Consider the following 57,671-nt stretch of genomic DNA (forward strand, 5'->3'; position numbering starts at 1 on the left):
GTAGCATGAAGAAGCTACAGATTTTACTTTAAACAGCTTTTTACTCAAAAAAATTTAACGGCTACAAACGTGTATAAGTGATATTATATTTGCCTTTGACGTTCTTGCCAGTCAAATAGAATTTTAAATGTTCATTTTCCACTTTGTCTATAATGATCTCGTCGCTTGCCTGGTCCTGGATTTCCCTGGTTAATATAGACAGGACGATTTAATGATAAAAGTAAGTTCGCCGACCGCTTTTGAAACGGTATATTTGAACATTATCTTTTTGCTTTCTGACGGAGCTTTTACTATAAAGCTTTATTTGCCATTCAGGTTGGTGAATTCGGCATAACTCCTGTCAGGCACATCCGATCCTTTCCAGTTATTTCCAACTTACGCGAACGCGCTAAAACTCGCCGCCAGAATAAATAATAACAACTGAACTTTTTCATACTGTTTAATTAAGTGTGTTACCTAAGATGCTAAAAATCAAAAACGGTTGCATTGTGTCTTCTAAAACAAAAGTGTTAAAACTAACGACCGCGAAAAAAGTTATGGATAAACAAAAGAGAACCAAGCCCATGACGAACAATGAGGGCACGCAGAGTTTAGCTATTTTAGGAGGCGGGCCGAGCGGGCTGTTTATGTACAAAAGATTAGTCGAATCAGGCAGAACCGATTTTACCGTTGACATTTTTGAAAAAAAACAACTTTTGGGCGCAGGCATGCCATATAGCCGCGACGGGGCCTGTGACGAGCATATCACCAATGTGTCGGGAAATGAGATACCGAAGCTGGTAACTACAGTTGAGGAGTGGATCGGCAGTGAAGATCCCGGCACTCTCCATCGTTTCAGATTAGATCCGAAGGATTTCAATGAATACAAAGTACTACCGCGACTGCTTTTCGGAAGATACCTCGCCGACCAGTTCAAACAGCTGGAGAATATAGCGGCTAAGCAAGGGCTGTCAACCACAATACATTATGCCACAGAAGTCAGCGATATTATTGATCTGCCCGAAGAATCGAAAGTACGGGTGATAGATGGCGACGGAGTAAATTATGATTTTGACAAGGTAGTGGTTTGTACCGGGCATCACTGGCCTAAAAAGCTGGAGGGCACAATTTCCGGCTATTTTGACTCGCCCTATCCGCCGTCTAAGCTGGCGTTCCGGGCTAACCATCCCGTAGCTATCAAAGGCTCTTCACTTACAGCCATCGATGCCTTGCGGACTCTCGCCCGGAAAAACGGCCAATTTGTTAAAAGTGAAAATGGACAATTAAGCTATAAGCTTAATCAGGACAGTTCGGATTTTAAATTGATTATGCATTCACGCAGCGGGCTGTTGCCGGCTGTCAGATTTCACCTTGAAGATTCGCATCTCGCAAAAGACTCCGTGCTAAGTGACGAAGAAGTCGACCGTGTACGGGATCAAAACGACGGCTTCCTGCCGCTGGAACATGTTTACCGCAGGAATTTCCTGGACGGCATTCGAACTAACAGGCCCGAGTTTTACGAAAAGATCAGAGATCTGTCACTGGAAGAATTTGTAGAAGAGATGATGGAATTGCGTGAAAGAGTTCCGCCATTTCAGTTACTTAAAGGGGAATATGCAGAGGCTGAAAAATCAATTGACCGCAGGCAATCAGTTTACTGGAAAGAGATGCTGGCCGTGCTGAGTTTTGCGATGAACTACCCTGCCAAATATTTTTCTGCCGAAGACATGCAACGATTGCAAAAAACGCTGATGCCCCTGATATCCATCGTTATCGCTTTTGCACCGCAGGGTTCTGTAGTTGAAATGATGGCGCTTCACGACGCTGGTGTGCTGGATATTGTCAGCGTTGGCGAAACAAGCTTCGTGGAGCCGCAGGAAAAAGGAGGAATTATCTACCATTATAAAGATGAAGACGGCAAAGATGTTGCTGCGCGATATGAAACATTTGTAGATTGTGTCGGTCAGCCGCACCTGCAATACCGGGACCTCCCTTACAACAGCCTGCTTACAAAACATACGGTAAGTCCTGCCCGGCTGAAGTTCCGTGATCAGATAAAAGGTCAGACTGAACTGGAAAGCGGAAATAAAAACGTCGTCAAAGGTCCGGATGGATTTTACTACCTGCAGGTTCCGGGTATTACTATTAACGATTATTTCCAGGTGGTAGACGCTTACGGAGCTCTTAACGAACGCATATATATGATGGCTGTTCCATATATAGGCGGATATAACCCGGATTATTCAGGTCTCGATTTCGGCGAAGCCGCGTCTGCGCGTATAATTAAAAGACTATTGAATGAGTAATTGGCATACAACTTGCAATTATTAAGTTAAAATAACTACACTATGGAAACTACAGAAAAAACAGTTGACGTACTCAACGACCTGATTGAAATTAATAATGACCGCGCAGCAGGCTTTTCAAAAGCATTGGCAGATATTAATGATGAGAACATTGATTTGAAAGCTTTATTCCAGGAATATTCGGAGCAAAGCCGCAAATTCAGCCAGGAACTCACAGCCTTAACAGCAACCCGCGGTGGCGACGTAGAAACTGGCCACAGCGTTGCCGGAACATTACACCGCGCCTGGATCGATGTAAAATCCCTCTTCGGCGGCAGTGACCGTGAAAGCATTCTGGATGAAGCCGAAAGAGGCGAAGATGCTATCAAGAAAGCCTATCAAACTGCGCTTACTGAAGGCAATCTTACCGGAGAAGCCTTATCAACCGTCAGTGCTCAATCACAAGATATCAACCAGGCTCACGACGCTATCAAAGCATTGCGTGACACCGCAAAGTAAAAACACTACTGAGTTTAAAAGCTGCCTTGAAGGCAGCTTTTTTTGTTTATGCTCACATGGCAGCATTACCCCTAAAACTATATATGCTTCTTCTTGGCTCGAAAGCTCCGGGCCGCAATGTGGAGCAACATGACTTTTACTTCGGCATTGCCAGGGAGCTTCATGAACTGGTGCCCGATATCAAAACTTTCTGGCCGGAAGCCGGAAACAGCATCCACCTGGATGGCTGGCGCGAAGTGCACACTGTAAACGGCTACCGGGTAACCGTTGTTTCTAAACAGGAAGCAGCAGCCACGGGACCTAAACTATTCTTCATTAATCTCGGAGGTTACCGGGGCGGAATTCTTGAAGAGCAGCATTACACGGTACTAACTGTGAATGAAGATCGTGCTGACGCAGTACAAGCAGCGAAACAAACGATTTTTTACAGGCAACAATCGATTAAAGGAATGAAAGGAGCCAATGCGCATATCGACGAAAAATATGGAATTGATGTGGATGACATCTACCGGATCGAAGATATTTTACCTGCCGAACAAAAGAATCAGTACCATATCCATTTGTTACCGCAATCAAATTTACCCGAGGATACTATCCACCTGGGTTATCTTACGCTGGATAAGTTGTCTAAAGTTCGATCTTCACTGATGTAATATTAAAAGCTGGCACGATTTTGCATTGTTGAATGAACCAGGAAATTAACCAATCCGATAGCTGCACTTTTGCACCTAATATTTAATTTGGCTATATGTTTAAATACGACCTTAGCAACTGTGACCAGGAGCCTATCCACATACCCGGAAAAATACAAAGTCACGGCTTTTTAGTAGCGGTAAACGAAGATCTGGCAATCTCCTTTTGCAGCGAAAATGTCTTTACTTTTTTAGGTGTTAACGGCGCTTCGCTTCTTAATCAGCCTATTGAAGCCCTGGAAGCTTACTTGTCGCGCGAAAAAGCCGGTAGAGGGTACCTGCGTCAGTACATTTTGCTAAATGATGACGCGGAACTGTTTAAGCGAATGAATACGCAGGTATTTATAGGAAGCATATCGTTTAACCTGATAATAAACAGCGCCACCCCTTATTACCTGCTCGAATTTGAACCTGAGGCATCAAACCTCCAGGTAGATCTTCAACAGCAGGTGGGGCGTTCCCTATCCGAAATGCTGGCCGATAAACAACTTGACACACTACTTAAAAACGCTGCTGAACAAATACGCCGGATCATTCAGTATGACCGGGTCATGGTATATAAATTTCACGAGGATGGACACGGCGAAGTAGTTGCTGAGGCCCGTGATGAAAATTTGGAGAGCTGGATGGGTTTACACTATCCGGCCTCCGATATTCCGAAACAGGCCCGGGAACTTTACAAACAAAATCTTGTTCGCCTGATCGCGGACGTGTACTCAGAGCCGTCATCCATTCTTATAACAGCGGCAGGCAAAAACAGCACATCTTTAGACCTCACCTGCAGTACACTGCGGGCGGTATCACCTGTTCATATTCAGTACCTGAAAAACATGGGTGTGGCATCCAGCTTTAGTGTTTCAATCATGGATCAGGGTGCCCTCTGGGGGCTGATCGCCTGCCATAATTATTCGCCAAGATTTATCAATTTCCGGCAGCGGGAATCGGCCAAACTGATCGGGCAGGTCCTTTCTTCAGCCATTAGTTTTCGGCAGCAGGAAGAGCATCAGCAAAAGTCGGCACGGGCTCGCTCGACAGTTGAAACGATCACCCGCCAGCTTCTAAGAAATGTCCGCGTCCAGGAAGCGCTCATTAACGATGATGTTACCATGCAATCTGCGATTGAAAGTACAGGCGCCGCACTATATTTTGAAAACGAATTGCACACTACCGGTAATGTTCCGGAAAAATCTTTCATCGAAGATCTCATCACCTGGTTGGACGAAACGTCCTCGGAGGAAGTCTACCAAACATCAGGCTTATCTGCCGATTTACCAGAAGCGATTCGCTATAAGGATATAGCAAGTGGAATTTTAGCTTGCAAACTGTCGCAGGGATTAAAAGAATACATGATCTGGTTCCGGCCAGAGCTTATTACCACAGTTACCTGGGCTGGCAACCCGGAAAAACCTGTCGAAATCGACGAGCATGGACTAACCCACATTTCGCCTCGACATTCTTTTGATGCATGGTCGCAGGAAGTTAAAAATGCTTCCCTCGCCTGGACGGAATATGACATCGATGCAGCATTGTTATTAAGAGATGAAGTAAATTACTCTATCAGCCGCAGGGCTACGGAACTTCGCATATTGAATGAAAAACTCCGGGAAGCATACGCCGAGCTGGATACGTTCAGTTATACCATCTCCCATGACCTGAAGCATCCTCTTACGACAATAAAAAGCTATTCTCAGCTGATACACCGTGAGGCGGAGGCTGACTCCAAAATCCGGCAAATGGCTGGCCGCATCCAGGACGGCGCTGTAAAAATGCAGGTAATGATTGAAGAGGTGTTGCAATATTCTAAAATTGGCCAAAGCAAAACGGCAATCAAAGCAATAGATATGCGAAAGTTACTGGAGGATCTTCGTAATGACCTCCTGGTCGCTTCTGATAATCCAAAGCTGACAATAAATATTGGGAATACACCAGAACTGCATGGCGATGAAACCATGATCTCGCAGGTTTTTTCCAATTTGCTTGGCAACGCGGTTAAATATTCCTCGAAAACGGATCATCCCGCCGTTATCATTGGTGGAGAAGTTATGGACGAAAATACCATCAGTTATTCCGTTTCAGACAACGGCATTGGAATAGCTCCCTTGGAGCAAGAAAGGATATTTGATCTGTTTTCCAGGGCAAAGGAAGTAAATGAATTTGAAGGAACAGGCGTTGGCCTCGCTATTGTAAAACGCATCCTGGATAAACATTATGGGAAAATCCGGGTGGAAAGTCAGCCCGGGCAGGGATCTGTGTTTCATGTAATGTTCCGGAGGTATGACGCGGCCGAATTAACACCCTAACCATCATGCGAAGAAGGCAAAGAAATTACCCTGCCAGCACGAGCGAGGTTTATTTCAACAACTTTATTTTCTTTAACCACTTCGCTATTTCGGCCCGCGCCTGTTTTTCTTTTTCGCCCTTTATTACAAAATAGATCCCGTCTCTTTCTACTCCGCCTTTGGTTGAAAATCCCTCTGATATTTTGCTGTTCGGGCATAACTCTTTTACCGTTTGAAAAGTGCTGCCTATTCCGTAACCGGCATTGGTGTTAAACGGCACGACTGTTTTGCCGCTTAGATCATATTGTTTTAAGAAGCTTTTCATTGGCGGCGGCAGCTGCATGCCCCAGGTAGGAAATCCCACGAATATCACGTCATATTGCCCAATATTGTCAATTTTTGTTTTGAGGGGTGGTAAAAAGCCTGATGCGTTTTCGTTTACTACCTGGTCGACTATCGCCCGGTAATTTTCGGGATAAGGATTTACGAGCTCCAATGCCACCAGCGTTCTGTTGTATAATTTGAGCAATAGCTTTTGTGTTATTTGTTCGCGACAAGTACACGATCAGTGTTTTTTTTGGTGAAATAGTTTGTCCATTTAAGCATGCCGATGTTACACAAAAGCTAATCAGGCAGCAGTAAAAGATTGCTTTTTTCATTTTGATATAGTTGCCTTTGCGTGATTAGTGTCAATGCTGTTGTTGCCGGTTATGATTATTGCCGCTCATCTTAACGGCCCTTAACAACGTTGAAAACGTGAGTGAGCCCATCTTCCATTTGCCGTTTTCTTTAAGATATACTTCGGTTACCATAAAACCATGGGTGACCTCGTTTCCACCGACTACCGCCAGCAAGTCAATGTCATTTAACAGGATGGCCGTGTTGCCAAAGATATTTACCGATGCGCCATAAACTTCCGCTTTCTTATACCAGATGCCGCCGCTTTTAATAACGTCAAGCTCCTGGGACTTTCCCCAGCTTCCGCCCATGTGGACAAATACACATTTCTCATCAAACAATCCGTTTAGCGCCTCCGTGTTTTTGTCTGACATCCATTGCCATTTGGTTTTGGAAAGATCAAGTATTTCCTGTTCTTCTTTTGTTGTGCTGATTGCTGCCGAACCCGGTAATTTGGCCTGGGCATGTAATAATTGTACGTAAACTATGCACAGGAACATTCCGATAATTGCTTTTTTCATGGTTTTAGTTTTAAATTATAGTTGGTTTTAGTTTATTTTAATTATGGTCCTTATTGATTTCCTCAATTTCTATTTTTTTATCTGATGTGTATCCCGCACGCTGCTGAATGTAAGTGCAAGCAATTTCCAGGCGTTATTTTGTTTTTGATATACCTCGGTTACCGTAAATTCAGTTACTGCGTCACTACCCCGTACCTCGGCTGTCAGCGTAATCCGGCTCCAAACGATGGCCGTTTGTCCTGATATTTCTACCGCTACATCATGAATGTTAGCATTTTTATACCAAATTTTCCCGGTTTTAATAATATCAAGCTCCTCATCCTTTTTCCAGGTACCGCTCATGTGGACAAATTTTGATTTATTGTCGAAGAGTGGTTCAAGTTTGTCCACATTTTTATCAGCCATCCATTGCCATTTACTATTGGAAAGATCAAGTATTTCCTGTTCTTCTTTTGTTGCGCTGGTTGCTGTCGAACCGGGTAACTTGGCCTGGGCACTTGCTGATTCCACACCTGTGATCACCATGAACACTGCAATAATGGTTGCTTTCATAATTTTAAGTTTATCAATTGATTTAGTTTCTTATTAGATCGAGTGTCGAAAACTTTCACTGCCACTCTTTCAAAAACTCAGTAAAAGCGTCTTTAAATTGTTCCGTCACTGGTATGGTTGTCTCACCGATTTGTACGGTATTTTTAGTTACTGATTTAACAGCATCCCGGGAAACGATATAGGACCTGTGAATACGAAGGAAACCAGCAGGAGAAAGCTTTTCCTCCAGGTTTTTCAAACTGGTCAAAGTAAGCAGGGGCTTCTCCTGGTTTTTTAGAAAAAGCTTTACATAGTCTTTTAGCCCTTCGATATAAAGGATGTCCTCGGTGCTGATCTTGACGAGCTGGTAATCGACTTTTAAATAGATATAACTTCTTTCAGCCCGACGCCGGCTGGGCGCGATATCTCCGCTCGTATTACTGCTATTTAATAGTTGAAAATAATCATAAGCTTTTCCTGCCGACTTAGTAAAATCAACAAAACTGAATGGCTTCAACAGGTAGTCCAGCGCATCCACTTTGAAACCTTCCAATGCGTACTGGTCATAAGCGGTTGTAAAAATGATCCTCAGGGACTTTTTTCTTTCTGATTGCTCAATAATTTTAGCAAGTTCTACGCCGCTAAGGTCGGCCATGCGAATGTCCAGGAAAATTAACTGGATATCTTTTTGCTCGTGGATGGCTTTCAGTGCATCAATGGCGTTTGTATAAGTAGCCTTCAGGTTGAGGAATGAAGTTTGTTCAATATATGACCGAACCAGGTTGAGTGCAACAGGTTCATCGTCGACCGCTATACAGTTGATTCTCATTTTAGAAGCAGTGTTAAGATTACTGTATAATCATTGATACCTGGCTCCCTGTATACCTCAAGTGTATATTTGCCCGGATATAATAAGTCGAGCCGGCGCCTTGTATTCATCACACCGATCCCGTTGCTTTCTTCCAGATATCTTGATTTCTCTTCAAAAAGTGAATTTTTCACCTCAAGCTTCAATTGGTTGGCCGACTGACTTATATCAATATAAATGTAGCTCGGGTGTACTGAACTGACGCCATGCTTAAACGCGTTCTCGATAAACGGAAGAAATAACATCGGGGCTATTTCGTAATTTTGCATGCCTTCTTGTTTCTCATAGATAATCTGAACATTTTCAGTCAGGCGCAATCGCATCAGGTTTATATAATCTTCAATAAACTTAAATTCCTTTTCAAGGTCTGTCAGGTCATTTTTAGTTTCATATATCACATACCGCATCATATGCGACAAGGTGTAAATGGCATCTTTCGACGCCGCGGGATTTGTATCGGCAAGCGCATAAATGGTGTGCAGAATATTAAAAAAGAAATGAGGGTTAATCTGTGCTTTCAATAATGACAGTTCGGTGTTAACCCTGTCGCGTTCCGTTGCTTGAAAAGCAATTTGATCCAGCTCTATTTTTCTAGAAATAGCTACAATTGAACTTATTCCGAGCATTACCAAAGCAGACAAAAGCGTCCATAGATTGTCAAAACCGTGATTATCCGACTCTTTCTTATTAAAAGTCCTCATAACAGCTCTTTTGGAACCGGTAAGGTCGTCCAGCCAATGATTTAAATAAACAACCAGTACGAGGATGGCGATAAGAATAACCAGGAATGACAGAACTTTATTTTTGTACAAAAGCTTTGGAGCCAGAACCAGTAGGTTCAAATAAAATAAACCTCCCCATAAAACGTGAATAAGTACCTGTTTAACCCAAAATTCGTTTGGAAGACTTATAGGCCAGGTCAGGGGAAACAACATAAGTGCTATCAGCCCGGCCACAATGTAAAAGTGAATCGAGAAGAAACTTCTTTTTAAAGCAGAAAGAATCATGTGGTTGCTTTTAGTAAAAATAGCATTAAAAAGTGTGCTTCGTTTTCAGGCGAAACACACCTAAATTACTCCAATATAATTCACCTAGCCCTTCCTACAGGGATATTGCAAATCAATTGCTTATTTTAATATAAAAAGCACCTAATAGACGGTTATGGAAATAAAATCGATGGAATGGCATATTTCGTCTACGACACCGTTTTAACCGGATAATAAAAGATGAACAACTTTCACCATCGATTTTAATACAAGTTTGGTCTATTCTTTTTGCCAAACGATCTATTACGGAAAAATGATTTATTGAATTTGTTTTGCTTTGATCCAAATCATAGGCAAAATGAAACAGCTTCAGGGTAAATTTTATTCACTATTCACGTCGGTTAATTCGCTGACGAGCATTGCTATCATCTTTTTAATGTTATTTAGCGCGTCCGTTAAGGGGCAAAACCCTGCAAGTGTTTCGCAGCCTGGTGCAGAACAAGGCAATGGAAGCATAACAGGTGTTGTCGTTGATTCGCTTACCAACAAACCGTTGGATTATGCCTCGGTCAGTCTCTTTAAAACGGGTAATGCGAAGCCATTGAGCGGTAGTTTGACTGACGCGAAGGGAGCATTCAGAATTGCCGGTTTGCAGCCCGGTGAATACCGCCTGCAGATTGCATTTCTAGGTTATTTAAGTAAAAATATAGATAAGATATCCTTAACACCATCAAGGATAACCGTAAACATTGGGCAGGTAATCGTGGCGCCAAGCGCAAAAATGCTGAATGCAGTGCAGGTGACAGGGCAAAAAGACCTTATTGAAAACCGGATCGATAAACTCGTCTTTAATGCCGAAAAAGATGTCACCAGCACGGGCGGAAACGTAAGCGACATACTGAGAAAAGTGCCGATGGTATCGGTTGACATGGATGGCAATGTGGCATTGCGTGGAAATCAGAATGTACGTATACTCATTAATGGCAAACCCTCAGGCGCACTGGTGACAAATGCAGCAGATGTTTTGAAATCGATGCCGGCAGACCAGATCAAGAACGTCGAAGTGATCACGGCGCCATCTGCGAAATATGATGCGGAAGGGTCGGCGGGTATTATTAATATCATTACCAAAAAGAAAAATGTGGCCGGCTTCAGCGGCTCAGTTACAGGCAGTGTGGGTACCAGGCAAAGCAACCAGAGCGCTAATTTCAATCTCAACAAAAACAAACTTAGCGTTTCGGCTAATTTCGGATATAACGCAGGATGGCCACAGACAACCTACAACTCTTTCAGCAGTCAGAACACCGACTTAGGAACGATATCCTCCTCGAATGGTGAAAACACGTCGAACCGGCACTTCACCAACGGCTCCGCGTCGCTGGGTTTTGATTTCAACGACAACAACAGTATATCTTCCTCGTTCAGCACCCGGGGCGGCGCGTTTAAAAACAGCGGCAGCGCTACAAGCAGCAACATTTCTGGCCAGGAGGATGAGGTTAATTACACCGCCATTACAAGCAATGAATTTAAGATGTCCAATTTTGACTGGAATAATGATTTTACCCACAAATTTAAAAAGCAGGGGGAAGAAATCAGTATTGCCGGACAATGGACGCACGGCGTAACTGATGTGAATTACCTTTCGGAATACTCGGCATTTGCGCAAAACCAGCGCGCTGCCAACGATGGTACCAATAACGAATATACCATACAAGCTGATTACGTATTGCCCATTAACAAGACTTTTAAGCTTGAAACCGGGGCTAAGTCTATTTTAAGAAGGATAAAAAGCGAGTACGATTATTTTAACCCGGATGCTACCGGCGCTTATGTGTTCAATAGCGCAACATCAAACACATACGATTATGACCAGGATGTTTATTCCGGCTATGGCCTGTTGACAACCACGTTGAAGAAGGGATACACCATTCAGTTTGGCGCAAGGCTCGAAAACACGAGGATAAGTGGTAACTCAGGTAATGTAAATGCCGGCCTCTCACCTTTCGAGAATAATTACACCAATTTTATACCGAGCTTTGTTGTTTCCAAAGCTCTTACACCCACCCAGACCCTGAAACTGAGTTACAGCAAACGCATTCAGCGCCCAAGCCTTCAATATCTGAACCCATTTCTTAACACCAGCAACCCGCTTAATCAATCACAAGGCAACCCGGAACTCGCGCCTGAAATAACGCAGACCGTCGAGCTTAACTATTCTACCTTTATTAAAGCCATGACCATTAATGCATCGGTCTATTACCGGAGAACGGACGATATCATTGAAAGTTACGTAACAACTGTCCCGTATACGACGATTGATAATGCAGGCAATACGGTAACCCGCGACGTTTCTTTAACCAATTTTCTTAACGTCGGAAATAATAATTCGATCGGCACGAGCTTATTTGGTTCTTTACAATTATTCAAAGTACTGACCATGCGCGGAAACATCAACGCGTATACCTATAAACCGCAGGTTATAAGCAGCCTTCAAACCGGCAACCAGTCAACATATATTCAGTACAACGCATTTATCAGCAGCACGGTAAAGCTTAGTAAAACCGTTAATGCGGAAACTTTTCTTATTCAGAACTCGCCCAGAAGAACATTCCAGGGAACCAATCCATCGTTTAATCTATTTGTCGTAGGTGCGAAAATGGACGTCATGAAAAAGAAGGGGTCCATTGGTTTAAACATGACCCAGCCGTTTCAAGACTACAAAAATTTCAACTCCAGTATAAACAGCGGGGCTCTTACTCAGCATAACAGCTTTTCTGTGCCATTCAGATCGTTTGGGGCAAGCTTTACATATAACTTTGGTAAATCCACCCTTGGCCCTCAAATGCCAAGAAAGAAACGTGGCGTTAGCAACGACGATCTTAAACAAGGCGACGGCAATGGAGGCCAGGGCGGACAAAACGGAAATTAATCAGTTAATTTCCGCCAACAGATTATTTCACACTGTTATACTCCGCGTCGGTTACCCTTTGCAGCCATACGGTTTTATTGATTGCGCCTTTAGTGCTCGCAGCAATATAAGTAAACGTGCTTTTAGGTGAAGCGCCATGCCAGTGTGTTACGCCGGGAAGACATTTAATAACATCGCCTTTATGAACTACCTGGATCGGTTTGCCTTTTTCCTGGTAATAACCAGTACCTTCTGTAATCATCAGGATCTGCCCGGCCGGATGGATATGCCAGTCTAATTTGGCACCCGGCGCAAAGGTGGCGGTGGCAATTCCGACATCGATCACACTGTCGGCCTTGTTTAATTCGGTAAGCCAAACATCCCCTGTGTGGTTGTCGGTTTTAGACAGTTCGCCTTTCGGAAAAATAGCGGTGCTTTGCGCCGCGGCGCTCGCCGACACTAGTACTCCTGATAAGATTAACGCATACAATACTTTCTTCATGATTCGTGGTTTTTATAAATATTAAGTCTCTATCGAGGTATAGCATCCGGCTTTATGCCGGCGAATATCAGGTCGACATCAAGCAGCTGCAGCGACTTTACCATACCCTTCGTTACTTCTTTATATTTTTTGAAATGAGCCGTTTGACGGTGGGCCTCATAAGCCGCGCTATCTGCATATATCTCCATCACAGTTACCTGGTTAGGCTTCAGTTTGTCTGCAACAGAATAAAGCATCAATACACCGGGCTCTGTCCGTAACGAAGTTTCGCCTACTTCTTTTACTGCAGCTTTGTATTTGTCCACCTGTCCAGGATCAATCTCTATAAGGGCCATCCTGACCATTTGTTTCTTATTTTGAGCGATAGCGTTACTCATTGTCATGATTAAAAGAATGGTTACCGCAACTTTTACGGATGCCCGGATACTGTTTATCTTTCTCATTTGATACTTTGTTATTGCTTATCCGGTGCCAATTCACCATACCAATAAGCTGCTGTAACCCCACCGTCCATCAGAATATCACTGCCGGTTATAAATGCACCGTCCTGCCCCATCAGCAAAGCGCCAACGTTTCCAACTTCATCGGGTGTGCCGGCTCTTCCTGCGGCAGACAGACTGATCATCCGACGATAGCCTTCGCCACGCGGCCCCGACAGCTCATCCTTCGCCAGCGGTGTAATAATAATTCCGGGGCTTATAGCATTGATACGAGCCCCGCGTTTGCCCCATCTTACCGCCTCAGCCATAACACGCAGTGAATTCCCTCTTTTTGACAACTGATAGGCGTGCAGTGAATCTTTCACCCGGTCCGGCCGGAGAAAATCGAGAGAAAGCAGTTCATCGGCAGGTGTAACAGCAAGCGCCTTGTCCTGCTCCGGCGTTAAGGCCGGCAGGCGGTGGCCCGATTGCGAAGCAATAACGACTCCCGACCCACCCCTGGCTATTACTTCGCCAAACTCTTCAAGTACAAGTGCGTTACCATACATATCCACCTGAAGTATAGTGGAAGGCGATGCCTGCGACGGCGATACGCCCGCGGCTTGAATGAGCCCTGTAATGCTTCCAATAGCCGCAGCAGCTTCGACCAGCTCGTGAACAGACTTGCGGGAAGATATATCCACCGCTGCGGTGCTTACTTCAAAGCCAGCTTCGCTCAAAACCTTTGCGGCAGCTTCGGCGTTTTCCTTTACCAGGTCGGCAAGCAGAACGTGTTTACCGGTGCTTACCCTCCGTGCGATTGCCTGGCCAATAGAGCCCGCACCGATTACTACTATCACCTGTTTCATTATAGATGCCTTAATTATTAACGATTGATCATTTTACGCGCCTGCTCCGAATAACGCTGACCCTGTATCTCGATGTTTGACAGTGCCGCGTTGATTTGATCGAGATCAACGCCGTTAAGACTAATTGACACCGATCCAAGATTTTCTTCCAGGCGGTGCAATTTGGTTGTACCCGGAATAGGCACTATCCATGGCTTCTGAGCAAGCAGCCAGGCCAGCGCGATTTGCGCGGGACTCGCACTTTTTTCGGCAGCAATATTTGTCAGCAGATCAACCAAAGCCTGGTTTACTTTCCGGTTCTCTTCCGAAAAACGCGGCACCGTATTGCGGAAATCAGTTTGATCAAACGTGGTATTTTCGTTGATCTTACCAGTCAGGAAACCCTTTCCAAGCGGACTGAAAGGCACAAGGCCAATTCCCAATTCTTCCAGTGTTGGAATGATCTCATTCTCGGGCTCACGCCACCAAAGCGAGTATTCACTCTGCAACGCTGTAACAGGTTGAACAGCATGTGCTTTACGAATAGATTGTACACCCGCTTCTGACAGGCCAAAGTGTTTTACCTTTCCTTCGCTTATCAGATCCTTAACTGTTCCCGCTACATCTTCCATCGGAACGTTCGGATCTACACGATGCTGATAAAACAGATCAATAACATCTGTTCTCAAACGTTTTAATGCGGCCTCTGCAACTGCCCGGATATTTTCCGGGCGGCTATCAACACCTAAAGCAGTTTTCCCTTCTTTAAAACCGAATTTAGTCGCGATCACGACCTTGTCACGGTATGGCGCCAGTGCTTCGCCAAGCAGTTCCTCGTTGGTAAACGGGCCGTATGCTTCGGCCGAATCAAAAAAGGTTACTCCGCGTTCAACAGCCGCATGAAGCAGTTTGACTGCATCTTTAGTATCTGTAGCTGGACCATAACCAAAGCTCAGTCCCATACAACCCATTCCTAAAGCAGATACTTCCAGTCCGCTTTTTCCCAATACTCTCTTTTCCATGTTCTTTTTAATTATTGTATTCCTCTTCAGTAACCTGCTCCATCCATTCCACGGGAGAGCCATTCTCTTTTTCCTGGACAGCAATATGGCTCATAGCAGTAGCAGCAGTTGCGCCATGCCAATGTTTTTCATTCGGTTCAAAGTAAACCACATCGCCCGGAAAAATATTTTCTTTGGTATCACCCTCACGTTGTACCCAGCCTGCCCCGGTGGTAACTATTATCGTTTGACCAAACGGGTGAGTATGCCAGGCAGTTCGAGCGCCAGGTTCAAACGTAACCAGCGCCATAGACACACGGGCTGGCGCAGGCGGTTCATTTAATGGGTCAATACGTACAGCGCCAGTAAAATATTCGGCAGGTCCTTTCCCTGATGGCCTGGATCCTATTCGTTGGATTTTCATAGATTGTTAGCTAGTTAATTATTCAATTTCCTTTCTCCCAGCCATTTTACCATCGCCGGATCGCGGTGATCAAAGAAGCTGCTTGTGTTAGTGTCCAAACTTTTGATTGCTGCCATGTCTTCGGAACTTAGCTTAAAATCGAAAACATTAAAATTCTCTTCCATTCGTTCTTTACGGACAGATTTGGGAATAGCAACCACGCCTCTTTGCGTCAGCCAGCGAAGAATTACCTGGGCAATGGATTTGCCGTGCTTATCGGCAATGTTCTTTAACAACTCATTTTTGAAAATGTCATTTTTACCTTCAGCAAAAGGGCCCCAGGATTCGATCTGCACGTTGTTCTCTTTCATGAAAGCATGCGCGTCATGCTGCTGATGAAACGGATGGGTTTCCACCTGGTTAACGGCCGGAACAATTTCATTATGAATAATCAAATCTATTAGCCTGTCCGGTTGAAAGTTGCTGACTCCGACCGCCCTGACTTTTCCTTCTTTGTACAGTTCTTCCATGGCTCGCCATTCATTGTACACATCGCCAAAGGGTTGATGGATCAGGTACAGATCAAGGTAATCCAATTGCAGTTTTTTTAATGAGTTTTCAAATGCCTTTCTGGCACCTTCGTACCCGTTTGATTGTATCCAAAGCTTAGTAGTGATAAACAATTCGTCTCTGGCTACGCCGCTGGACTTGATCGCTTTACCAACGGCTTCTTCGTTCATGTATGATTGTGCCGTATCGATCAGCCTGTAACCGGTTTCTAAAGCATCTGCCACACTTCTTTCACATTCGGCAAGATCTGTAACTTGAAAAACGCCGAATCCAAGAACGGGCATTTCTATGCCATTATTTAATTTTATTTTTTCCATAGCTTCAAGAACTTAAACAATTTAAACGGGTACTCTCTTAATTCTGTTTTCGCCTCTAAGTCGCCTCAGAGTTCTTTTGATTTTGCTCCTTTACGGTGTTAGCGTAGATTCCCCGATGTAATGGCTTTTTCGATCACGTCCAATCTCGCTTTTTTGGGATCAGGTTCGCCGATTAACGAAGCATCAGCTCAAACTCGAGATTACTAAGTTCTTTTAGCAGGTATTTCAACAAGTTGCGCAATGACTGCTGTTTACATCATGATCACTTCACAAAAGTCTTACCTTTTATCTGCCTGAATATGATACAGATTACGGATGTTTATACCATTATTACTGATCGGGTTACGCCCGGTAGTCATCGATCGAATATTGTCGTATTTTTGATTTAAACAGAAGATGATATGGATATAATGCGGCGTTTCAATACGATTAGTGATTATAATGCTTTCAACAATAACGAGACTAAGCACCCATTGATCAGTGTGGTCGATCTGTCAAAGGCCAACCCGCGACAAGGCTCCCGGATGTATTTTGGCTTTTACACTATTTTTCTGAAAGATGTAAAATGCGGCGACCTGGTATATGGAAGGGATACCTACGATTACCAGGAAGGAACCCTCGTTTTTCTTGCACCAGGACAAGTAGCCGGTATAAACAGCAATGGAGAAACTTACCAGCCAAAAGGCTACGCGCTGGTGTTTCATGCCGACCTCATACATGGCACTTCCCTTGGCCGCCGTATCCAGGAGTACACTTTTTTTGGCTATCAGTCGAACGAAGCACTTCATTTATCCGAGCGTGAAAGAAAAATTGTTTTGGATTGCTTTTCGAAGATCGAATATGAGCTCGATCGTTCCGTTGATAAACACAGCAAAAAATTGATTGCTGCCAACATTGAATTGCTTCTGGATTATTGCGTACGCTTTTACGAACGGCAGTTTATTACCCGCGACCATGTAAACCAGGGTATCCTCGAACGGTTTGAGAACCTGTTGAATAATTATTTCAGTTCTGAAAAGCCTCAAACCATCGGACTGCCTACCGTTGCCTTTTGTGCCGATCAGCTCAATTTATCTTCTAATTATTTTGGCGATCTTGTAAAAAAAGAAACCGGCAAAACAGCCCAGGAATACATTCAAGCTAAATTGATCGACACAGCTAAGGAAAAGATCTTTGATGCGAATAAGACGGTTAACCAGGTTGCTTACGAGCTGGGTTTCAAATATCCGCAGCATTTTGCCCGTTTGTTTAAGAAACGCGTTGGCCAAACACCCCAGGAATACCGCAGTTTAAACTAGCATTGAAAACTACCTGAGTAACCGGATGAAAAACTTAGCTTACCTGATATTACCTTGCTGTATATTTTTTTTAAGCGGTGTGCATAAGACAAGCGCTCAGCCATCAACGACTTATGCCCGGGATTTGAGCAGTAAGCATAAAAGCATCGTCGATATTAGTTCGCTTGCCGCCAGGGGAAATCTAACAAAACTTAATCCGGCTGTCCATAATGGATTGAACGCCGGCCTGACAGTTAACGAGATCAAAGAGCTGATGGTTCATCTGTCGGCATATTGCGGTTTTCCACGAAGTTTGAATGCCATCAATACGTTTATAGCAGTATCAAACGAGAGAAAAGCAAAGGGGATCACTGATCCAATTGGCGCACAGCCCACCGCAATGAGCACTACGGCAAATAAGTATGAAACAGGGAAGAAGAACCTGGAGATGCTAACCGGCCGTGCGGAAAGCGGAACTAAAACCGGCTATGGAGCTTTCGTTCCGGCCATCGATACTTTGTTGAAGGAACACCTTTTTGCCGACATATTCGGCAGAGGGGTATTGACGAACCTGGAACGTGAGCTTATAACCGTCTCTGCCTTATCAAGTCTTGGCGGAGTGGAGTCACAGCTGCAGGGACACTTATCGATCAGTATGCGTTTAGGCTGGACTGAAAAGCAGCTCGGCCAGATGCTGAACATCGTCGAATCTAATATTGGAACAGAAGAAGCAAATGCAGCAAGAACGGTCTTAACCGGAGTTGTGGCATCAGGAACAAAGCCAGATTAATCTGGCTATTGTCGATATTTTACGTTGACTAATTAAACGGCTATCATATGATAAATTTGAATGTCAATCAGAAAACTTACCAGATTGATGCAGATCTGAATATGCCATTGCTATGGGCAATACGGGATATCATCGGCTTAACCGGTACAAAATACGGCTGCGGTGTTGCGCAATGCGGAGCCTGCGTTGTTCATTTGAATGGCGAAGCTGTGCGTTCATGCGTGACGAAATTAAGTCGTGCTGCAGGACAAAAGATCGTAACGATTGAAGGGTTGTCTGAGAACAACAATCACCCGGCTCAGCTCGCCTGGAACGAAGAAAATGTACCGCAATGCGGTTATTGCCATTCCGGGCAGATCATGTCGGCAGCGGTGTTATTACGTGAAAATCCCAATCCCTCCGACGCGGATATTGATAGTGCAATGGCGGGTAACATCTGCCGTTGCGGAACCTACCTGCGCATCCGCAAGGCAATTCACCTTGCAGCGGAATTGCAAAGAAAGGAGGCGGCAGGAAAATGACACGGCAAACAAAAAGCAAGAGATACCTGCACTCAGTGAAGGCTTTCGCGGTTATAGGTGTGCTGCTGTCTGTGATCGGCGTGATGGCTTTTGCGCTGGATAATGGCAAAGAAAAAACAGTTGAGTCAGAATCATCACTGCCTGCTTTCAAAAAAGACAGCATTACATCCGTTAAAGCATTTAAGCAGGTATACACCGTTTTAATAAGTCCGCGTTGTATGAATTGCCACCCTTCAGGAAATATTCCGTTGCAGGGCGACGACAGCCATCTGCACGAAATGTCGCCTCAAAGAGGTACAGACGGAAAGGGCGTTTACGCCATGAAATGCTCGAACTGTCATCAGCCTACTAATACTCCCGGACTGCATACTCCGCCGGGCAACCCGAACTGGCATTTGCCTCCAGCTGATATGAAAATGGTATTTCAAGGCCGGACACCAAGCCAACTGGCCAAACAGTTAATAGATCCGAAGCAAAATGGCCATAAGGACATGAAGAAACTGATTGAACATGCGGATGACGGCCTTGTATTAGCAGGCTGGAACCCTGGAGAAGGAAGAACACTGCCACCAATGAGCCATGCTGAATTTAAAAAGGCCTGGATCACCTGGTTGACAACCGGTGCCTATGCACCGAAAGGAAAGTAATAAGAATAACAAAACACTTAACTCACCTACTCATGAGTACAAGTAATATTTCGAGAAGACATTTTTTAAGGGCTGCGGGACTCACCGGTACGGCCCTTTTTGTCGGCCTGTACTTTCCGTCAAACGGCGAGGAAGCTAAATTGGCAACTGCATCTGCAGCGGAAACATCCGATATCGAATTAAATGCCTGGGTGCATATTGATACAAACGGCAAGGTTACCATCTTTAGCCACCGGGCAGAAATGGGCCAGGGCGCCTTCCAGAGTGTTCCGCAAATCGTCGCTGAAGAACTTGAAGTAAATCTGAAAGATATTACTATTCGCTTCGCGCAAGGCGACCGGGAAAAATACGGTAACCAGGTAACCGGTGGCAGTTCGACAATCCGCGGTTCCTATAAAAACCTTCTTAAACTGGGTGCGTCGGCACGTGAGATGCTGATCATGGCAGCTGCCACAAAATGGCAGGTATCTGTAGCTGACTGTTATGCCGAATCGGGACATGTTATCCACCGCCCTTCCGGAAAGAAATTTCACTATGGTGAGCTGGTGGAAGCTGCGTCGAAGCTCGAGGCGCCAAAGGATATCGTGTTAAAGAAGCGATCAGATTATAAACTGATTGGTAAGCCATTAAGCCGGCAGGACAGCCCGTTAAAAACAAACGGTACAGCCGTATTCGGGTTGGATAAAAAATTGCCTGGTATGCTGTATGCCGTGGTTGAACGGAATCCGCGCCTTCGGGGTAAGCTGGTTAGCTTCGATGCAAGTGCTGCGCTTAAAGTGGCCGGCGTGAAGAAAGTTTTCAAGGTTCAAACCGGGGTTTTCCAAACCTTCAGAGATGGTGTCGCCGTTGTGGCCGACAGCACCTGGGCAGCAATACAGGGACGAAAAGCGTTGAAAATAGAATGGGACGACAGTGGTTTTGAGCACATGAGTACCGCTGAGATCTACAGGCGGCAAAATGACTTATTGAAAAACCAGGAAGGGTTATCCGCAAAAAAACAAGGCGATCCGGATGAAATACTGGCTTTGGCTGCCCAAAAACTTGACGTTGTTTATGAAACGCCTTACCAGTCGCACAGCGCGATGGAGCCACTCAATTGCGTTGCACACTACCAGGAAGATAAAATAGAAATATGGGGACCAATACAAGCGCCCGAGTGGGTACAGGATTATATCTGCGGACAGTTTAAGCTACCTAAGGAAAAGGTCGTGGTCAATATGACATTTTTAGGCGGTGGTTTTGGCAGGAAAGCATTTATGGATTATCCCCATGAGGCCTGCCTGATTTCAAAAGAAATAAATGCGCCAGTACAGGTCGTTTGGACGAGGGAAGACGATATGACACAGGGCCCCTACCGTGCGGGCATTTCTTACCGGTGCCAGGGTGCGCTCACAAATGGCCAGCTCAGTGCATTGAAGTTTAAAATGGCCGGACAAAACATCGGGCATTGGATGGGTGCACCTAAAGATCAGCCTAACCGCAGCACGACAGAAGGTTTTCTGGCGCCCTATTATGAAAGTATAAAGAATGTCAGCTTTTCGGATATCCCTTTCGAGATACCGATTCCAAATGTCTGGTGGCGTTCAGTTTACGCGTCAACCAACGGTTTTGCGTACGAAAGCCTGATCAACGAGATGGCCCACCTGGCAAAAAAAGATCCGCTTGAGTTTAGAAGAGATTACTTGAAAGATGAGCGATCCAGGAAGCTGATCGATAAAATGGAGGAGCTTTCCGGCTGGAAAGAAAAAAAGAACGGAGAAGGCTTCGGGTTGGCGATTACAGAATGTTTTGCTACAACAGTGGGCCAGGTTGTTAAGGTTTCGCGTAAAGCGGACGGAAAGATCAAGATAGATAAAGTTTGGGCAGTGGTCGATTGCGGCTGGTATGTAAATCCTGATATTATTCATGCCCAGGTTGAAGGGTCTGTTTTAATGGCATATGCAGCGGCAACTATTCATCAAATCACCTTTAAAGATGGGTTGGTAGAACAAAAAAACTTCTATAACTATTTAATGCCAAGGATCAGCGACATGCCGAAAGTTGAAGTGCATGTGATGGAAAACGATGAAAATGCGGGCGGCGTCGGCGAACCGGGACTTCCGCCATTTACGCCGGCGCTCACCGAAGCTATTTTTGACCTCACAGGAAAACGCATCAGGAAGCTGCCATTTGATATGGATAACGTATAAACGCAATATGTTAATGAGCGGCGAAGTAATCCTAACAATCAGATTATCGTCCAGGTGTTGTCACTGAACGCCAGTCTGCTGACAAGCAGGGAGTCGAAGTGCAGACTTAAACCAAGCCATTTCAAACTTTTTAACTATTCCTTTAAAGTGTTTTACGTATACTAGTACAAAGCAAGCCAGATGATAAAAAACTACTTAAAAATAGCCGGGCGTAATCTTTGGAATCATAAGTTTTACACTTTTATTAACATGTTCGGGCTGGCTTTGAGCATTAGCTGCAGCATAATTCTATTCAAGTTTATAACCTATCATCTAAGTTTTGACAACTACCATCACGATTCTAAACAGATTTACAGGGTTGTACACAGATTGACATTCGATGATGGCATCCCACTGTATGATCAGGGAGCACCGCTGGCGCTGGCAAAGAATATTGCAGCTAAAAACCCAAAAGTAGTGGATGTAGGCGTGTTGCTTAGAATGCACGATATCAATGTTATAATTCCTCAAAATGATGTCGCCGGGAAAAAAATGTTTGCCGAGCATGAAAACATCGCCATTACCGACGGTCACTTTTTCAATCTTTTCGATTATCAATGGGAACAAGGAAACAAAAACACCTCCCTTTCGGAACCCAACACCGTAGTTTTAAGTCATGGTTTAGCGGAAAAATATTTCGGGAGCCAGGATGTTATCGGGAAAACCATTAAGGTTGATAACAAAAACATCTTTAGAGTGACAGGGGTAGTAAAAAACCATCCAGCCAATACTGATATCAATTCGGATATATTCCTGTCATTATCAACGCTAAAATCTATTTACCCCGAAGTTGCAGATGCCATGCAAGACGATTGGGGTTTTATCAATTCCACCAATTCTGTTTACGTTGCTTTGCGCGAAGGCGTTAACCCGCAGATTATCGAGAGCGATATCGCTAACATGAACAGGAAAGCACAGGGAGCGATGGCAAAACCCTACCATTTTATGATGCTTCCCTTAAGCGAGATGCATTTCGACAGCCGCTTTGCGGGTGTTATCCAGCGATCGTTATTAATTACGCTGGGCGTCATTGGCTTATTACTTGTAATTATCGCCTGTGTCAATTTTGTCAATCTGGCTACTGCGCAAAGTTTAAAAAGGGCAAAAGAAATAGGTACACGAAAGGTTTTAGGTAGCTCACCGCTGGCTATTTTTATACAATTTATTTCTGAAACAGCCTATATCGTGTTCCTTGCTACGCTATTCTCTTTTATAATAGTGTCGATCATTGTACCGGTTTTAAATAACTGGTTACAAACTCAGTTTACTCTTAACATTTTAAATGATTACCGGCTTCTGATCTTCATTGGAATGGCTCTGCCAATTATCATATTGGCCGCCGGATCGTACCCGGCACTTCTTTTAAGCAGCGTCAACCCTCTCAATGCTTTGAAGAACCAGCTAAACAACGAATTGCAGACTGCGGGCTTTACCCGGAAAGGACTGATTATCGTACAAAATGTAATAGCGCAGGTACTCATCATCAGCACTATATTAATAACCATGCAGGTTCGGTATCTCAAAACCACTGATCTCGGTTATAATAAAAATTCGGTGCTATTATTTCCACTGCCAGATAACGATAAAGGCAAAACCGATTTCCTGCGCAATCAACTTTTGTCAGACCCTGCTATAAAAGATATTTCCTATTGTTACCGGGCGCCATCTTCAACAGCGGATAAAGGCGGTTCTATTAAATTCGATACCCGCGATTGGGAAAAGTTTGTTGGCCGTACCATAATGGGCGATGCCAGTTATGTTAAAACTTTCGGTATACAGTTAATTGCCGGCCGCAATATTGCGGAGAGTGACACCGCCCGCGAGTATCTTGTCAATGAATCGCTTGTAAAAAACTTAGGTATTAAAGATCCGCAGCAAGTTATCGGCAGGCAGTTTACCGCAGGCGACCTGTCAAACAATCCCGGCATCATTGTGGGGGTGGTAAAAGATTTTCATGCCAAATCATTGTATACGGGAATTGAGCCTGAGTATATCACAACCTATAGAAAGGGTTACCAGTACGCCGGCGTAAAGATCAAACCAGGAAATCCATCCGCGGTTATTGACCATATTAAAAAGGAATGGCAATCGGTTTACCCGGATAATGTATTTGAATACCATTTTCTTGATCAGCAGATAGCCGATTTTTATCATAGGGAAGATTTGCTGAATAAACTCATTACGGTAAGCGCTGTCATCGCTATTTTTATAAGCTGCCTCGGCTTGCTGGGCGTGATCTCGTTATTAACTTTACAGCGTACCAAAGAAATAGGTATCCGGAAAGTTCTTGGTGCATCGGTGGCAAATATAACAGGGTTACTTTCTGCCGAATTCCTGAAACTGGTACTTATGGCTGTCATTGTAGCCTCTCCTATAGCGTGGTTAGTCATGAGTAAATACCTGCAAAATTTTGCCTATCATATTGCTATTCCATGGTGGGTATTTGCTTTTGCAGGTTTTTTAGCCTTGCTTATAGCATTTGTCACAGTCAGTTTTCAATCGATAAAAGCGGCATTAGCTAACCCGGTTAATAGCCTGAGAGCTGGGGAGTAAATAGTGTTAAATCTAAAGGCAAGGCCTCCTTTAACTTAAGCCGGTCTTTGACTCCACTTCTAAAATCATTTTTCTGATTAAGGAGATTTGTCCTAAATGATAGTAGCTGTGCTCAACAACTCCTTCTATATTCCGTAAATATGTGCCGTATTTTTCATCTATGAATATTTCGTCTAACTTGCTATCGGGCATTTCTTCTATTTGACTGGCAAATTTTTCTGAATTAGTTAAAAACTCGTTTACTAATTCTTTCCAGTCTTCTTCAGATTTAATAGCCGGAAGGTCAAAGCTATATTGGTCCCTGATCTCAAGTATTCCGCGGTTAAACACATTTAAAAGGCCTGCCAAATAGTAGTTGATATGATAGGTCAAAGCCGCAATTGTATTTAAACTACCAATCTTTTGGATGGCCTGTTCCCAGGTTACATTTAGTAATTGTTCCTTGTAGTTTGTATTAGCAATCCACCGCCCGTTTAGTAAGACTTCTCTTAGTCGGTTTGCAATAAATTTATTTCTAGTCATTCTCAATTTCAATTTAAGAATTTCTTCGATATTGACACTGACAGTCGTATGATTGCGTGGAGAGTAACGCCGGTTCAGGAAAAATTGTGATGGTTCCCTGATAGCCAGCACTTCGATATATTTTCAGGATATGCCGAAGTACTGCAGGGCTCGTATTAGCCCATCGGCGTACAGATCTCAATTAAAAAGCCGTCCGGGTCTCTGATATAGGCAACTGTTTGCCCCCAGGGTTTGGTTTTCGGATCTTCAACTATTGTTGCACCCGCATCGACCGCAGCTTTTATGGTCGCTTCTACATTATCCGTCGTAAAACCGATTTCAATTCCAAATGGCTTATTTGTCAGACTGCTTTCGATGAATCCATCTGTCAGATTAGATTTCGCCAATACGGTTGAAGCAAAAGAAAGTGTTGTTTCTCCGGCCATAAGTTCCCCGTAGTCGTTTCCCGGTGTCACAAATTTCCGTGCAAACCCAAAAGCTTTTTCATAGAATTCAACGCTTCGTTCTACGTCCTGAACGTACAGGATTGTGTAAGCAAATTTTATCATGGTGTAAAAATATAATATTCAAATTGTTCGTCTCATCGTATATTTAATTCGCAACGATAACCATAATACCTGAAGCCAACGTTAACCATGTCCGAAAGAAAATTACGAAGTGAAGAATGGTTTGCCAGAACCGGGAAAGACGGATTTATTTACCGGGCCTGGATGAAAAACCAGGGAATACCTGAGCACGAGTTCAAAAGCAAACCCATTATAGGAATTTGTAATACATGGAGCGAGTTAACGCCCTGTAATGCTCACTTTAAAGAATTAGCTCAGTCCGTTAAGAATGGCATATTTGAAGCAGGGGGTTTTCCCGTAGAATTTCCTGTTATGTCGCTCGGCGAAACCCTGATGAAACCCACAGCTATGCTCTTCAGAAACCTGGTTAGCATGGATGTTGAAGAATCCATCCGCGCTAACCCGCTTGACGGCATTGTTCTGCTTTGCGGCTGCGACAAAACGACTCCCGCGCTGATAATGGGCGCATGCAGCGTCGACATTCCCACAATAGTGGTTTCGGGCGGATCCATGCTTACGGGCAAGTTTCGTGGCAAGGACATCGGCACGTCGGATATCTGGCGTTTCTTCGCCGACTATCAAACCGGACAAATGAATGATGAGGATATGTACACCGCCGAAGCTTGCCTGGCGCGAAGCCAGGGACATTGCGCGGTAATGGGAACAGCATCGTCTATGGCCTGTATGGTGGAATCGCTCGGTTTATCCCTGCCACAAAACGCGGCGATACCTGCACCGGATTCCAGGCGGAAAGTATTGGCTCATTTATCGGGAAACCGTATTGTAGAAATGATAAGAGAAGACCTTAAGCTATCTGATATCCTGACCAGGAAAGCTTTTGAAAATGCCATAACGGTTAACGCGGCGATAGGCGGTTCAACGAATTTCATTATTCATTTGCTGGCAATTGCCGCACGCATTGGCGTTGATTTAACAATCGATGATTTTGACACCACAGGAAACCAGATTCCGTTGCTGGCCAATTTACAGCCATCGGGAAAATACTTTATGGAAGATTTCTTCTATGCCGGCGGACTGCCTGCTTTGATGAAAGAACTTCATGAAAAATTAAACAGCGGTATTATTACTGTGTCTGGAAAACCTATGGCACAGAACTATGAGAACAGCGAGTGCTACAATCGGGATATTATCACAACACTCGATAAGCCTTTTAACCAGGTAGCCGGCATTACCGTTTTGAAAGGGAACTTATGTAAAAACGGGGCTGTCATGAAGCCATCGGCAGCGAGCGTCCATTTATTGCAGCACATTGGTAAAGCGGTTGTTTTTGAAAACATTGAAGACTTCAACAAACGAATTAATGACCCGCAGCTGGATGTCGACGAAAACTCTGTGCTTGTTTTGAAAAATGTCGGCCCAAAAGGTTATCCGGGAATGCCGGAGGTTGGCAATATGCTTATACCAAAAAAATTACTTGACAAAGGAATCACAGATATGGTGCGTATTTCCGATGGCCGGATGAGCGGTACCGGTTTTGGAACAGTTGTTTTGCATATTTCGCCGGAAGCGGCAGTGGGTGGCACATTGGCAATCGTACAAGATGGCGACATTATCGAACTTGATTACCGAAACAGGTTGCTGAATGTAAGGCTCAGCGATGAGGAAATTGCTTCCAGGAAATTAAATCGGGCAGATGATGCTGCAATTGCATTAAGAGGATATGCCCATTTATATCAAACTCATGTTGAGCAGGCCCACCTGGGAGCAGATCTCGATTTCTTAAAGGGAAATTCTGGCAGTAAAGTTTTAAGGGATTCGCACTAGTATATTCAGGATGAATTTTAATAATAAGGTAGTAATCGTTACAGGCGCAGGCCAGGGAATCGGATTCGGGATATGCCAGGCGCTTTCAGAAAAAGGCGCAAGAGTCATACTAAATGACCTCGACGCAGATCTGGCTGAAAAAGCGGAAGCTTTAATAAATCAAGGTTCCGAAAATCACTGCATTGCGATGGCCGGCGATTCAAGCGATTTAGTTTTTATAGAGAAGATGGTCGCCACTGCAATTGAATTGTATGGCCGCCTTGACGTAGTTATTGCGAATGCAGGCATTACCCTTTACGGAGATTTTTTCAGTTACAGCAAGGAATCGTTTTCAAAAGTTATGGACGTTAATCTGGGAGGTTCATTCTTTTTAGCACAGGCAGCTGCAAAGCAAATGAAACTGCAGGGCGGCGGCGGGGCTATACTTTTTACGTCTTCTGTAGTAGGCCATCAGGCACTTAAAAATCTCGCCGCATATGCCATGACGAAAGCGGCATTGGAGATGCTGGCGAAAAACCTGGTTATCGAGTTGTCTCAGTACAGAATAACAGTTAACACCGTTGCACCGGGAGCCACATTGACAGAACGAACGACAGGCGAAGCAGGTTATGAACGCGTTTGGTCAGAAATTACACCGATGGGGCGACCAGCCTCCGTTGCTGATATTGTAAACGCCGCGTTATTCCTCGTGTCGGACGAAGCCAGGCAAATTACCGGGCAAAGTTTAATTGTGGATGGTGGGTGGACTTCGGTTAGTTCGCTGCCTATCGGCCTTAAATAATGACGGGTTCGGGCCCTCTATGATTCCGGCTCTAAGAAAATCGCTATTTGTAGCTATTTATACGCAATTCCTTGCATATAACGAATAAAAAGTAATAAATTTATTATATCGGTTTCATAGTATTCTCTAGTCAAGCAGCCCGCCCTTTTTAGAAAATCCGATTCCTTTCTTACTTATAGTTTAAGATTATGACTAACCAAATTAATCTTTTCATTTCGTATGCGCATGAGGATGAATCGTATTTAAAACAGTTAAAAAAATTCATCAATAAGGACAACAGCCCGAACATAAATATCTGGGATGATGGTGGGATTTTGCCCGGCTCGGCCTGGGATCAAAGTATCAAAGAGCAAATCGAGAAATCACATATCATACTTTTCCTCATTAGCCAGGATTTCCTCAATTCCAAGTATATCAATACGGTTGAGTTGAAAATGGCTCTCGACAAGCATACAAAAAAGACCTGCCGGGTGATCCCGATATTTACCCGTAACTGCGTACTTGACAATTATAAAGAAATCAAAGGCTTACAGGGTTTGCCGGCTAACAAACAGTTTTTAGCAACGCTCGGAAATGATGCCGACAATGAATATGTACTGATCCATAAAAAGATTAATGAGCTGGCAAATGAATTATTGACGGATAAAAATATATCCGACTCTATTAACAGTAACGATACACAAAGCGGCGTTGCAAAGCAGATCGATACCTTGCGGAAGAACAAGCAGATATTTTTATCAATTCCCGATTCTCCGGAAGGCAAAGCAAAGCGAAAGGACTTTTTATTTTCTGTGCTCGGAAAAAAACAATGGGAAGAATGGCCTTACGAGATCGTTCCGGGCGTGGAAGATATTAAAAAGCTCGACACGATGGATGAACCTGAAAAGCAGGAGTTTATTACATCGCTGATCAAAAATTCTTTCTGTGCCATCCACATCCTGATGACCGCCGATGAGCTGGATGAAGGCTTCGACCAATTCCAGTACCTCACGGCAAAAAATTACCAGGGCAGTGCAACGTATTATAAAAACATATTATGGCTTCCAAACTCGCAGATAATTTCAGGCCTTAATGAAAGCTTGCTTATGAACCCTGCCATTATGGGCAGCAACTTCGACCAGATATTTATCATGATCGAGGATACCGACAAAGAAAAGGAAGCGAAGATAGAGAACATGAAACCTGTATTTTCTGCGACGAAAAAGGTGTACATGTTCTATGATTTCGACAAGGATCATAACAACGACCTGCGTATCAAATTAAAAAAGGAGATAGAAAAGAAAGGAAACTTCCTCATTCAAAATCTGCCGAGTTCACCCCTGGAGAAAGACAAACAGGACCTTGAAAAATGCGATGGAGCCTGCATTTTTTACGGGCTTTCCAATCCCGAATGGTTTGTTATGCGGCAATCGATACTCAATGATGCCGGCTTTACACATACCAAAGCGGTTTGTATCGACAACCCGGATATCGACCTGAAGCTTGACCGCGATGTTAGCGTTTGGGCATATAATTTCATCATCAAGGGACACGGTGAATTAAGCGAGAAGCTGGAACCATTCTTAAACGGTCTTTAATATAACAAAATGGCCAGTACTATAGAACCAACAGTTGCCGGTAAGCAGGTAGATGAAGCAGAAATAACTTTCCAGCTGGATGAGTTCTATCTTGACCTCCAGGAGGACGGAAATAAGATCCGCTTGCTGGATCGCGATGAGATCCGGCGAAGGCCTTTTCCTGGATTACGACCTTACAAAACGTCCGAGTTCCAATTGTTTAAAGGTCGCGGCGGGCAAGCCGAAGAACTAATTCAGCGGCTTAAAAAGAATAAATTCCTGGCGGTTATCGGCAGTTCCGGAACGGGTAAATCATCTTTAATAAGGGCGGGACTAATTCCACAGCTGTTCGGCGGTTACCTGCACGAAGCCGGAAATAACTGGAACATCGCAATCTGCCGGCCCGGCAAAAATCCGCTCGGCAACCTGGCGATAGCGCTTGCAAGCGTAAAGGAGCGTTCCAGGGAACAAAGCAGGATATTGCATGCATACAATGAGATCTATCCACTTTTAAGCAGCTCTATCTACGGCTTACTCGACGTAAATAACCTGCTCAACCATGAAAATCCCGACGAAAACAAAAGAAACCTCCTGGTCATCATCGACCAGTTTGAAGAACTTTTCCGCTTTTCACGAAGCGACCTGGCACAGGACAATATTGAGAGCCATTTCGTTAACCTGCTGCTAAAAGCTGCTTTACATCCGGCGGGAGCAGTATATATTATTACTACGATGAGGTCGGAATTCCTGGGCGACTGTGTAAGTTTCCAAAGCCTGCCCGAAGCAATAAATAGCGGGCAGTATCTTGTGCCGAAACTCGACCGGTCGCAGATAAAAGAAGTGATCGAAGGGCCGATAAAACTTACCGGAAAAAGTATAGCGCCGGGCCTCGTGGAACTGCTTATCAATAAAATTGACGAAAGTACGCTGAAAGAAAACCACGATCAGCTGCCAATACTTCAGCATGCGCTGATGCGCACTTATCAGCAAGCCGAAAAAAACAGTTCCGAAGCTGAAATTTGCTATGAGGATTATAAGAGCACCGGGGGTATGGAAGAGGCGCTCGCTAATCATGCAAGAGATAAATTCAATCAGCTGACAGACCGAACTTCGGGAGATGAGCTTTCCAAAAAGCAGGAAATTGCTAAAATCATTTTCCAGGCGCTTACTGATTTAAGCACCGGACAGAAAGGCGGCCGAAGACCTTTACAGCTTAGCAATATCTATGAGCTGGCCACGCTCGTTCATGCAACACCCGATGAGGTAAATGAAGTGATAAACAACTTCAGGGGCGAAGACACATCTTTCATCATGCCGCCTGATACGACACCTTTAAGCCCAAATGTAATCATTGATATTTCTCACGAAAGCCTGATGAGAAACTGGGATGAGCTGGACGAGTGGATCAGGGAGGAATTAAAATACGGTAAGTTATATACGCGTCTAAACGAAAAAAGACTTTTATACGAAAACTACAAGGATGAGCCCGTAAAAGGAATTTTACTGCGTGAATTGGAATCAATGGAATCGCAGCACCCGATGAACTGGGCCTGGGCGTCCAGGTATCATACTGACCTTGGCACCGACGCTTCCGACGAACAGCACAAGGAGATTTTTTCAAAAAACATGAAGTTTCTTGAAGAGTCTATAACCTTAAATAACCAGGCGGAAGAGCAGGAAAAAAACAGGATTGAGCAGGAAATACAACGCGCGGAAAAGGAAAAGAACCGCAAGAAAGTAATCTCCATCCTTACTGTTGCTACAATCATTTCCGTAATAGCGCTTGCCTGGGCAATTGTGCAAACGAACAAGGCAACCACCGAAGCAGCAAGAGCCAATAAAAGCGCAAGCCAGGAAAAAGATGCCAGGCAGAAAGCTGTTACCTCACAGCAAGATGCTCTTAACCAGGCGAGAATTGCCAACACTCAAAAAAACCAGATTGCAGCACTTCAAAAAATCTCTGATCTGAAAGCGAGACAGGCAGATTCACTACGGCTGATTGCGGAAGGACAAAAAGCAGAACTAGGTAAGCAAAGCAAAAACCTGGAGATGCAGCTGGCTATCAATGCATTGCAGCGGGAGTACTTTTTCAGGTCACGTCATCTGGATTCGGTAGAAAAGCAACGGCTTATCAGCGCCATATTCAAGCAGCAATTACCAAAAGTTAAGAAGAGCAATTTCAGCAAATTCTATGATGCCGGAATGTTGAGCGGTGTTAATATGGCTGTAAGAGCTGGTGACACAGTTACCACCAATCCGGTTGTCGGCTTACGCCTGGCCGACACTGTATGGATGCAGCAAAGCAGTAAGCCGGTGCAGGGCCTGCTGGAAAACATATTTAAGGAAAACATTTTCTATAAGCAAAAGATCAAGTCGCCCGCCGACATAGACGCGATTGATATTTCACCTAATTCCGGCCGATTTATCGCATCGGGACAAGCGTCCTTTCTATCCGGTTCTTTAAACAAAGACAGCCTGAAAATCGAGCCTGCCATGGGTGCACAATCCGAGGCAAACGAATGGATAGCGCTTTCATTTGTTAACGACAATAAGGCCGTTGGCCTATCGATAAACGGAGATGTTGTAGAGTTAGGAAGCGGCGGCGGACAGATTGTCCGCAGAATAAGGGTGCCGGTGTCTGCTAAGTTTTCGCCCGACGGAAGTCAGCTGGCTGCGATATATCGCGATGGATTGAAACTCTATACATTATCGGGTAAAACAAGCAATATCTCCGACTCTGCCACTTTAGCCTCTTCTATCGTTTACACACAAGCAAAAAAACTGCTGTTTTCAAGCGACAGCAAACGATTGATCGCCATAAATACCGGTTACTCAAAAATATGGGACACCGCAACAAAAAGGGAGCTGGCTGCGAACAACGTCAATCTTTACGCCCTTTCATCGGCATGCTTCACCACAGATGGCAAATATCTCGTTACAGCAAAAAGCACACGTATTAATTTGCTGAGAGCCGATTCTTTAAATTCAGTAAGCGGCTTTTATGTTCCTCTGCCGAAAGAATATGGTGGTTTCACCAGCATTTCAAACATAGCCCTATCTCAGGATGGGAAAAAACTAATCCTCCAGTCGGGCGGAAAGGCTTATTTAATAACAACGGCGAAAAATGATTTACTTTTCAAAATCGACCCGTTAAAAAGAGCGAATAGCATTACATCGCAGCCTGTTGTAATCAGATTGCTCAATGGCACAGCCGCCTACTCCCCATTAATTACTCCTTCATTTTTAACGTCCGAAAAAATCATATCGGCCGACGAGAGCGGCTATATGTACTTGTGGGATATAAACGCCAGATACGCCAATTTAAATGATGCATTTGCAAGTGTCAGGCCTATTACAAGACTCTCATTTGAAGAAAAACTTGCAAGAGATCTGATCGATTTTAACGCATTGAAAGCTTCAACAGACAAAGTATTGCTTGAAACAGCTGCGAATTATTATTACGGAAAAGGTGTTGCAAAAACGGAGTACGACCGCAAAGCAAGAGAACTTTATTTAAGGTTATTGCAACTCGACAAAGAAAATCCTAACGAGGTATACATAAAGCGTATCATCCAGATAAATACCGAGCTGATTGCCAACGAAAAAAACGAAATCGATGTTCGGAGTTATTACCGGAGCCGGGTTCAGAGAACAGCCGAAAACATTGAACTTACCAAAGAATATCTCAAACTGGCTCCCGACGACGATGAAATCAAAGGAACGCTGTCCAGGTCGTATGGCTCACTTTCTTTTTACTTGTTGTTTACGCATGACTATGATGGCGCAATAAAATCGGCAAATACAGGATTAAGCCTTAATCCTGAAAACACCTGGATTAACACCAATCTTGCTCTTGGCTATTTACTGACAGATCGTTTTGAAGACGCAAAAAAAATCTATACAGATTTTAAGGACCAGGAAAATGAGGGTCGGAAATTCAGGCAAATGTTTTTAGACGATTTTAAAGATCTCCAGGCTGCCGAAATCATTACAGGAAACGAGCCTGGTGTATTAAAGATTAAAGAAATTCTAAAATAAAAGCTGGTTTGATAAGAGCTTATGGAAAAAGAAATTTTTGAAAAATATGTCGAAGAACGTTATAAAGGGCAAATGGATTATTACAAAAATGCTTCCGCCCGCAACCAAAAACGGTATCAGCAGTTCCAATGGGTATTAATTATCCTATCGGCGCTGACACCTGTTTTCGCAGCATTGCGTGTCGGCAAAATCGGCGCGCCAGGTTTAACTTCGGCTGTTGACCTAAACGTTGTTGTATTGATAATCTCATCGATCGTAGCCATTCTGACAACCGGCTTAAAAACCTTCAATTACCAGGAACTATGGGTTAACGCACGCGCTACCTACGAAAAGCTTAAGCCTGAAATCCATTACTATAATTTCAATATTGGCCCGTATGGTGTTACCGGCGTTGATAAAGAATCGGTTTTTGTAACACGTGTCGAAGAAATGTTAACCAATGAACACAACCAATGGCCGCCGGCTAAAACGATGAAAGACGTTTCCGAAAAGAACGGCGATACGGACAACGAGCAAAAAACTCAATAGCCGTTATTAGTTCGAGACAATCTCAAAGATGAGAGTTCCGGATATAGATCACTGTAGCTTGCAGATGTTCCTATTTTAGTGTTTCAAACATTGAGTATATGCCTGTCGAAAAAACAATCATTTTTGTATGTGCAATGTATTGCCTTGCATTGGCCATTTTCCATGCAATGTTCTGGAAATTGTTCAAATGGGAAAAAGATCTTGCGTCATTGACTTCTGCAAACAGAGCTATTATACAGATTTTAAATTGTCGCCTTATCTATTTCTTTCTTTTCGCAGCTGCCATTTGCATTCTATACCCTGTCGAACTCTATACTACAAAACTGGGGAAAGCGTTTTTGTCAGGCATGTCAATCTTCTGGCTGGGCCGGACCATAGAACAATTCATCTTTCTCCGCGTCAATTCAAAGGTCGTTCACTTGCTGACACTGGTGTTTTTTATAGGTGCTGTTTTGTTTATTCTGCCGGTATTTTTAAGTAATACCTGATCTCCCAAACAAATCACTTCCAGATACTTTTCAGCGGCGTAATTCTTAATTCGTCTACAAGAAGTGATTCTTCGGCCGTCGCGGATAATTTTGTAAACGGCTGCTTAGAAAAGAAAATACTGCTCATTACAGTCAGACCGTTATCAGCAAATAGTTCCACCGATGCCCTATCGACTATCAATGTCAGATCGAATGCTTTGCCCGCAGTAAGCCGCGCAGCGGTATGCCTGGCCGCGAATTCTTTATTGAAATCGGTTTGGCCCGAGTTAACACGGTCGATATAATAAGCATTTACTTTGCTGTCAAATCCTATTTTAAGTTTTTCTCCATTAACATCCGATAATTCCAAGGAAAAATCTTTAAGAAGCTTACCAGTGATCTTAAGTTCAAATTGTCCGGGAAGGCTTCCTGTTTTATCGCTCAGGTCGCCTTTGCCGATATCAAGTTTTGAGAGAGAAACGGATTTCCCGGTCGTTATAACGCCTAATTCTTTCACCGGCGTTGAAGCAACGAGGATATTTTGTCCTTCCTTTTTAAGGCTCAGCTCGCGGGGTATTGTCATGGCGTTGCGCCATTTTTCCGTAGGAACTTCGTTCGCGTAGATCCAGTTACTCATCCAGCCCAAAAAGATTTTGCGGCTTCCGGTGTTCGACCAGGTTATTCCCGCGTAATCGTCGGGACCATAGTCTATCCAACGCACAGTTGTATCACGGGGGCGGAAATTTTTGCCGTCAAAGTCGCCCACAAAATATTGCGTTGCCGAGCCGCCATTTGGTCCGCCGGGATTAATGCTTACTATCAAAATCCAGTACTGTTTTCCGTTAAGGCTGAGAGGGAAAAGATCGGGACATTCCCAAACGCCGCCATGTGCGCCCAGATCCTTTCCAAATTCGCTTTCAAGGTTCCATTCTTTAAGATTGGGTGATGAATAAAAAGTTATCCGATCTTTCGTTGCCAGCGTCATGATCCACTTTTTACCAGCTTCGTACCACATTACCTTCGGGTCGCGAAAATCGGTAATCCCCGGATTTCTCAGCACCGGATTACCTTCATATTTTGTCCAGGCTTTTCCATCATCCAGACTATAAGCCAAGCTTTGGTTTTGAAACTTGTCGGATTTCTCCTTCTCTCCTTTCGGATCATGATGCGTAAAAATTGCCACCAGCGGCGGTTTGCCATCTTTCCCAAATCCTGAGGTATTATTTACGTCGGCAACTGCACTTCCCGAGAAAATATAACCCAGGCTGTCGGGGTATAACGCAATTGGCTGCTCCTGCCAGTGAACAAGATCCTTACTCGTAGCGTGACCCCAATGCATCGGCCCCCAAACCGTTCCCGCCGGGTAGTGCTGAAAAAAGAGATGATAAACACCCTTATAGTACACCATGCCATTCGGGTCGTTCGTCCAGTGAAGCTTCGGCGAAAAATGAATTTGCGGGCGATACGGTTCGCCGAACAGATCTGCCTGGGAGGTTTGCCCTTTTGAAATACTGGCCGCCAGAAGGCAGCAGCCGGCAAGTAATAGCTTTTTAAAATTCATGGTTCTTGATTAGCTGAAGTATAAGCTCGTATGCAGCTTAACAATCATTAATAAAGTTAAGCTAATTATTTTTCGAAAAAACCAATATGCAGCCATACCGTATTTCATATATCTATCTGAAAACTATGAAAGACATTATTTTTATTCACGGCGTGCCTGATTTTCGAAGACTCGTAGTTTGCTTAGCTTATAACCGTAAATGTAATCTTTCGAGAGCCCGAAGATGACATTTAAAAAGATTCTTCTGACTTAGTGACATTAGACTTAACCGTATGCAACAGCTTTGCATTATTGTTTTCTCTTTACTGTCGCAGCAACTTCTTTCAGCAACAACGGAAATGCAGGTTCGGCCATACCGCCATGATCAAAACCATCAAGTTCATATAAGCGGGTGGTTTTATTTCCGCTAAGCTTCATCATTCGCAACAAATAAGCATTCTCTTCATAGCGGCCTAAAAGTTCCAGCTCGCGATCACCGGTTATAAGCACCATCGGCGGAGCATCGGCCCGCACATGATACAAGGGAGCATACTCGTCAATAACAGGTTGTGTGTCTTTCATTCCTCTTTCCTGGCGAATAGTAAAATGTGTGATGGCTTGCCCGCTGAAGGGCACAAGTTCTGCGATGTTATTGGCGTCTATGCCATACTTATTGAGGTATTTTTTGTCAAGGGCGATCATCATTCCCAGGTAGCCGCCAGCCGAATGACCTGAAATAATTACCAGGTTCGGATCGCCTCCATAACTACTGATATGTTGAAAAACCCATGCGACGGCTGCGGCTGCATCTTCAATGTATGCCGGAGCTTTCACTTTAGGCGATAATCGATAACCTATGCCAACTACCGCATAGCCTTTGTCCATCAATGCTTTCGGCAGTTCCTTTGAACCGGAGGTTATCCCCCCGCCATGAAACCAAACGATAGTGGCGAAGTTCTTTTTGTTCTTCGGATAGTAAAAATCCAGTTTGCATTGTGATGAAATATAGGCATCGGCCCTGTTCACCGACTCCGGGTAATAAGGAATATCTTTTTGAGTTACATAATCCTGTTGTGCCTTTGCTACGATGCATCCAAACAGGAAAAAGAGGAGTAATAGCCGTTTCATGGTCGAATGTAATTATTCGGATCTATTTCCGGCAAAAACTAACTTCTTTTATCTGCTTCATTAATTTGCTATCCAACCTTCTCAAAAGCATATTTGCCCTTTACATGGTGATTTAGATAACGGCCTTTTACAAGTGAGGCTTTTAATTCCTTGTAAACTTTCTCAGGCACCCGCTGGTATTCATAAATTATTCCGGTGACAAAAACAACGCGAAGCAGCTCTTTTTGCTGATCGTAGACTATTTCATTTATCACCGCAGAAGGCATATGCAGACAGCTTATCGGGCGTTAACACCTGTATCAAACGGTTCGGCGCCATCCATCTCACTCAGTATCTTGTTTCCAAGTTCGCGGATCTCCGCTTCCGCAAGCCAGCTCGATGAACTGGCTTTCCAACCATCTTCCGTGTTTTCAATGAGCAATGGCTGCGGATCGTTAATCTCCCTTTCTACCGAAAACTGGTGTTTGTTATTATCCATTGCTTCCACAATCAGATCTGAATTTTCTCCGTTTACAGAGAATTGAGTTTTAAAGCGTTTCATAAAGCAGTTTCCATACACAACAGCCTGCTTTCCATGAGGTTTTTATTAAATTTTATTACAGGAAAAGAAGTTACTGGCATAGTTGTGGCACTTCATTAAATACATCTAACAAACAACATACTTATGGAAAACGAACAAAAATACGCGCTGATAACCGGCGCGACCAGTGGTATTGGATACGAACTGGCTAAACTATTTGCCCAGGATCATTACAACCTGGTTATTGTAGCGAGAGACGAAGCAGAGCTGTCAAAAACCGCATCTGAGCTGGAAAACCAATTTGGCATTACTGTCACTACGTTTCAAAAAGACCTGTTTAATAAAGAAGCCGCCTTCGAAATTTACGACGAAACTCAGGCAAAAGGACTGAATATTGATGTACTGGTTAACAATGCCGGACAAGGACAATTCGGTGAATTTGTGGACACTGACATCAATCGTGAACTGGATATAATACACTTGAATATCTGCTCGACAGTGATTCTAACAAAATCTTTCGCACAAGACATGGTAGCACGCGGAGATGGCAAAATTCTGAACGTGGCATCGATAGCCGGAAAGGTTCCGGGACCGTTCCAGGCCGTTTACCATGGAACGAAAGCTTTTGTCCACTCGTTCAACGAAGCGGTGAATAATGAACTCAAAGGCACCGGTGTAACACTCACATCTCTTCTTCCCGGAGCAACCGACACTGATTTCTTTAACAAAGCGGAAATGCTGGATTCAAAAATTGTACAGGAAGGTAAACTCGGCGATCCCGCACAAGTGGCAAAAGATGGCTATGATGCCTTGATGGCCGGTGAAGACAAGGTGATATCAGGCATGAAAAATAAGATGCAGGTAGCAATGAGCAATGTTACACCCGATAGTGCAGTCGCAGAAATGATGCACAAACAACAGGAACCGGTTGAGAATAAAGATTAAGGAGACAGAGAATGAGGATGGAAGGATTAAGGATCAAGGGCCCTATCCGGTTTTTATTCTTTCCATCTTTGCTCCATATTATAAAAGATTAAGGATGAAGGAATAAGGATTAAAGATTTTCTTTCTTTCCATCCTTACTCCTTCCTCTCTTTTCTATGGCTTCAAAACAACTTTAACGCAATCTTCCTTCTTTTCATCAAATATCTCGTAGCCTTTGGACGCCTCGCTTAATGGCAGGGTATGAGTAATAATATCGTCCAGGACGACTTTCCCTTCTTTCACAAGGTCAATTAAATGATCGATATAATTTAAAACCGGCGCCTGCCCCTGGTTAATGGTAATGCCTTTATCAAACATCCGGTGCACAGGGAAATTATCATACGGTGATCCATAGACGCCAACAATTGATACTTTTCCATTTCTTCGTACCGCCTTAAAGCACATTTCAAGAACTTTTATGCTTCCCTTTTCGAAATTAACCGTAGCTTTTACTTTGTCAAGAAAATTACGTTCCGGCTCAAAACCAACTGCATCTACGCAAACATCGGCACCGCGACCTCCTGTCATTGAACGGATTGCTTCAACAACATCCACATCATTAGGATTCAGCGTGTCGACCTTATTAACAGCTTTTGCCTTTTCAAGGCGATAATCCAACGGGTCAATTGCGATAACACGGGATGCCCCGTTTATCCATGCCGCTTTCTGAGCCATCAGTCCAACCGGACCGGAACCAAAAATTGCCACAACTTCACCGCCCTTCATTTGCGCCCAGTCGATCGCCGACCAGCCAGTAGGAAAGATATCCGTCAGAAACAAAACCTGTTCATCGGTCAGTTCATCCGGAATAATACGCGGACTAATGTCGGCGTAAGGAACACGGACATATTCCGCCTGGCCTCCCGAGTAACCTCCATATAGATCAGTGTATCCAAATAATGCGCCGCCTTTCTGATCCATTAAATCGCCATCAGGGCCATAATGCTTGTAATTTGAATTTTCACAATTCGGAGAAGATCCGTGAGTGCAGAAAAAACAATGTCCACAGGCAATCGGGAACGGAACAACCACTCTGTCGCCTTTTTTTAGGCGGGTAACCGCCGGGCCAACCTCTTCAACGATGCCCATAAATTCATGGCCCATAACCATGTTGCTGGCCTGGGGTACGGCGCCGCTAAGTATGTGCAGGTCAGAACCGCAAATAGCTGTTGAGGTGACTTTTAAAATAACATCTCCGCCATTTTCAATACGCGGATCATCAACGGTATCAACTCTGATATCGCCGGGTTTGTGAAAAACTGCTGCTTTCATAAATAGATTAAAATTAGATAGATGATGTTAGTATTTAACAAGATTCCTAAAGACAGGTTTCATAGATCATGCGCTAAATTTCATGAACACTCTTAACTTGTTCATGTTATAAGATGAAACATACTACCAATGGAACAAACGAATAACACATTTTCACAAAAAACAAACCCAAGAGACGGAGACAATACGAGCATCTGGCAACCGGGTCCGGTAGATTTAGCTGAACAAGACCGCCAGCCGCCGGTAGAACAGGTTTATGACGTATTGGTTGTTGGCGGCGGTATAACCGGCATTACTACTGCATTACTTTTACAGCAGCAAAACAAAAAAGTGGTAGTAGCAGAGGCGCATTTGGTCGGCTTCGGCACCACCGGCGGAACGAGTGCACATCTTAACACCTTTTTTGATGCCACTTACCCTGAGATAGAAAGTGATTTTGGAGAGAATGCCGCCAAACTAATTGCCGACGCAGGCAAAGAGGTTATGAACTGGATAAATGGTTTTGTAAACAAGTATCAGATAAACTGCGACCTCGAAACAAAAAACGCTTACCTCTTTTCAGAAAATGAAAAAGAAAGCAAACAGCTCGACGAGATTTTAGAATCATCACAAAAAGCGGGGATCGCTGTAGAAAAAACATCGAAGAATGGAATCGAAGTCCCGTTTAAACAATCGATTTTATTCAAAGATCAGGGTCAGTTTCATCCGCTGAAATACCTGAAAGGATTAGCAAATGAATTTATAAAAGCGGGCGGCGTTCTTCTTGAGAATTCATTTATAACAGAAAACTCATACGAAGATGGAATTCATACGGCAAAAAGCGCTGCGTTTACTATCAAGGCGAAAAACCTGGTATTTGCGACACACCTACCTCCGGGTATCAATCTTATGGATTTTACCTGTGCACCTTATCGCAGCTATGTGTTAGGCGTTACGCTGGCAGATGAAAAATATCCGGATTGCCTGGCATACGACATGCAGGAGCCTTATCATTATTTCCGGACACATGTTATTGACAGAAAAAAATACTTGCTGGTTGGAGGCGAAGACCATAAAACCGGGCATGACGAACCTGAAAAAGCATTCGAAACCCTGGAGAACTATGTCAGAAAATATTACAATATATCTTCAGTGGATTTTAAATGGTCTTCACAATATTACATTCCTGCCGACGGGTTACCATACATCGGACATTTACCAAGCAGTGATGAAAACATCTATATGGCTACCGGCTATAACGGAAATGGTATGATCTTCGGAACTTTATCGGCTATGATATTATGCGATTTAATTTGCGGTAAAAATAACCGGTACTCTGAATTACTTTCGCCAACCCGTATCAAACCGGTAGCCGGTTTTGGCGATTTTGTAAAGGAAAATTCAGATGTGGCCTATCGCTTTATCGCCGACAGGTTTTCAGCCGAAAAGATCAAATCGTTTGAAGAACTTCCGATTGGAACCGGAACAATTGTAAACTTTGAGGGCGAGAAGCTTGCCGCATATAAAGACGAAGCTGGAAAAATAAGTGCATTAAACCCGGTTTGTCCCCATGCCGGCTGTGTAGTCAACTTTAATCCAACGGAAAAAAGCTGGGATTGCCCCTGCCACGGCGGGCGGTTTGACCTGGATGGCCACGTACTTACCGGGCCACCGCGAGCTGATCTTCAAAAAGTAATTTAACGCGGGTCGGTCAGCCGACTTGGCCGATCTCTTCTGTAATTACAGTTTCAGGCTGTTGTAATTCGCGGATAAGATTGCGTGCTATCATATCGATCGTTTTCAGGACAACGGATTCCGGTTCTCCCTTAAATATCTGCCGTATTGCTATGGACCGGTCTTTCAGTAACAAATGAACAAACATGGTTCCAACAGGTTTCTCATCCGTTTCGCTGCCACCCGGCATTGTAAGCCCGGTTACGGCAATATGGATATCCGCTGGAATAACGTCCTTCAGGCGTTTGGCCATTTCTTCCGTTACCTCAGCCGATTCGGGGGTATATTTCTTCACAAGCTCTTCCGGCACACCAAGAATATCCTGCTTAATGCAGGCATCATAACAAACGATTCCACCTTTTAATATTTTTCCGCAATCCGGGATCAATGAAATTTCGGCAGCAACCCGTCCCGCGGTTGCGCTTTCTGCTAACGCGACGGTCAGATTTTTTTCCATGACGAGATGACTGCATTCGGTTAAGATAGATGATGGCATAACGGGCTTATAATGATTTCAAAACAGACGATCAGCCGGAATTGTTGTAATCTTCGTATTGAAAGACTTCATGAGTAATGCAACATGGTACATTGGCTGTTCCGGCTTTCATTATAAACACTGGAAAGGAACTTTTTACCCTGAGAAACTGGCGCAAAAGAAATGGTTTGAGTTCTATTGCCAGCACTTTCTGACACTCGAACTTAATGTTACCTTCTACCGCTTTCCGCAACTGTCATTTCTCCAAGCCTGGTTTGGTAAAAGCCCCGCCGAATTTCGTTTTTCGGTAAAAGCGCCAAGGATTATTACTCACTTTAACCAGTTTCATCATAGTGCTGATTTGATCTCGGACTTTTACAACACAATACGGGAGGGGCTCGGAGAAAAACTGGGACCGGTTCTGTTCCAAATGCCTCCCCGGTTTAGTTACGATGAGGAAAGGCTGGAGCGCGTGATTAACAGCCTGGATAATTCCTTTCTGAATGTTGTTGAGTTCCGGCATAAGACCTGGTGGAATGATACGGTTTACCAGGCGCTAGGTAAACATAATATAACGTTTTGCGGCATGAGCCATCCACAGTTGCCCGACGAACTGATCATCAATTCGCCTTACGTCTATTACCGGTTACATGGCGTGCCGGATCTATATCGTTCACCCTATTCAGATCCTTTTTTGAAAAAGTTAAAAAAGCAGGTCGACAATGAATCTTCAATAAAACAAAGCTGGGTGTATTTTAACAATGATGTGGAAACTCACGCTGTTTATGACGCGATAAAACTAAAATCTATCATTTAAAACGTCAGCGTTCGACCATTGTGAGGGTTACTTTATGGTATAAAACTTGCGCTACAACGGCCTAATACATTTGACATGAAAAACAAACCAATTTCTCCTAAATTACATGCACTGATTGACTATGCATTAGTCAGTGGTCTGCTCATCCTGCCTTCACTGATGAGAATGAATAAAAAGGCAAAGACAATATATGCGATAGAAGCCGCTATTCTTCTTCCTTACGTTGCACTTACCCGACAACCGGCTGCGATAAAGGGATTGATTCCATTTCGCACGCACGGAAAGATCGACCCGTTTAATGTTGCACAGTTTGCCTTACAAACTTCTCTTAAACCGTTCCGGAAAAACCGCAAGGAAATGATTTTTAATATAGCTTTCACAGCACTGGCAGGAATTACTGTATTGTTAACAGATTGGAAAGGGAATGAGTATAATAAACAGCTTGCGAAACACTTTTAAAGCATTTTCTGCACGTTCGAACAGAACACTGGCCGTTGGTTTGAATGCGTTTCTGCGAAAAGAGAGTTGTGGATAGTTGATATATTTTGGATAATTAGCCACCGCAAAATATTATTTCTGTATGCCAAATGCATTGTCTACCTTGCTGACAATTTTTCAACTTTGCCAAGCTTGAGCATATAGAACTTTAATTCCCTATAGATTCATCCATGTCATTTAATACATCGCAATTGCTACAAAAAAAGAAAAAATACATCCTTGAACTTTGGATGAAAAATCAACTGGCTGATGAAGGCTTACGGGAAGACCTTATTAGCAACGAAGAGCTAAGGAGCCAGTCTGAAGAATTAATTAACAGTCTGGTAGGCAACCTATCCTCAGAGAATGTCGCCGACATTAATTCCGACGAATGGAACCCGGTGATCGAAATTCTGGGAGGGATCGCAATCACCCGTGCGCGGCAGGGCTTTAGTCCCCGTGAGACAGGTAGTTTTGTTTTCTCGTTAAAGGACGCCTTAATTCAGGTTTTGCAGGAAGAAAATAAGAATGACGCGAAAGTCCTTTTTGCCGAAAGCCTGAAGATCAGCCGCATTATGGACAACCTTAGCATAGTAACTTTCGAGACCTTCATTAAAGGGCGGGAAGAAGTTATTTTGCGTCAAACTGATGAGATCGCGGAAATTTCCACGCCGGTTATCCGGGTTTGGGATGGTATACTTGCGTTGCCAATTATCGGTACGCTCGACAGTGCCCGTACCCAAATTGTAATGGAAAACCTTTTACAGGAAATCGTGGAAACGGGATCGAGCATCGCTATACTCGATATTTCCGGGGTGCCTGCGGTCGATTCGCTGGTTGCCCAGCACCTGATCAAAACTGTGAGTGCTACCCGGCTGATGGGCGCGGAATGTATCATTAGCGGTATACGTCCGGAGATTGCTCAAACGGTTGTGCATCTAGGCATCGACTTGTCAAACATCATTACAAAATCTACATTGGCGAGCGCACTAGCCTATGCTTTCAAAGCAATGAAACTGGAAGTTAGAAAAACAAGTACCGTACTCAAATCGAATTTTTAAGTAATGGATAAAATTCCTATTCTGCGGATGGGATCCTTTCTACTGGTGACCATACAAGTAGATCTGTACGACCGGCTCGCTCTTAACCTGGAAGCAGACCTGGTACAAATGGTTCAAAAAACTAATGCCAGAGGTGTGCTCATCGACATCTCTGCGGTATCAATTGTCGACTCATTTATGGGTCGGATAATAGGTAATATTGCCAGTATGTCCAAGATACTGGATGCAGAAACTGTCGTTGTTGGAATGCAGCCCGCTGTTGCGATCACCCTCATTGAGCTGGGGCTGCCTTTAAAAGGCGTTCATACAGCTCTGAATATGGAAAAGGGAATGGATTTGTTGAAGTCCATGATAGACACGCCGGAGGAAGAAGCTAATGATCAGCCACTCGATGATTTTGTCGCTGAGTAAGGATACGATCAAAATAAGCCAGGAGCAGGATGTGGTCTTTTTAAAAAACCGTGTTAAGGAAACTGCTGTCAAGATTAAAATGGGCCTGGTAAACCAGACACGTATTATCACCGCGGCCAGCGAGCTTGTCCGAAATATGATGCGTTATGCGAACGGTGGCAATTGTGTCATCGAAGTTGTATCAAGCGGCCGGGTGAACGGCGTACGATTAACGTTTACGGATAAAGGCCCGGGAATACCGGATATTGCTGCAGCTATGCGCGATGGGTTTTCTACAGGCAGAAGCCTGGGACTCGGTTTGCCGGGAACCAAACGTTTGGTAAATGAATTTGACATCAAAAGCAAAGTTGGCGAAGGCACAACGGTAACTATAGTGAAGTGGGCAAATGGTTGATGCAACTCATATCAGTTTTAATGCGAATGACCGTAGTTATTTTTCGCTGATCAAGAAAGAAATTCGGCTCATGGCGACAGAGGCGGGGTTAAGCCCGGCCCGCTTAAACGAATTGGATCTGATCGTATCAGAAATGACCTCCAATTTATTCAAGTATTGCAGCGATGGAGAGATACTGGCCGGCGTATTTTCTGCCGATGGTACGAATTACGTTGAGGTAATATGCATCGACAACGGCCCCGGCATATTGAATCCAACTAAGATGATGAAAGATGGTATTTCAACCACAAATACGCTGGGGCATGGTTTAGGAAGCATAAACAGGTTATCCGACGCTTTTGACCTTTATTCACAGGTTGGTTGGGGGAGCATTCTGCTTAGCCGCGTATACAATAAGCCGCCCAAAAAAACGGCCGGTAAAGAAAATATCATCATTCGCCCAATCGTAATATCTAAGCCTGGCGAAAAAACAAGTGGTGACGGGTTCGCGTACAAGACAACCTCTAGATACATCAAACTGATGCTGGCTGATGGATTAGGGCACGGACCGGAGGCTAATAAAGCCGCAAATGAAGCTGCGGCAGCATTCAGAATTTTTCCCGACTACAGTCCTACAGAAACTCTGCGTTTTATCCACAGTTCTATAAAAAAAACCCGGGGTGCCGTAATTAATGTTGTGGGATATGACCTCGAGTCAAAAACATGGGCATCAACGGGTATCGGCAATATTTTTCTGCGGCTGATTGGGCCCGGCACTTTCAAAAACCACATGTCGTATAACGGCATTGTGGGCCATAATATTCCTAATACGATGAATGAGCAATATTATAAGGCCGATCAGTTTAATCAGCTAATCCTTTGCTCCGATGGTATTAAAACACGCATTGAACAAAGCCGGTATCCGCTCGTGCAAAAATACGATCCCACCATACTTGCTGCGGCCATTTACAAGGACCACGCCCGAAGGAATGATGATATGTCTGTAGTTGTCGTAAAAATCAAGTGATATGGTAGCTGTTGTAAAAATTTCCCTGGAAAACGATATGGATCTGGTGCTGGCTCACAAGCGCTCCATGAAAGTTGCTGAAAAACTGGGATTAACCACGGCCACACAAACCACTTTCGCGACCGCCGTTTCGGAAGTAGCCCGGACGGTCATCGACCATACAAATCATGGTACCCTGGAAATTGGAATCGAACACCAGGCTCAGCGACACAGTTTGGTTGCTTCAGTTACCTATGACCATGAAGTTAGTTTCACCAATTCAGACGCCGGTTTTTTTTACGCGCAAAAGCTAGTGCCAGAGTTCAGCCTCGATAACACCGCAGGCCTTAACCGGATTATCATGAAAATTGGTATTCCGCGATTCTTGAAGCTAGATAACGTTAAGATAAAAGCGCTTAAAATATATTTTGAGCAGGAAGGCCCGATTAACGCCTATGAAGAAATTAAGCAGCGTAATATCTCTTTAAATAAGCTTGCTAACGACCAGGAAGAGGAATTACGCCAGTCGCGTATTATCGACGAAAAAAAGACCGAATTCATTTCGATCGCCAGCCATGAAATTAAAACGCCGATAACTATTATTAAAGCCTATACACAGATCGCTAAAAGCCTGAAAGGCGGATGCAGCGATCAGGTTAAAGAAATATTGGTTAAAGTAGACGGGCAAACGAACAAATTGCTTTCATTGGTGCAGCAACTCTTAGATATATCAAAAATTGAGAACGGAAGCTTGCAATACGCCAGGGAACCAATGGAGTTTAACTCCTTTATTTCGGAAGTTGTTGAAGTTATCAAGCACATACATCCTCATCATACATTGATCACTCACCTAACTGACAACATACCGGTTTATATAGACCGGCTGCGAATGGAACAGGTATTTTCAAACCTGATCGGCAATGCAGCAAAATACTCCGAAAAAAACACCCAAATTACGATCAAGCTTACGCAGGAAGATAGTTCTGCACGGGTAACGGTAACTGACGAAGGAATCGGCATGTCAGATATCACAATGGCATCTATTTTCGACAAGTTTTACCGTGACAAAGATGTTATACAAACACACTCCGGTTTAGGAATGGGATTATATGTTGCTTCGAAAATTATCTCCGATCATGGCGGAACGATTTCGGTGGAGAGCGTTGAAAAAAACGGGACTACGTTTACTTTTGATATTCCTGTAACAAGCGGGGAGCTCTCTTAGCCGTTCACTTTACACAATAAGTCTGTCGTTCAAAGAAACACATGGGCGTCGGCATAATGCCGGATTTTTTTTTGTCAGGCCTGAAATTAACTGTCGCGGCAATCGTCTTGATCCGGTATCGCCATTTTCATTATTGTCGAGAATGAGGGACGGTCAGCCAAAGCAAAGTCGAAGATTAGGTCGTGAATGTTATTTTGGAAATGAACGGCCATCACTCTCCGCTTCTGAAGTCCCGCTTTCTGTTACAAGTTTTTGTCAATGGATCTTAGTAAACGATTGTTTCTGCAACAAAAAGCTTTCCACGGCATCATGCTTATTACTGAGCGTTTGTAGTTCACTAACATAACTGATCAGTAGTCCCGGGTAACACCGGCATCTTTATATATAGCCGCTTTTTCTTAAAGGGACTGGAATGCCGCCGCTCCGGCAGAAGCCACTTCATGATCCTGGTCCACTGAACCGCCCGAAACCCCGATGGCGCCTACGATGTCTTCTCCCTTTTTAAGAAGTACTCCACCTGGAAAAGAAATCAAGCCACCGTTTGAAACCTCGATCTGGTACAATGGGCCGCCCGGTTGTGACAGCTTTCCGATCTCGCCGGAATTCATATCAAAATACCTTGCCGTTTTAGCTTTTCTAATGGCTATGTCGACAGAACCCAGCCATGCCTTATCCATCCTGTGAAAAGAAACGAGGTTCGCTCCCGCATCAACTATAGCGATGTTCATTGGTACGTTAATTTCCTGCGCTTTTTGCTTAGCGGTGTCTGATATCTTTTCCGCCTGTTCAAGTGTAATGCTCATATATTCTTCATTAGGTAGTTATTTCAGTAACAATCACTGTAGAGCAAAGTTTCGCTCACCAACGTTCATATCTTTAATGATTACAGATTTAGTGCAAAGATCCGGAAGTGATATAATGGCGTCATGACAAACCTTTCCTAAAAATCTGCTGTTCTACAAAAAACATCTGATACTATGGACAACAAACAGGTAAATGGATCACCAGATCGCGACCGCATTAATTTAAATGAAGATTATGAAGTTCAGTACTGGTCGAAAAAATTTGGTGTCAGCCCTGCCGAGCTAAAAAAAGCAGTAAGTGAAGCCGAATCCTCATCGGCTGCAGCCATTGAAAAGCATCTTAAAAAGTAAGTGCTTATGAGCCTGGACAAGTATGTAAAAAAACGCGATTTCAGCAAAACATCCGAACCAAAATCAGGTAAAAGCACGGATAAGGAGAAGCTGCGTTTCGTAATCCAGAAACATGATGCGTCGCATTTGCATTATGATTTCAGGCTCGAAATGGAAGGTGTATTGAAAAGCTGGGCCGTGCCAAAAGGCCCTTCTACAGATCCGGAGGTAAAAAGGCTCGCCATGATGGTGGAAGATCACCCTTATAGCTATCGTACTTTTGAAGGAATCATTCCAAAAGGCCAGTATGGTGGCGGTACAGTAATTGTCTGGGACGAAGGGACGTATGAAGCGGCTGACGATGATGATGATATTCCATCAGATAAAAAGGCGCAGGAAAAACACCTTCTTCACGGCCTGCATAGCGGGAAACTCAAATTTAAACTAAGCGGTAAAAAAGTAAAAGGTGAATTCGCGTTGGTAAAAGCTTACGGACGTGGCGAAAATAGCTGGCTGTTAATGAAACTGGAAGACAAATACGCCTCCACTGACGACATTACCAGGAAAGATAAATCTGTATTATCCGGACTTAATCTTGAAAAAGTCGCTAAAACAAGTGATAAGATTTGGAATAGCAACCGTGTTGACGAACAAGATCCGCAGGATAAACTTGAAGAATCCGTTGAAACCGCTGATGAGCCTTCGGAAACTAACACGGGCGATTTACTTAAAAACGCTAAAAAAGTGCCCTTTCCGGAAAATGTAAAACCAATGCTTGCTACCCTGGTGGATAAACCTTTTGACGACCCGAACTGGGTTTACGAAGTTAAATGGGATGGCTACCGTGCAATTGCTTCGGTGAATAAGGACGAAGTCGAGCTTTATTCGAGGAACCTGAAATCCTTCAACGAAAAATTTTACCCGATATACGAGGTTTTAAAAACCTGGGACGTCAATGTCATCCTCGATGGCGAGATCATGGTCCTTAATGAAAAAGGATTATCGGATTTCGGTGCCTTACAGAACTGGCGCAGCGAAGCTGATGGCGAACTGGCCTTTTATGCATTTGATATCATATGGCTCGAAGGAAAAGATCTAACCGGTCTGCCATTATCGGAGCGGCAGCAAATTTTGAAGGAAATCCTTCCGACAAACGATGACCGTATACGGTTAAGCCAGGTTTTTAAAGCCAGCGGCACCGACTTTTTCAACGCTGCAGAACGTACCGGCCTCGAGGGAATTATCGCTAAAAAGGCTGACAGTCTCTATTCAGTCGGGAATCGGTCAAAAGAATGGTTGAAAATCAAAGTATCCAAAAGACAGGAAGTCATTATCTGTGGTTTTACACGCAATGATGGTACGTCCAAATTATTCAGCGCCTTACTTTTAGGAGTGTTTGAAAACGGCGTATTGCATTATGCCGGTAAGGTTGGTACGGGTTTTAACGACCAGGGGCAAAAGGACACGATGAAATTATTTAAACCACTCATTATTCAGGAAAGCCCGTTTAATGAAGTTCCGGATTATAATAAACCTTCACGGTTCAGGCCAAATCCTCCGCACGCTAATGCTACCTGGCTAAAACCAGAACTGGTATGTGAGGTTAGTTTCACGGAAACAACAAGCGACGGAGTGTTTCGTCACCCATCATTTAAAGGTATGAGAGAAGATAAAAAAGCTAAGGAAGTGGTAAGGGAAAAAGAAGCGCATACTGCTGACATTGTTGAAGATGCAGAAAACAATAAGAACGAACAAATAGTCAAAGCACCCTCAAATAAAAAACGTAAAACGCTGCTTAATCCGAAAGATGAAACCCAGGTGCGTAAGATCAATGGCCATGATCTGAAATTTACTCATTTAAGCAAAGTTTACTGGCCGGGCGAAGGCATTACTAAACGTGATATGTTTAACTACTACTACCAGGTAGCCGAGTATATCCTTCCTTACCTGAAAGACAGACCGCAATCACTGAACCGTTTTCCGAATGGCATTAATGCAAAAGGTTTCTATCAGAAAGACGTAAAAGATTCGGCCCCGGACTGGGCGCAAAAGTTTCCCTATACAACCAGCGATGGCGAACATAAAGAATACTTGGTCGGAACAAATGAGGCTAGTTTGCTATGGATGGCCTCTTTGGGGTGTATTGAAATGAATCCATGGTTTAGTCGTGTTCAGTCGCCCGATTGTCCTGACTATTCCGTAATCGATCTCGATCCGGATAAAAATACTTTTGACCAGGTGATCGAGGCAGCATTAGAAGTTAAAAAAGTGCTCGACGCGATCGACGTTCCTTGTTATTGCAAAACTTCGGGATCAACCGGCATGCATATTTACATTCCGCTCAAAGCAAAATACAGTTATGATCAGAGCCAGCTGTTCGCTAAACTGATCGTCAGTATCGTTCATGAGCAGTTGCCAGAGTTTACCAGCCTGGAAAGGATGATCAGTAACCGGAAAGGAAAAATGTATCTGGATTTTTTACAAAACCGTCCGGGAGCAACTATTGCGTGTCCATTTTCTGTCCGGCCAAAGCCAGGGGCAACTGTTTCAATGCCATTACATTGGGAAGAAGTTAAGCCGGGATTAACCATGAAGCATTTTACAATCTTCAATGCGGTCGACAGAGTGAATAGCGAAGGTGACCCTTTCAAGGGTGCCCTGGGAAAAGCAATAGATCTTGAGAAAGCGGTCAAAAAGGCAAAAAGTATTTTTGACGTTTAGCAGAATTTATTTCTTCATTTTCAGACCCGCAACCAAATCACCAACTTTTTTTCCGAATTCATTGGCAACGATGCAGGAATTATGGAAGTGAAGTCCCCCGTAAAATCTTGCCCAATTGTTCTCCTGCGCAGCCATTCTGAATGATTTAAACGACCTGCTTTTTATTCCAAACTCTAACTCCGAGGTGTCAGCATAAGCAAAATCGTCACCAAATACGCTGGTCAGCGCTTCAGCAGCTGATGAAGATATCGTCGAATGCCCGCAAGTATATTCCGGGAACGGCGGTGTTTGCAAATAAGGTTTCCAGTTGGAGTCAAAAAATTTATTTACTACACTCTCCGGCCTCATCGTATTATAAAAATATTTAGCATCCCAACATTGAATAAATGCGTCGAAAAGCGCTATGGAAGTTTTCGCGAATGCACACACTGTTGTGCCGAAATCAGCATTAGCTTTTTTTGCGGCGATACCGGTTACGCTCATCCAATGCCCGGGCGGCGAGAACTTTTTAGTTATAAATTGTACGTGACCCGACACATTCATCTTCCCGGGATTATCGTCCCAAAAGTCGGCCATGTGCTTTTGATCCTCTGTTAAATTCTCAACAGATTTTTTAATAAACATAACTTCCTTGTAGTATTTGCTGCCTGTATCAGTAACATTGAACTCAGGCGGTGCCGGAACCCGAAACTGAGAAGCGTTTTTCATCACCATCGGTCTTATCTCCATCCAATGGGGTTCAACAGCTGCTGCGTACATTGGCGGCGTCGGTATCCACCTGCCGGGCAAGCTATTTACTGTGTATTTTGACGCACTCCGTGTATTTAAATAATTATCCTTTTTACTCCATTTAAGAATAAGCCCGGAAACTGAATCGGCAAACGCTTCAGAGTTCTGCCGTACGTCATCAGGCATTCCATGATCTTTAGCAAGTGACTGTAAACTGTCTATGTAATATTTCATGCTTCCTTCTGGGAAAGTTACGGCTTGACCTACATGGCAAAACGCCAGGAGAGCGGCATACTCAAAATCTGTTTTTGCAGGATCTGATGGCTTAGCCGCTGTAATAAGCCCGTTAAGCTGACCTTTTAAGGAATTATATTTTTCAGGAAATCCAGCTGCGATAACCTCATAGCCTGCGATAGATGCATACGCATAGTTTCTGGACGCTACGACGGGCGTAAAGTTATTGCCCATAACTACCGAGTTCAATTCATGTACGGTATTACTGTACAATTGCGGGTCATGAAATATTTTTTGATAGTCAGATTTTTTACAGGAAGAAGCAGCAATGAGGAATATCCCCATCAACAACGAATAGTAGCGGTTCATAAAACGTGGGCTTTTAAAAAAAAATAAGTTTTGCCGTCAACCAATGACGGCAAAACTCAACCAATTGTATATAAACTGGCAATTGGTTTTGGTGGATTATCGGGAACACGCGCAAATCCATCTTGGCAGGACGCAGCGGTTTTCAATTGAACCGAGTGTATTCCAAACGCATACAGGGCGAAGGAAATATTTTTAACTTCTTCGAAGTAATCAATTTTCGAAACTTTGAATATAGGCTTCTTATTTGTATCCGAATTCAGATCATTGACCTTTTTAAAGTAATCTGAGCTGCTTTTCTCGATTTTTGATTTCTCATGATAATCTATACAAAGCAAAATAAGCGTATCGTTATAAACCCGTTGTTTAACGTAACGGTAGGTTTTGCCTTTAAAGCTTACTTCCCCGTCAACACGCTCAAAATTTTTCCAGTTAGTTTGGTAAGGCAATCCAATCGGTATCTTAATTTGTATGAGGCGCTTGTCCTGGTTGGTGATCTTCTCGATTGCCACTTCCATGCTTTTATCCGCTTCAACCTTCAGGTAATAGAAAAAGATCTTATACCCTATTATATTGAATAGGAAAATAACTAAAAGCGATATGGCAACCAGCTTTTTCACCTGCTTACTTTAAATGTCTTTTTTTCGATTCCGGCACCGGTTATTGTGATTGATTTCCAATTGTCAGGTAATTGACTTTTCACCTGACTCAAACCATTCTCAGTAATATCAATTCCTCCAAAACCCATTAACAATGACTGAATCACCCCACCCGCACCAGTAGCGAAATAGGGATTAGTCCCACCTTTTGTTTCAGCAATGACACCAAAAGGAGGATTTAAATTAGGCTGGTATGCATCTTTAAAAAAGTGATAAGCCTGGCCACCATCACCCAACCGGGCATACAATAACGCAAATATGGCCTGAGTCATCGCCGGAGTGCCTTCATTGGGTACTCTTGACTGGTAGTATTTTAAATCCTTCTGAACTTGCTCTTTATCAGTAATAGTTTTTAACGGATAAGCAAGCAGATTTACGTCGGCTTGTTTAATACCCTCACCGTGATATGTTGCATGCTCTTTGGTAACGCCGTCCGCCATTTTAAGAATAGGAATATTTGCAGCGACATCCTCCCAATCGGCATTGGCTTTTATTCCAAGTATTTTCGCCGCTTGTGTGGCGTTTTTTAAATTGACTATTGCGGCAGCGTTTGTAAAAGCATTATTGTCTACATTTTCGGCCCATTCGTCGGCGGCAACGACGTTCTTAATCTCGTATTTTCCTTTTCCATTTCGCTCAACCCTGCTTGACCAAAAGTCCGCAGTAGCCGACAAAATTGGCCATCCTTTAGTAAGCAGCCAATCCTTATCTTGAGTTACGCAGTAATAATTCCAGGCGGCTAAAGCAACGCAAGCAGTAATATGGTGTTCAAACGGCCCGCTTAACGCCCAAACAGGCGTTTCCTCTACTCCTTTGTCGGCACTTTCCCAGGGAAACATCGCTCCTTTATAACCATTTGCAAAAGCGTTTTTCTTAGCCGTCTCTAACCGTTCAAACCGGTATTCGATCATTGATTTGGCGATCTCCGGGTGAAGAATCAGCATTGCAGGAAACATCCATACATCTGTGTCCCAAAAAACATGTCCGTTATATCCCAAACCGGAAAGTCCCATAGGCGAAGGCGAAAGCGCTGTACCTTCTCTGGAAAACGAATATAAATGATACAGCATACTATGGACATCCTGTTGAACCTGGTCATCTCCGTCTATTAAAATATCGCTTTTCCAAAGTTCATTCCATGCCTGTTTGTGAAATTGTTTAAGTCTTTCACTGCCCTGCAACTTAGCTGATATCGTAAGTCTTTCCGCTTCGTTTAGCGGATCATCATAATGTGCAGACGTAACTGAAGAACCGACTACCGAAAAATTATAACTTTCACCCCCATTCAGCTGTTTGGAGAACTTCATCAGGTGCATATTGTTATCCCACATTTCATGAATAACGGTTGGCTCGTTACCATGATTCTCCTTAAATAAAAAGGTTGTGGAAGCGCATAGTTGCAGCTTACCGGTTGGAGATTTTGCCGTTGATGTTAATAAGCTAATCCGGGTATGCGGGCGATCAATTTCGTTGTAATAATTTTGTACATCTTTCAGTGCATCCGGCGCTTCCATTACACTTGCCGGCGTAATAATTAATTTGGTTTTCGCTTTAACGGTAACATCCATCAATACGCTATAAGGCAATTGCCTTAAAGCACAATATGAATAAGTAACGGTTGCCTTATTCTGATAGTCAAATGTTGCGGTAAAAGATGCTTCCTGCATATTAAGCTCCTGCTTGAAATTATTCACATCCTTGCCCTCTAGTCGCTTACCATCAATCTCCAAATTCATATTTAACAGGTTGAAGCTATTCAAAAAATTGCTAACTCGCCCCCTGCCGTATAAATCATACGCTCCTGCCAACACTACGTTTTTCACTTTAAACGGTTCCGGTGAAGAAACCACACCGATCATTCCATTACCAACCGTCACACCATAATAGCCAGACGGGTTGACAGAAGATACTGTCATCTTCCATGGATCCGGATTGGTTTGCGCGTTTAAATGATATGTTACGATCAGGCTCATGCCTAAAGTAATCAGTGTTTTTAAGTGCATAAATTGGTTGCCTAAATTTATAAAAATCTGCGACAATAAAACAATGGCAAATAATTTTATTAAACATTACCTCTTTCATATCTTGGCCCGTTCATGAAGAAAGCTATACTGTTCCTGTCAATTATTATTCTCCTGGCGTTTAGCCTTGTTTATTTAGTCATTCCTTCGAGGATTGATGTTAGTGAAACCCTGGAAACTTCCTTACCGGAAACACTTATTGCCAGGTTACTTACAGAAAAAACAGGTTGGCAAACATGGCTGCCATCAATAACCCGCGGCGCTAAAGACAATAGTTATCATTTTAAAAAAAACGAGCTGGATTTTACTTTCTCAGAAAATACCGAAACTGCCGCGAATGTGCAGGTTAGCCAAACCGGATTTACAGCAAATGGCAAAATTGATTACATCGTTAAAGGTGCGCATCGAACAACCGTTCGATGGTATGAGATGATCAAAGCCTCTAAAAACCCAATAACACGCATTAGGCAATTTATTTTTGCTATGCAAACCAGGCGGCAAATGAAGCATCTGCTCGATAGCCTTAATAATTTAACCCAACACAGCACAAAAGTTTACGGCTACAACATTCGGATAACGAAGGTAAAAGATTCAGTTCTGATCGGCACAAGAGCTATTTTTTCTTCATATCCATCGGCTGAAAAAGTAGATGCTTTAGTCAGGAAACTGAAAGATCAGGCTAAAATGAAAAATGCGCTGATCACTGATTCGCCAATGCTTAATATAACTCAAACCGGCCAAAAGGAATTCACAACGATGGTTGCATTGCCGGTAAATAAATTTATTCAGCCGTCAGGCGAAGTTTACATACGCCGAATGGTGATGGGTAATCTTTTAGAAACGCAGGTAAAAGGCGGTCCAAACTCAATAAATAAGGCAATGGCGCAGCTTACTCTTTTTAAAGAAGACTACAAGATGATTTCTCCCGCGGTACCATACCAAAGCATGATTACAAACCGGCTGGCAGAAAAAGATTCTTCGAAATGGGTTACAAAAATTTATTATCCGGTATTTTAAGTTATTTGTCGGTAACCAGCAATAGTTTTCCTTCGTATGTCGTCGCCAACCAGGCCTGCCGTTTGTCGCCAAGCTTGATTTGTTTTAGGTATGTGATCTCCTGAAAGTTAAACAGCGGGTTTGTCCAGTACTCGATCTTTCCAAAAGCTTTTCGCCCCTTATCATAAGAAAGCATTGCCAATCCTAAAGCATCGTACTTACCTTCATATGGAACAACACCCCAAAAATTGCCATTAACCAACACCTTATCTTCTTTACCATACAATTGTTCCATTGATTTAACAGGCGCTTGCTGAAACGAAAGAGGAAGCGGAGTAATTTTTCCACCGCTAGCAAGATTACTTACAAAAACGCTTTCGAAGCTTTGCGCGACAAGTTTGTTTTGTTCGTCCAGTTTTCCTTTGAATATCTCCTCGGTGGTTTTGTCGGCCATTTTTTGAAAGCTTAGATATTCCTTTTTGAGATATGGAAGTTCCTGTTCGAGATCGTTTTTTGGTCGGAAGGGATAATTCTTACCTTGGTAATAATAAGAGAGAACCAGATCGCTTTTTTGGTCATTATCGAGATCCTGGTTGTACGCCGTAACAGGATATTCGTCCGAAGGATTAAATTTGCTGTTCAGCCCCCAATTTCCTAAGACAAGGTCCTTTTTTCCATCCCCATCCATGTCAGAAATCGCAACAGACTGCCACCAGCCCCTGATGCTTTGAAGTGAAGCAGGTGTAGATTCCGCAATAGTTCCTTTTTTATTGTAGAATACATGAACAGGTTGCCATTCGGCAGTTATGACCAAATCATTTTGCCCATCGTTATCGATATCGGCGGAAGCCACATCTGTAATAAATGGAATATTTTTCAATGCTGAATATTGATTTTCAGCAGAATTTACGAATGCTCCGTTCCCCTTATTAAGCCAAATATAAGATGGCGATTTCCTTGTATAGTCTCTGTAAGAAACAGCTCCGGTAAGATAGATATCCAGCTTACCGTCCGCATTAAAATCATACAGATGAATTTTCGAAACCTGCGAACTTATCTTTGGTAGTAGTTTATATTCAAATTGAAAATTTCCCTTATTTAAATATAGCCGCGGCTGATTCAGGTCTTGTATTTCAATAAACGGATGACTATCGCTCACGACAATCAAATCAGTTAACCCATCATTGTTTACATCAGTCCAAATCGCTGTTTTATCGGAAACATTCTTAAATGATTGGAAGGCCT

General features: G+C 43.6%; 53 protein-coding genes (1 of these 53 running past the window's edge). 29 read left to right on the forward strand and 24 right to left on the reverse strand.

The window, feature by feature from the left end:
* Positions 1-461: 461 nt before the first annotated feature.
* The 4 genes from GS399_RS19390 (at position 462) to GS399_RS19405 (ending at position 5,775) form a co-directional block, all read left to right on the forward strand.
* Complete coding sequence (locus GS399_RS19390) at positions 462-2,285, forward strand: FAD/NAD(P)-binding protein (RefSeq protein WP_237488009.1); 1,824 nt, start codon at positions 462-464, stop codon at positions 2,283-2,285.
* Between the two features lie 42 nt (positions 2,286-2,327).
* Complete coding sequence (locus GS399_RS19395; RefSeq protein WP_160846319.1) at positions 2,328-2,783, forward strand: ferritin-like domain-containing protein; 456 nt, start codon at positions 2,328-2,330, stop codon at positions 2,781-2,783.
* 56 nt (positions 2,784-2,839) lie between these two features.
* On the forward strand, positions 2,840-3,436 hold the full coding sequence (locus GS399_RS19400; RefSeq protein WP_202409522.1) for a DUF1543 domain-containing protein: 597 nt from the start codon (positions 2,840-2,842) through the stop codon (positions 3,434-3,436).
* 95 nt (positions 3,437-3,531) lie between these two features.
* Positions 3,532-5,775 carry an ATP-binding protein gene (locus GS399_RS19405; protein WP_160846320.1) on the forward strand — a complete coding sequence of 748 codons (2,244 nt, stop codon included), beginning with the start codon at positions 3,532-3,534 and terminating at the stop codon, positions 5,773-5,775.
* 49 nt (positions 5,776-5,824) lie between these two features.
* Here the strand turns inward: GS399_RS19405 and GS399_RS19410 are convergent, their stop codons facing one another.
* The 5 genes from GS399_RS19410 to GS399_RS19430 form a co-directional block, all read right to left on the reverse strand.
* A complete protein-coding gene (locus tag GS399_RS19410) occupies positions 5,825-6,283 on the reverse strand; it encodes a flavodoxin (RefSeq protein WP_237488010.1) in 459 nt (152 codons plus the stop codon).
* 160 nt (positions 6,284-6,443) lie between these two features.
* The gene (locus GS399_RS19415) at positions 6,444-6,953 is read right to left on the reverse strand and encodes a nuclear transport factor 2 family protein (RefSeq protein WP_160846321.1); all 510 of its coding nucleotides are present in this window, start codon (positions 6,951-6,953) and stop codon (positions 6,444-6,446) included.
* Positions 6,954-7,022: 69 nt separating this feature from the next.
* Positions 7,023-7,505 carry a nuclear transport factor 2 family protein gene (locus GS399_RS19420; RefSeq protein WP_160846322.1) on the reverse strand — a complete coding sequence of 161 codons (483 nt, stop codon included), beginning with the start codon at positions 7,503-7,505 and terminating at the stop codon, positions 7,023-7,025.
* Between the two features lie 55 nt (positions 7,506-7,560).
* Positions 7,561-8,313, reverse strand: a complete 753-nt coding sequence (locus tag GS399_RS19425; RefSeq protein ID WP_160846323.1) for a LytR/AlgR family response regulator transcription factor — start codon at positions 8,311-8,313, stop codon at positions 7,561-7,563.
* A complete protein-coding gene (locus GS399_RS19430; protein WP_160846324.1) occupies positions 8,310-9,359 on the reverse strand; it encodes a sensor histidine kinase in 1,050 nt (349 codons plus the stop codon). The genes GS399_RS19425 and GS399_RS19430 overlap by 4 nt, the downstream gene beginning before the upstream one ends.
* A gap of 337 nt (positions 9,360-9,696) precedes the next feature.
* On the opposite strand from GS399_RS19430, the gene GS399_RS19435 reads away from it, so the two are divergent.
* Complete coding sequence (locus tag GS399_RS19435; protein ID WP_160846325.1) at positions 9,697-12,267, forward strand: TonB-dependent receptor; 2,571 nt, start codon at positions 9,697-9,699, stop codon at positions 12,265-12,267.
* A gap of 22 nt (positions 12,268-12,289) precedes the next feature.
* Here GS399_RS19435 and GS399_RS19440 read toward each other — a convergent pair whose 3' ends face one another.
* The 6 genes from GS399_RS19440 to GS399_RS19465 are packed head-to-tail and all read right to left on the reverse strand — an operon-like array spanning position 12,290 to position 16,306.
* Positions 12,290-12,748, reverse strand: coding sequence for a cupin domain-containing protein (locus GS399_RS19440; protein ID WP_160846326.1), 459 nt, complete (start codon positions 12,746-12,748; stop codon positions 12,290-12,292).
* A gap of 29 nt (positions 12,749-12,777) precedes the next feature.
* Complete coding sequence (locus tag GS399_RS19445) at positions 12,778-13,191, reverse strand: putative quinol monooxygenase (RefSeq protein WP_202409523.1); 414 nt, start codon at positions 13,189-13,191, stop codon at positions 12,778-12,780.
* 11 nt (positions 13,192-13,202) lie between these two features.
* Positions 13,203-14,036, reverse strand: coding sequence for an SDR family oxidoreductase (locus GS399_RS19450; protein WP_160846327.1), 834 nt, complete (start codon positions 14,034-14,036; stop codon positions 13,203-13,205).
* A 17-nt stretch (positions 14,037-14,053) separates the two neighbouring features.
* The gene (locus GS399_RS19455) at positions 14,054-15,037 is read right to left on the reverse strand and encodes an aldo/keto reductase (protein WP_160846328.1); all 984 of its coding nucleotides are present in this window, start codon (positions 15,035-15,037) and stop codon (positions 14,054-14,056) included.
* 7 nt (positions 15,038-15,044) lie between these two features.
* Positions 15,045-15,440 carry a (R)-mandelonitrile lyase gene (locus tag GS399_RS19460; RefSeq protein WP_160846329.1) on the reverse strand — a complete coding sequence of 132 codons (396 nt, stop codon included), beginning with the start codon at positions 15,438-15,440 and terminating at the stop codon, positions 15,045-15,047.
* A 14-nt stretch (positions 15,441-15,454) separates the two neighbouring features.
* A complete protein-coding gene (locus tag GS399_RS19465; protein ID WP_160846330.1) occupies positions 15,455-16,306 on the reverse strand; it encodes an aldo/keto reductase in 852 nt (283 codons plus the stop codon).
* A gap of 401 nt (positions 16,307-16,707) precedes the next feature.
* On the opposite strand from GS399_RS19465, the gene GS399_RS19470 reads away from it, so the two are divergent.
* From GS399_RS19470 to GS399_RS19495, 6 genes are all read left to right on the forward strand, one after another.
* The gene (locus tag GS399_RS19470) at positions 16,708-17,604 is read left to right on the forward strand and encodes a helix-turn-helix domain-containing protein (RefSeq protein ID WP_160846331.1); all 897 of its coding nucleotides are present in this window, start codon (positions 16,708-16,710) and stop codon (positions 17,602-17,604) included.
* A 25-nt stretch (positions 17,605-17,629) separates the two neighbouring features.
* A complete protein-coding gene (locus GS399_RS19475; RefSeq protein WP_160846332.1) occupies positions 17,630-18,373 on the forward strand; it encodes a carboxymuconolactone decarboxylase family protein in 744 nt (247 codons plus the stop codon).
* A gap of 47 nt (positions 18,374-18,420) precedes the next feature.
* Positions 18,421-18,894 carry a (2Fe-2S)-binding protein gene (locus tag GS399_RS19480; RefSeq protein ID WP_160846333.1) on the forward strand — a complete coding sequence of 158 codons (474 nt, stop codon included), beginning with the start codon at positions 18,421-18,423 and terminating at the stop codon, positions 18,892-18,894.
* On the forward strand, positions 18,891-19,541 hold the full coding sequence (locus tag GS399_RS19485) for a cytochrome c family protein (protein ID WP_160846334.1): 651 nt from the start codon (positions 18,891-18,893) through the stop codon (positions 19,539-19,541). Before GS399_RS19480 ends, GS399_RS19485 begins: the two co-directional genes overlap by 4 nt.
* A gap of 32 nt (positions 19,542-19,573) precedes the next feature.
* Positions 19,574-21,730 (forward strand): xanthine dehydrogenase family protein molybdopterin-binding subunit, encoded by a 2,157-nt coding sequence (locus GS399_RS19490; protein ID WP_160846335.1) that lies wholly within the window; start codon positions 19,574-19,576, stop codon positions 21,728-21,730.
* Between the two features lie 180 nt (positions 21,731-21,910).
* The gene (locus GS399_RS19495) at positions 21,911-24,322 is read left to right on the forward strand and encodes an ABC transporter permease (protein WP_160846336.1); all 2,412 of its coding nucleotides are present in this window, start codon (positions 21,911-21,913) and stop codon (positions 24,320-24,322) included.
* A gap of 30 nt (positions 24,323-24,352) precedes the next feature.
* Here the strand turns inward: GS399_RS19495 and GS399_RS19500 are convergent, their stop codons facing one another.
* Both GS399_RS19500 and GS399_RS19505 read right to left on the reverse strand, forming a co-directional pair.
* Positions 24,353-24,844, reverse strand: a complete 492-nt coding sequence (locus GS399_RS19500) for a DinB family protein (protein ID WP_160846337.1) — start codon at positions 24,842-24,844, stop codon at positions 24,353-24,355.
* Between the two features lie 155 nt (positions 24,845-24,999).
* Entirely contained in the window at positions 25,000-25,392 is a 393-nt protein-coding gene (locus GS399_RS19505) for a VOC family protein (protein ID WP_160846338.1), read from the reverse strand.
* Between the two features lie 87 nt (positions 25,393-25,479).
* On the opposite strand from GS399_RS19505, the gene GS399_RS19510 reads away from it, so the two are divergent.
* From GS399_RS19510 to GS399_RS19535, 6 genes are all read left to right on the forward strand, one after another.
* The gene (locus GS399_RS19510) at positions 25,480-27,195 is read left to right on the forward strand and encodes an IlvD/Edd family dehydratase (RefSeq protein ID WP_160846339.1); all 1,716 of its coding nucleotides are present in this window, start codon (positions 25,480-25,482) and stop codon (positions 27,193-27,195) included.
* A gap of 10 nt (positions 27,196-27,205) precedes the next feature.
* Positions 27,206-27,976 carry an SDR family NAD(P)-dependent oxidoreductase gene (locus tag GS399_RS19515; protein ID WP_160846340.1) on the forward strand — a complete coding sequence of 257 codons (771 nt, stop codon included), beginning with the start codon at positions 27,206-27,208 and terminating at the stop codon, positions 27,974-27,976.
* A gap of 188 nt (positions 27,977-28,164) precedes the next feature.
* The gene (locus GS399_RS19520) at positions 28,165-29,553 is read left to right on the forward strand and encodes a toll/interleukin-1 receptor domain-containing protein (protein WP_160846341.1); all 1,389 of its coding nucleotides are present in this window, start codon (positions 28,165-28,167) and stop codon (positions 29,551-29,553) included.
* 9 nt (positions 29,554-29,562) lie between these two features.
* A complete protein-coding gene (locus GS399_RS19525; protein ID WP_160846342.1) occupies positions 29,563-33,570 on the forward strand; it encodes an nSTAND1 domain-containing NTPase in 4,008 nt (1,335 codons plus the stop codon).
* A gap of 21 nt (positions 33,571-33,591) precedes the next feature.
* A complete protein-coding gene (locus GS399_RS19530) occupies positions 33,592-34,098 on the forward strand; it encodes a DUF4231 domain-containing protein (RefSeq protein WP_160846343.1) in 507 nt (168 codons plus the stop codon).
* 98 nt (positions 34,099-34,196) lie between these two features.
* Entirely contained in the window at positions 34,197-34,586 is a 390-nt protein-coding gene (locus tag GS399_RS19535; RefSeq protein WP_160846344.1) for a hypothetical protein, read from the forward strand.
* Between the two features lie 13 nt (positions 34,587-34,599).
* On the opposite strand, the gene GS399_RS19540 is transcribed toward GS399_RS19535, so the two are convergent.
* The 4 genes from GS399_RS19540 to GS399_RS19555 all read right to left on the reverse strand — a co-directional run bounded on the left by GS399_RS19540 (position 34,600) and on the right by GS399_RS19555 (position 37,774).
* Entirely contained in the window at positions 34,600-36,126 is a 1,527-nt protein-coding gene (locus GS399_RS19540; protein WP_160846345.1) for a glycoside hydrolase family 32 protein, read from the reverse strand.
* A 288-nt stretch (positions 36,127-36,414) separates the two neighbouring features.
* A complete protein-coding gene (locus tag GS399_RS19545; protein WP_160846346.1) occupies positions 36,415-37,233 on the reverse strand; it encodes an alpha/beta hydrolase in 819 nt (272 codons plus the stop codon).
* 68 nt (positions 37,234-37,301) lie between these two features.
* Positions 37,302-37,499, reverse strand: a complete 198-nt coding sequence (locus GS399_RS19550) for a KTSC domain-containing protein (protein ID WP_160846347.1) — start codon at positions 37,497-37,499, stop codon at positions 37,302-37,304.
* Between the two features lie 11 nt (positions 37,500-37,510).
* Complete coding sequence (locus tag GS399_RS19555) at positions 37,511-37,774, reverse strand: hypothetical protein (RefSeq protein WP_160846348.1); 264 nt, start codon at positions 37,772-37,774, stop codon at positions 37,511-37,513.
* Positions 37,775-37,897: 123 nt separating this feature from the next.
* Between GS399_RS19555 and GS399_RS19560 the strand changes: the two genes are divergently transcribed.
* Positions 37,898-38,698 (forward strand): SDR family NAD(P)-dependent oxidoreductase, encoded by an 801-nt coding sequence (locus GS399_RS19560; RefSeq protein ID WP_160846349.1) that lies wholly within the window; start codon positions 37,898-37,900, stop codon positions 38,696-38,698.
* A 153-nt stretch (positions 38,699-38,851) separates the two neighbouring features.
* Here the strand turns inward: GS399_RS19560 and GS399_RS19565 are convergent, their stop codons facing one another.
* The gene (locus GS399_RS19565) at positions 38,852-40,009 is read right to left on the reverse strand and encodes a zinc-dependent alcohol dehydrogenase (protein ID WP_160846350.1); all 1,158 of its coding nucleotides are present in this window, start codon (positions 40,007-40,009) and stop codon (positions 38,852-38,854) included.
* Positions 40,010-40,138: 129 nt separating this feature from the next.
* Between GS399_RS19565 and GS399_RS19570 the strand changes: the two genes are divergently transcribed.
* The gene (locus tag GS399_RS19570; RefSeq protein WP_160846351.1) at positions 40,139-41,689 is read left to right on the forward strand and encodes an FAD-dependent oxidoreductase; all 1,551 of its coding nucleotides are present in this window, start codon (positions 40,139-40,141) and stop codon (positions 41,687-41,689) included.
* Between the two features lie 10 nt (positions 41,690-41,699).
* On the opposite strand, the gene GS399_RS19575 is transcribed toward GS399_RS19570, so the two are convergent.
* The gene (locus tag GS399_RS19575) at positions 41,700-42,218 is read right to left on the reverse strand and encodes a CinA family protein (RefSeq protein ID WP_160846352.1); all 519 of its coding nucleotides are present in this window, start codon (positions 42,216-42,218) and stop codon (positions 41,700-41,702) included.
* Positions 42,219-42,288: 70 nt separating this feature from the next.
* Here GS399_RS19575 and GS399_RS19580 point away from each other — a divergent pair, with 70 nt between their 5' ends.
* The 7 genes from GS399_RS19580 to GS399_RS19610 all read left to right on the forward strand — a co-directional run bounded on the left by GS399_RS19580 (position 42,289) and on the right by GS399_RS19610 (position 47,567).
* Positions 42,289-43,014 (forward strand): DUF72 domain-containing protein, encoded by a 726-nt coding sequence (locus GS399_RS19580; protein WP_160846353.1) that lies wholly within the window; start codon positions 42,289-42,291, stop codon positions 43,012-43,014.
* A 75-nt stretch (positions 43,015-43,089) separates the two neighbouring features.
* Complete coding sequence (locus GS399_RS19585; RefSeq protein WP_160846354.1) at positions 43,090-43,473, forward strand: hypothetical protein; 384 nt, start codon at positions 43,090-43,092, stop codon at positions 43,471-43,473.
* Positions 43,474-43,682: 209 nt separating this feature from the next.
* Positions 43,683-44,552, forward strand: coding sequence for an STAS domain-containing protein (locus GS399_RS19590; RefSeq protein ID WP_160846355.1), 870 nt, complete (start codon positions 43,683-43,685; stop codon positions 44,550-44,552).
* A 3-nt stretch (positions 44,553-44,555) separates the two neighbouring features.
* Entirely contained in the window at positions 44,556-44,963 is a 408-nt protein-coding gene (locus tag GS399_RS19595; RefSeq protein WP_160846356.1) for an STAS domain-containing protein, read from the forward strand.
* Positions 44,929-45,357 carry an anti-sigma regulatory factor gene (locus GS399_RS19600; protein ID WP_237488011.1) on the forward strand — a complete coding sequence of 143 codons (429 nt, stop codon included), beginning with the start codon at positions 44,929-44,931 and terminating at the stop codon, positions 45,355-45,357. The genes GS399_RS19595 and GS399_RS19600 overlap by 35 nt, the downstream gene beginning before the upstream one ends.
* A complete protein-coding gene (locus GS399_RS19605; protein WP_160846357.1) occupies positions 45,350-46,363 on the forward strand; it encodes an ATP-binding protein in 1,014 nt (337 codons plus the stop codon). Before GS399_RS19600 ends, GS399_RS19605 begins: the two co-directional genes overlap by 8 nt.
* A 1-nt stretch (position 46,364) precedes the next feature.
* Positions 46,365-47,567, forward strand: coding sequence for a sensor histidine kinase (locus GS399_RS19610; protein ID WP_160846358.1), 1,203 nt, complete (start codon positions 46,365-46,367; stop codon positions 47,565-47,567).
* Positions 47,568-47,965: 398 nt separating this feature from the next.
* Here GS399_RS19610 and GS399_RS19615 read toward each other — a convergent pair whose 3' ends face one another.
* A complete protein-coding gene (locus tag GS399_RS19615) occupies positions 47,966-48,370 on the reverse strand; it encodes a GlcG/HbpS family heme-binding protein (RefSeq protein ID WP_160846359.1) in 405 nt (134 codons plus the stop codon).
* 174 nt (positions 48,371-48,544) lie between these two features.
* On the opposite strand from GS399_RS19615, the gene GS399_RS19620 reads away from it, so the two are divergent.
* Both GS399_RS19620 and ligD read left to right on the forward strand, forming a co-directional pair.
* Positions 48,545-48,721, forward strand: a complete 177-nt coding sequence (locus tag GS399_RS19620; protein WP_160846360.1) for a DUF3606 domain-containing protein — start codon at positions 48,545-48,547, stop codon at positions 48,719-48,721.
* Between the two features lie 6 nt (positions 48,722-48,727).
* The gene (gene ligD, locus GS399_RS19625) at positions 48,728-51,421 is read left to right on the forward strand and encodes a DNA ligase D (protein ID WP_160846361.1); all 2,694 of its coding nucleotides are present in this window, start codon (positions 48,728-48,730) and stop codon (positions 51,419-51,421) included.
* A 6-nt stretch (positions 51,422-51,427) separates the two neighbouring features.
* On the opposite strand, the gene GS399_RS19630 is transcribed toward ligD, so the two are convergent.
* From GS399_RS19630 to GS399_RS19640, 3 genes are read right to left on the reverse strand one after another with little or no spacing between them, the layout of a single operon-like run.
* The gene (locus GS399_RS19630) at positions 51,428-52,753 is read right to left on the reverse strand and encodes a vanadium-dependent haloperoxidase (RefSeq protein WP_160846362.1); all 1,326 of its coding nucleotides are present in this window, start codon (positions 52,751-52,753) and stop codon (positions 51,428-51,430) included.
* A gap of 56 nt (positions 52,754-52,809) precedes the next feature.
* Positions 52,810-53,370, reverse strand: a complete 561-nt coding sequence (locus GS399_RS19635) for a hypothetical protein (RefSeq protein ID WP_160846363.1) — start codon at positions 53,368-53,370, stop codon at positions 52,810-52,812.
* Positions 53,367-55,412, reverse strand: coding sequence for a kojibiose hydrolase (locus tag GS399_RS19640; RefSeq protein WP_160846364.1), 2,046 nt, complete (start codon positions 55,410-55,412; stop codon positions 53,367-53,369). Before GS399_RS19640 ends, GS399_RS19635 begins: the two co-directional genes overlap by 4 nt.
* 93 nt (positions 55,413-55,505) lie before the next feature.
* Between GS399_RS19640 and GS399_RS19645 the strand changes: the two genes are divergently transcribed.
* A complete protein-coding gene (locus tag GS399_RS19645; RefSeq protein WP_160846365.1) occupies positions 55,506-56,447 on the forward strand; it encodes a GyrI-like domain-containing protein in 942 nt (313 codons plus the stop codon).
* A 1-nt stretch (position 56,448) separates the two neighbouring features.
* On the opposite strand, the gene GS399_RS19650 is transcribed toward GS399_RS19645, so the two are convergent.
* Positions 56,449-57,671 carry the 3' end of an FG-GAP repeat domain-containing protein gene (locus tag GS399_RS19650; RefSeq protein ID WP_160846366.1) on the reverse strand. Its footprint extends 2,089 nt past the window's final position, so 1,223 of the gene's 3,312 nt are visible here — the last part of the coding sequence; the start codon falls outside the window, past its right edge — the gene reads right to left on this strand; the stop codon is at positions 56,449-56,451.

The organism is Hufsiella arboris, from assembly GCF_009834875.1.
Classification (GTDB): Bacteria; Bacteroidota; Bacteroidia; order Sphingobacteriales; family Sphingobacteriaceae; genus Hufsiella_A; species Hufsiella_A arboris.

What these genes read in the sequence shown, in the direction of transcription:
- GS399_RS19390 (WP_237488009.1), top strand. Translation starts at nt 462, where the DNA reads ATGCTAAAAATCAAAAACGGTTGCATTGTGTCTTCTAAAACAAAAGTG.
- GS399_RS19395 (WP_160846319.1), top strand. Translation starts at nt 2,328, where the DNA reads ATGGAAACTACAGAAAAAACAGTTGACGTACTCAACGACCTGATTGAA.
- GS399_RS19400 (WP_202409522.1), top strand. Translation starts at nt 2,840, where the DNA reads ATGGCAGCATTACCCCTAAAACTATATATGCTTCTTCTTGGCTCGAAA.
- GS399_RS19405 (WP_160846320.1), top strand. Translation starts at nt 3,532, where the DNA reads ATGTTTAAATACGACCTTAGCAACTGTGACCAGGAGCCTATCCACATA.
- GS399_RS19415 (WP_160846321.1), bottom strand. Translation starts at nt 6,953, where the DNA reads ATGAAAAAAGCAATTATCGGAATGTTCCTGTGCATAGTTTACGTACAA.
- GS399_RS19420 (WP_160846322.1), bottom strand. Translation starts at nt 7,505, where the DNA reads ATGAAAGCAACCATTATTGCAGTGTTCATGGTGATCACAGGTGTGGAA.
- GS399_RS19425 (WP_160846323.1), bottom strand. Translation starts at nt 8,313, where the DNA reads ATGAGAATCAACTGTATAGCGGTCGACGATGAACCTGTTGCACTCAAC.
- GS399_RS19430 (WP_160846324.1), bottom strand. Translation starts at nt 9,359, where the DNA reads ATGATTCTTTCTGCTTTAAAAAGAAGTTTCTTCTCGATTCACTTTTAC.
- GS399_RS19435 (WP_160846325.1), top strand. Translation starts at nt 9,697, where the DNA reads ATGAAACAGCTTCAGGGTAAATTTTATTCACTATTCACGTCGGTTAAT.
- GS399_RS19440 (WP_160846326.1), bottom strand. Translation starts at nt 12,748, where the DNA reads ATGAAGAAAGTATTGTATGCGTTAATCTTATCAGGAGTACTAGTGTCG.
- GS399_RS19445 (WP_202409523.1), bottom strand. Translation starts at nt 13,191, where the DNA reads ATGAGAAAGATAAACAGTATCCGGGCATCCGTAAAAGTTGCGGTAACC.
- GS399_RS19450 (WP_160846327.1), bottom strand. Translation starts at nt 14,036, where the DNA reads ATGAAACAGGTGATAGTAGTAATCGGTGCGGGCTCTATTGGCCAGGCA.
- GS399_RS19455 (WP_160846328.1), bottom strand. Translation starts at nt 15,037, where the DNA reads ATGGAAAAGAGAGTATTGGGAAAAAGCGGACTGGAAGTATCTGCTTTA.
- GS399_RS19460 (WP_160846329.1), bottom strand. Translation starts at nt 15,440, where the DNA reads ATGAAAATCCAACGAATAGGATCCAGGCCATCAGGGAAAGGACCTGCC.
- GS399_RS19465 (WP_160846330.1), bottom strand. Translation starts at nt 16,306, where the DNA reads ATGGAAAAAATAAAATTAAATAATGGCATAGAAATGCCCGTTCTTGGA.
- GS399_RS19470 (WP_160846331.1), top strand. Translation starts at nt 16,708, where the DNA reads ATGGATATAATGCGGCGTTTCAATACGATTAGTGATTATAATGCTTTC.
- GS399_RS19475 (WP_160846332.1), top strand. Translation starts at nt 17,630, where the DNA reads ATGAAAAACTTAGCTTACCTGATATTACCTTGCTGTATATTTTTTTTA.
- GS399_RS19480 (WP_160846333.1), top strand. Translation starts at nt 18,421, where the DNA reads ATGATAAATTTGAATGTCAATCAGAAAACTTACCAGATTGATGCAGAT.
- GS399_RS19485 (WP_160846334.1), top strand. Translation starts at nt 18,891, where the DNA reads ATGACACGGCAAACAAAAAGCAAGAGATACCTGCACTCAGTGAAGGCT.
- GS399_RS19490 (WP_160846335.1), top strand. Translation starts at nt 19,574, where the DNA reads ATGAGTACAAGTAATATTTCGAGAAGACATTTTTTAAGGGCTGCGGGA.
- GS399_RS19495 (WP_160846336.1), top strand. Translation starts at nt 21,911, where the DNA reads ATGATAAAAAACTACTTAAAAATAGCCGGGCGTAATCTTTGGAATCAT.
- GS399_RS19500 (WP_160846337.1), bottom strand. Translation starts at nt 24,844, where the DNA reads ATGACTAGAAATAAATTTATTGCAAACCGACTAAGAGAAGTCTTACTA.
- GS399_RS19505 (WP_160846338.1), bottom strand. Translation starts at nt 25,392, where the DNA reads ATGATAAAATTTGCTTACACAATCCTGTACGTTCAGGACGTAGAACGA.
- GS399_RS19510 (WP_160846339.1), top strand. Translation starts at nt 25,480, where the DNA reads ATGTCCGAAAGAAAATTACGAAGTGAAGAATGGTTTGCCAGAACCGGG.
- GS399_RS19515 (WP_160846340.1), top strand. Translation starts at nt 27,206, where the DNA reads ATGAATTTTAATAATAAGGTAGTAATCGTTACAGGCGCAGGCCAGGGA.
- GS399_RS19520 (WP_160846341.1), top strand. Translation starts at nt 28,165, where the DNA reads ATGACTAACCAAATTAATCTTTTCATTTCGTATGCGCATGAGGATGAA.
- GS399_RS19525 (WP_160846342.1), top strand. Translation starts at nt 29,563, where the DNA reads ATGGCCAGTACTATAGAACCAACAGTTGCCGGTAAGCAGGTAGATGAA.
- GS399_RS19530 (WP_160846343.1), top strand. Translation starts at nt 33,592, where the DNA reads ATGGAAAAAGAAATTTTTGAAAAATATGTCGAAGAACGTTATAAAGGG.
- GS399_RS19535 (WP_160846344.1), top strand. Translation starts at nt 34,197, where the DNA reads ATGCCTGTCGAAAAAACAATCATTTTTGTATGTGCAATGTATTGCCTT.
- GS399_RS19540 (WP_160846345.1), bottom strand. Translation starts at nt 36,126, where the DNA reads ATGAATTTTAAAAAGCTATTACTTGCCGGCTGCTGCCTTCTGGCGGCC.
- GS399_RS19545 (WP_160846346.1), bottom strand. Translation starts at nt 37,233, where the DNA reads ATGAAACGGCTATTACTCCTCTTTTTCCTGTTTGGATGCATCGTAGCA.
- GS399_RS19550 (WP_160846347.1), bottom strand. Translation starts at nt 37,499, where the DNA reads ATGCCTTCTGCGGTGATAAATGAAATAGTCTACGATCAGCAAAAAGAG.
- GS399_RS19555 (WP_160846348.1), bottom strand. Translation starts at nt 37,774, where the DNA reads ATGAAACGCTTTAAAACTCAATTCTCTGTAAACGGAGAAAATTCAGAT.
- GS399_RS19560 (WP_160846349.1), top strand. Translation starts at nt 37,898, where the DNA reads ATGGAAAACGAACAAAAATACGCGCTGATAACCGGCGCGACCAGTGGT.
- GS399_RS19565 (WP_160846350.1), bottom strand. Translation starts at nt 40,009, where the DNA reads ATGAAAGCAGCAGTTTTTCACAAACCCGGCGATATCAGAGTTGATACC.
- GS399_RS19570 (WP_160846351.1), top strand. Translation starts at nt 40,139, where the DNA reads ATGGAACAAACGAATAACACATTTTCACAAAAAACAAACCCAAGAGAC.
- GS399_RS19575 (WP_160846352.1), bottom strand. Translation starts at nt 42,218, where the DNA reads ATGCCATCATCTATCTTAACCGAATGCAGTCATCTCGTCATGGAAAAA.
- GS399_RS19580 (WP_160846353.1), top strand. Translation starts at nt 42,289, where the DNA reads ATGAGTAATGCAACATGGTACATTGGCTGTTCCGGCTTTCATTATAAA.
- GS399_RS19585 (WP_160846354.1), top strand. Translation starts at nt 43,090, where the DNA reads ATGAAAAACAAACCAATTTCTCCTAAATTACATGCACTGATTGACTAT.
- GS399_RS19590 (WP_160846355.1), top strand. Translation starts at nt 43,683, where the DNA reads ATGTCATTTAATACATCGCAATTGCTACAAAAAAAGAAAAAATACATC.
- GS399_RS19595 (WP_160846356.1), top strand. Translation starts at nt 44,556, where the DNA reads ATGGATAAAATTCCTATTCTGCGGATGGGATCCTTTCTACTGGTGACC.
- GS399_RS19600 (WP_237488011.1), top strand. Translation starts at nt 44,929, where the DNA reads ATGATCAGCCACTCGATGATTTTGTCGCTGAGTAAGGATACGATCAAA.
- GS399_RS19605 (WP_160846357.1), top strand. Translation starts at nt 45,350, where the DNA reads ATGGTTGATGCAACTCATATCAGTTTTAATGCGAATGACCGTAGTTAT.
- GS399_RS19610 (WP_160846358.1), top strand. Translation starts at nt 46,365, where the DNA reads ATGGTAGCTGTTGTAAAAATTTCCCTGGAAAACGATATGGATCTGGTG.
- GS399_RS19615 (WP_160846359.1), bottom strand. Translation starts at nt 48,370, where the DNA reads ATGAGCATTACACTTGAACAGGCGGAAAAGATATCAGACACCGCTAAG.
- GS399_RS19620 (WP_160846360.1), top strand. Translation starts at nt 48,545, where the DNA reads ATGGACAACAAACAGGTAAATGGATCACCAGATCGCGACCGCATTAAT.
- ligD (WP_160846361.1), top strand. Translation starts at nt 48,728, where the DNA reads ATGAGCCTGGACAAGTATGTAAAAAAACGCGATTTCAGCAAAACATCC.
- GS399_RS19630 (WP_160846362.1), bottom strand. Translation starts at nt 52,753, where the DNA reads ATGAACCGCTACTATTCGTTGTTGATGGGGATATTCCTCATTGCTGCT.
- GS399_RS19640 (WP_160846364.1), bottom strand. Translation starts at nt 55,412, where the DNA reads ATGCACTTAAAAACACTGATTACTTTAGGCATGAGCCTGATCGTAACA.
- GS399_RS19645 (WP_160846365.1), top strand. Translation starts at nt 55,506, where the DNA reads ATGAAGAAAGCTATACTGTTCCTGTCAATTATTATTCTCCTGGCGTTT.